The organism is Streptomyces sp. NPDC102274 (assembly GCF_044766385.1).
GTDB lineage: Bacteria > Actinomycetota > Actinomycetes > Streptomycetales > Streptomycetaceae > Streptomyces.
Genome location: NZ_JBIWLW010000010.1, coordinates 54,545 through 112,215, shown reverse-complemented (window position 1 = coordinate 112,215; position 57,671 = coordinate 54,545). Strand labels below are relative to the sequence as shown.

At 70.4% G+C, this 57,671-nt stretch carries 44 protein-coding genes (2 of these 44 running past the window's edge); 25 read left to right on the top strand and 19 right to left on the bottom strand.

Features of this window, described 5'->3' with window-relative positions:
- The 15 genes from ACIRQP_RS16450 to ACIRQP_RS16380 form a co-directional block, all read left to right on the top strand.
- Positions 1-941, top strand: the 3' portion of a protein-coding gene (locus ACIRQP_RS16450) for an ATP-binding protein (RefSeq protein ID WP_403889721.1). 1,030 nt of this gene lie to the left of the window's left edge; only the last 941 of its 1,971 coding nucleotides appear in the window; the start codon falls outside the window, past its left edge; the stop codon is at positions 939-941.
- Positions 932-1,222: a hypothetical protein gene (locus tag ACIRQP_RS16445; RefSeq protein WP_403889718.1), complete on the top strand. Its 291-nt coding sequence runs from the start codon at positions 932-934 to the stop codon at positions 1,220-1,222. The genes ACIRQP_RS16450 and ACIRQP_RS16445 overlap by 10 nt, the downstream gene beginning before the upstream one ends.
- A complete protein-coding gene (locus ACIRQP_RS16440) occupies positions 1,219-7,788 on the top strand; it encodes a DUF4157 domain-containing protein (protein WP_403889716.1) in 6,570 nt (2,189 codons plus the stop codon). Before ACIRQP_RS16445 ends, ACIRQP_RS16440 begins: the two co-directional genes overlap by 4 nt.
- Before the next feature lie 40 nt (positions 7,789-7,828).
- Positions 7,829-8,341: a hypothetical protein gene (locus tag ACIRQP_RS16435; RefSeq protein WP_403889713.1), complete on the top strand. Its 513-nt coding sequence runs from the start codon at positions 7,829-7,831 to the stop codon at positions 8,339-8,341.
- 6 nt (positions 8,342-8,347) lie between these two features.
- Positions 8,348-9,052: a hypothetical protein gene (locus tag ACIRQP_RS16430; protein ID WP_403889710.1), complete on the top strand. Its 705-nt coding sequence runs from the start codon at positions 8,348-8,350 to the stop codon at positions 9,050-9,052.
- A gap of 9 nt (positions 9,053-9,061) precedes the next feature.
- Entirely contained in the window at positions 9,062-9,421 is a 360-nt protein-coding gene (locus ACIRQP_RS16425) for a hypothetical protein (protein ID WP_403889707.1), read from the top strand.
- Positions 9,414-10,553 carry a hypothetical protein gene (locus ACIRQP_RS16420; RefSeq protein WP_403889704.1) on the top strand — a complete coding sequence of 380 codons (1,140 nt, stop codon included), beginning with the start codon at positions 9,414-9,416 and terminating at the stop codon, positions 10,551-10,553. The genes ACIRQP_RS16425 and ACIRQP_RS16420 overlap by 8 nt, the downstream gene beginning before the upstream one ends.
- A 115-nt stretch (positions 10,554-10,668) precedes the next feature.
- On the top strand, positions 10,669-11,208 hold the full coding sequence (locus tag ACIRQP_RS16415) for a phage baseplate assembly protein V (protein WP_403889701.1): 540 nt from the start codon (positions 10,669-10,671) through the stop codon (positions 11,206-11,208).
- A gap of 39 nt (positions 11,209-11,247) precedes the next feature.
- A complete protein-coding gene (locus ACIRQP_RS16410) occupies positions 11,248-11,586 on the top strand; it encodes a hypothetical protein (RefSeq protein ID WP_403889698.1) in 339 nt (112 codons plus the stop codon).
- On the top strand, positions 11,583-11,966 hold the full coding sequence (locus tag ACIRQP_RS16405) for a GPW/gp25 family protein (RefSeq protein WP_403889695.1): 384 nt from the start codon (positions 11,583-11,585) through the stop codon (positions 11,964-11,966). Before ACIRQP_RS16410 ends, ACIRQP_RS16405 begins: the two co-directional genes overlap by 4 nt.
- Positions 11,963-15,148: a putative baseplate assembly protein gene (locus ACIRQP_RS16400; protein WP_403889692.1), complete on the top strand. Its 3,186-nt coding sequence runs from the start codon at positions 11,963-11,965 to the stop codon at positions 15,146-15,148. Before ACIRQP_RS16405 ends, ACIRQP_RS16400 begins: the two co-directional genes overlap by 4 nt.
- Positions 15,145-18,963: a putative baseplate assembly protein gene (locus ACIRQP_RS16395; protein WP_403889689.1), complete on the top strand. Its 3,819-nt coding sequence runs from the start codon at positions 15,145-15,147 to the stop codon at positions 18,961-18,963. Before ACIRQP_RS16400 ends, ACIRQP_RS16395 begins: the two co-directional genes overlap by 4 nt.
- Entirely contained in the window at positions 18,960-21,134 is a 2,175-nt protein-coding gene (locus tag ACIRQP_RS16390; protein ID WP_403889686.1) for a hypothetical protein, read from the top strand. The genes ACIRQP_RS16395 and ACIRQP_RS16390 overlap by 4 nt, the downstream gene beginning before the upstream one ends.
- Before the next feature lie 94 nt (positions 21,135-21,228).
- Complete coding sequence (locus tag ACIRQP_RS16385; protein ID WP_403889683.1) at positions 21,229-22,824, top strand: DUF6519 domain-containing protein; 1,596 nt, start codon at positions 21,229-21,231, stop codon at positions 22,822-22,824.
- A gap of 44 nt (positions 22,825-22,868) precedes the next feature.
- Positions 22,869-23,750, top strand: coding sequence for a peptidoglycan-binding protein (locus tag ACIRQP_RS16380; protein WP_403889680.1), 882 nt, complete (start codon positions 22,869-22,871; stop codon positions 23,748-23,750).
- A gap of 187 nt (positions 23,751-23,937) precedes the next feature.
- Here the strand turns inward: ACIRQP_RS16380 and ACIRQP_RS16375 are convergent, their stop codons facing one another.
- From ACIRQP_RS16375 to ACIRQP_RS16320, 12 genes are all read right to left on the bottom strand, one after another.
- Positions 23,938-24,081, bottom strand: coding sequence for a hypothetical protein (locus tag ACIRQP_RS16375; RefSeq protein WP_403889678.1), 144 nt, complete (start codon positions 24,079-24,081; stop codon positions 23,938-23,940).
- Entirely contained in the window at positions 24,068-24,913 is an 846-nt protein-coding gene (locus tag ACIRQP_RS16370; protein ID WP_403889676.1) for a GNAT family N-acetyltransferase, read from the bottom strand. The genes ACIRQP_RS16375 and ACIRQP_RS16370 overlap by 14 nt, the downstream gene beginning before the upstream one ends.
- A 140-nt stretch (positions 24,914-25,053) precedes the next feature.
- A complete protein-coding gene (locus tag ACIRQP_RS16365; protein WP_403889673.1) occupies positions 25,054-25,890 on the bottom strand; it encodes a phosphate ABC transporter ATP-binding protein in 837 nt (278 codons plus the stop codon).
- A 31-nt stretch (positions 25,891-25,921) separates the two neighbouring features.
- A complete protein-coding gene (locus ACIRQP_RS16360; RefSeq protein WP_403889671.1) occupies positions 25,922-26,890 on the bottom strand; it encodes a sortase in 969 nt (322 codons plus the stop codon).
- 196 nt (positions 26,891-27,086) lie between these two features.
- Positions 27,087-28,532, bottom strand: a complete 1,446-nt coding sequence (locus ACIRQP_RS16355) for an Ig-like domain-containing protein (protein ID WP_403889668.1) — start codon at positions 28,530-28,532, stop codon at positions 27,087-27,089.
- A gap of 182 nt (positions 28,533-28,714) precedes the next feature.
- Positions 28,715-29,716, bottom strand: a complete 1,002-nt coding sequence (locus ACIRQP_RS16350; RefSeq protein ID WP_403889665.1) for a PstS family phosphate ABC transporter substrate-binding protein — start codon at positions 29,714-29,716, stop codon at positions 28,715-28,717.
- 263 nt (positions 29,717-29,979) lie between these two features.
- A complete protein-coding gene (locus tag ACIRQP_RS16345; RefSeq protein WP_403889662.1) occupies positions 29,980-32,514 on the bottom strand; it encodes a hypothetical protein in 2,535 nt (844 codons plus the stop codon).
- Positions 32,511-34,241: a phosphate ABC transporter substrate-binding protein PstS gene (locus ACIRQP_RS16340; protein WP_403889660.1), complete on the bottom strand. Its 1,731-nt coding sequence runs from the start codon at positions 34,239-34,241 to the stop codon at positions 32,511-32,513. The genes ACIRQP_RS16345 and ACIRQP_RS16340 overlap by 4 nt, the downstream gene beginning before the upstream one ends.
- Complete coding sequence (gene pstA, locus ACIRQP_RS16335; protein WP_403889657.1) at positions 34,238-35,548, bottom strand: phosphate ABC transporter permease PstA; 1,311 nt, start codon at positions 35,546-35,548, stop codon at positions 34,238-34,240. The genes ACIRQP_RS16340 and pstA overlap by 4 nt, the downstream gene beginning before the upstream one ends.
- Positions 35,549-35,575: 27 nt before the next feature.
- Positions 35,576-36,628, bottom strand: a complete 1,053-nt coding sequence (gene pstC, locus ACIRQP_RS16330; RefSeq protein ID WP_403889654.1) for a phosphate ABC transporter permease subunit PstC — start codon at positions 36,626-36,628, stop codon at positions 35,576-35,578.
- 171 nt (positions 36,629-36,799) lie between these two features.
- The gene (locus ACIRQP_RS16325) at positions 36,800-37,192 is read right to left on the bottom strand and encodes a hypothetical protein (RefSeq protein ID WP_403889651.1); all 393 of its coding nucleotides are present in this window, start codon (positions 37,190-37,192) and stop codon (positions 36,800-36,802) included.
- A 312-nt stretch (positions 37,193-37,504) separates the two neighbouring features.
- Positions 37,505-38,713 (bottom strand): S8 family peptidase, encoded by a 1,209-nt coding sequence (locus ACIRQP_RS16320; RefSeq protein WP_403889649.1) that lies wholly within the window; start codon positions 38,711-38,713, stop codon positions 37,505-37,507.
- Between the two features lie 392 nt (positions 38,714-39,105).
- Between ACIRQP_RS16320 and ACIRQP_RS16315 the strand changes: the two genes are divergently transcribed.
- Positions 39,106-40,461, top strand: a complete 1,356-nt coding sequence (locus ACIRQP_RS16315; protein WP_403889646.1) for a M14 family metallopeptidase — start codon at positions 39,106-39,108, stop codon at positions 40,459-40,461.
- A gap of 137 nt (positions 40,462-40,598) precedes the next feature.
- Here the strand turns inward: ACIRQP_RS16315 and ACIRQP_RS16310 are convergent, their stop codons facing one another.
- Positions 40,599-41,495 carry a polysaccharide deacetylase family protein gene (locus ACIRQP_RS16310; protein WP_403889643.1) on the bottom strand — a complete coding sequence of 299 codons (897 nt, stop codon included), beginning with the start codon at positions 41,493-41,495 and terminating at the stop codon, positions 40,599-40,601.
- 193 nt (positions 41,496-41,688) lie between these two features.
- Here ACIRQP_RS16310 and ACIRQP_RS16305 point away from each other — a divergent pair, with 193 nt between their 5' ends.
- Positions 41,689-42,300 carry a hypothetical protein gene (locus ACIRQP_RS16305; protein ID WP_403889640.1) on the top strand — a complete coding sequence of 204 codons (612 nt, stop codon included), beginning with the start codon at positions 41,689-41,691 and terminating at the stop codon, positions 42,298-42,300.
- A gap of 86 nt (positions 42,301-42,386) precedes the next feature.
- On the opposite strand, the gene ACIRQP_RS16300 is transcribed toward ACIRQP_RS16305, so the two are convergent.
- Positions 42,387-44,426: an ATP-binding protein gene (locus tag ACIRQP_RS16300; RefSeq protein ID WP_403890032.1), complete on the bottom strand. Its 2,040-nt coding sequence runs from the start codon at positions 44,424-44,426 to the stop codon at positions 42,387-42,389.
- 632 nt (positions 44,427-45,058) lie between these two features.
- Here ACIRQP_RS16300 and ACIRQP_RS16295 point away from each other — a divergent pair.
- Entirely contained in the window at positions 45,059-46,033 is a 975-nt protein-coding gene (locus ACIRQP_RS16295; RefSeq protein ID WP_403889637.1) for a hypothetical protein, read from the top strand.
- Positions 46,034-46,088: 55 nt separating this feature from the next.
- On the opposite strand, the gene ACIRQP_RS16290 is transcribed toward ACIRQP_RS16295, so the two are convergent.
- Entirely contained in the window at positions 46,089-47,564 is a 1,476-nt protein-coding gene (locus ACIRQP_RS16290; RefSeq protein ID WP_403889634.1) for a short-chain fatty acid transporter, read from the bottom strand.
- Between the two features lie 215 nt (positions 47,565-47,779).
- Here ACIRQP_RS16290 and ACIRQP_RS16285 point away from each other — a divergent pair, with 215 nt between their 5' ends.
- From ACIRQP_RS16285 to ACIRQP_RS16275, 3 genes are all read left to right on the top strand, one after another.
- Positions 47,780-47,986 carry a hypothetical protein gene (locus ACIRQP_RS16285; RefSeq protein ID WP_403889631.1) on the top strand — a complete coding sequence of 69 codons (207 nt, stop codon included), beginning with the start codon at positions 47,780-47,782 and terminating at the stop codon, positions 47,984-47,986.
- A gap of 153 nt (positions 47,987-48,139) precedes the next feature.
- Positions 48,140-48,571: an Rrf2 family transcriptional regulator gene (locus tag ACIRQP_RS16280; protein WP_403889628.1), complete on the top strand. Its 432-nt coding sequence runs from the start codon at positions 48,140-48,142 to the stop codon at positions 48,569-48,571.
- Between the two features lie 97 nt (positions 48,572-48,668).
- Positions 48,669-49,421: an SDR family NAD(P)-dependent oxidoreductase gene (locus tag ACIRQP_RS16275; RefSeq protein WP_403889625.1), complete on the top strand. Its 753-nt coding sequence runs from the start codon at positions 48,669-48,671 to the stop codon at positions 49,419-49,421.
- Positions 49,422-49,475: 54 nt separating this feature from the next.
- Here the strand turns inward: ACIRQP_RS16275 and ACIRQP_RS16270 are convergent, their stop codons facing one another.
- Both ACIRQP_RS16270 and ACIRQP_RS16265 read right to left on the bottom strand, forming a co-directional pair.
- Positions 49,476-50,369 carry an SDR family NAD(P)-dependent oxidoreductase gene (locus tag ACIRQP_RS16270; RefSeq protein ID WP_403889623.1) on the bottom strand — a complete coding sequence of 298 codons (894 nt, stop codon included), beginning with the start codon at positions 50,367-50,369 and terminating at the stop codon, positions 49,476-49,478.
- 110 nt (positions 50,370-50,479) lie between these two features.
- Positions 50,480-51,226: an SDR family oxidoreductase gene (locus ACIRQP_RS16265; protein ID WP_403889620.1), complete on the bottom strand. Its 747-nt coding sequence runs from the start codon at positions 51,224-51,226 to the stop codon at positions 50,480-50,482.
- 412 nt (positions 51,227-51,638) lie between these two features.
- Here ACIRQP_RS16265 and ACIRQP_RS16260 point away from each other — a divergent pair, with 412 nt between their 5' ends.
- Positions 51,639-52,166: a DUF4142 domain-containing protein gene (locus tag ACIRQP_RS16260; RefSeq protein ID WP_403889617.1), complete on the top strand. Its 528-nt coding sequence runs from the start codon at positions 51,639-51,641 to the stop codon at positions 52,164-52,166.
- Between the two features lie 248 nt (positions 52,167-52,414).
- Here the strand turns inward: ACIRQP_RS16260 and ACIRQP_RS16255 are convergent, their stop codons facing one another.
- Positions 52,415-52,582 carry a hypothetical protein gene (locus ACIRQP_RS16255; protein WP_403889614.1) on the bottom strand — a complete coding sequence of 56 codons (168 nt, stop codon included), beginning with the start codon at positions 52,580-52,582 and terminating at the stop codon, positions 52,415-52,417.
- A 136-nt stretch (positions 52,583-52,718) separates the two neighbouring features.
- On the opposite strand from ACIRQP_RS16255, the gene ACIRQP_RS16250 reads away from it, so the two are divergent.
- Positions 52,719-53,744 carry an LLM class flavin-dependent oxidoreductase gene (locus tag ACIRQP_RS16250; protein ID WP_403889611.1) on the top strand — a complete coding sequence of 342 codons (1,026 nt, stop codon included), beginning with the start codon at positions 52,719-52,721 and terminating at the stop codon, positions 53,742-53,744.
- Positions 53,745-53,962: 218 nt separating this feature from the next.
- Here the strand turns inward: ACIRQP_RS16250 and ACIRQP_RS16245 are convergent, their stop codons facing one another.
- The gene (locus ACIRQP_RS16245) at positions 53,963-54,694 is read right to left on the bottom strand and encodes a 2OG-Fe(II) oxygenase (protein WP_403889608.1); all 732 of its coding nucleotides are present in this window, start codon (positions 54,692-54,694) and stop codon (positions 53,963-53,965) included.
- 304 nt (positions 54,695-54,998) lie between these two features.
- Between ACIRQP_RS16245 and ACIRQP_RS16240 the strand changes: the two genes are divergently transcribed.
- Both ACIRQP_RS16240 and ACIRQP_RS16235 read left to right on the top strand, forming a co-directional pair.
- On the top strand, positions 54,999-56,051 hold the full coding sequence (locus tag ACIRQP_RS16240; RefSeq protein ID WP_403889605.1) for an endonuclease/exonuclease/phosphatase family protein: 1,053 nt from the start codon (positions 54,999-55,001) through the stop codon (positions 56,049-56,051).
- A 103-nt stretch (positions 56,052-56,154) separates the two neighbouring features.
- Positions 56,155-57,671, top strand: partial view of a serine/threonine protein kinase gene (locus ACIRQP_RS16235; RefSeq protein ID WP_403889602.1) — the 5' portion only. The gene runs 256 nt beyond the window's last position; 1,517 of the gene's 1,773 nt are visible here — the first part of the coding sequence; its start codon is at positions 56,155-56,157; its stop codon lies beyond the right edge, outside the window.

Genomic DNA, 57,671 nt, shown 5'->3' with positions numbered 1-57,671 from the left:
AGCAGTTCTCGCTGCCGCCCCATCTGATCCGGTCCGCGGGCGCCGCCGTCGTACGGGAGTTGTCGGGTGAGGACGAGCCGGACGCGGCCGGACTCGCCTGGCGCGCCGGGCTCACCGAGGCCCGGATGGGGATGGACGAGCTGGGCCGGCGGATCGAACCGGTGGCGGGCTGGGGTGATCTGGTGCTGGCGGAGCGGCAGTTGAGGATCCTGCGCGAGATCGTCGCGCACGTACGGCAGCGGGCCACCGTCTACCAGGAGTGGGGCTTCGAGGCGACGCTGCGCCGCGGTCTGGGTGTCACCGCGCTCTTCGCGGGCGGCTCCGGTACCGGGAAGACGCTGGCGGCCGAGGTGATGGCGCGGGAACTGGGCCTGGATCTGTTCATCATCGATCTGTCGCAGGTGGTCAGCAAGTACATCGGTGAGACCGAGAAGAATCTGCGCAGGGTGTTCGACGCGGCCGAACGCGGCGGCGCGCTGCTGCTGTTCGACGAGGCGGACGCGCTCTTCGGCAAGCGCAGTGAGGTGAAGGACAGTCATGACCGTTACGCCAACCTGGAGGTCAGCTATCTGCTGATGCGGATGGAGGCGTACCGGGGGCTGGCGATCCTCACCACCAACATGAAGCAGGCCCTGGACACGGCGTTCATGCGCCGGATCCGCTTCGTCGTCGACTTCCCCTTCCCGGGCGAGGCCGAGCGCGCGGAGATCTGGCGGCGGGTGCTGCCCGCGCGGGCGCCGGTGAAGGGAATCGACCCGGCGCAACTGGCCCGGCTGACCGTGGCGGGTGGCTCCATCCGCAATATCGCGCTGTCGGGTGCCTTCCTCGCCGCGGAGGAGGGCGACCGGCTCCAGATGCGCCACATGCTGGAGGCGGCGCGCACCGAATACCTCAAGCTGGACCGCTCCTTGACCCCCTCGGAGGTGCACGGATGGGTCTGAACGAGACACCACGCATGTCCGAGGTACGGGTGGACATAGGCGAGTTGGTACTGGACGGTTTCGACCGCGTTGACCCCGACCGGGTCTCGGCCGCTTTCCAGACGGAGTTGGCCCGGCTCGTACGGGACCGGGGCGTGCCCCTGGCCACGGACGGCGGCCGGGCCCTGGACGCCCTCTCCGGCCTGCCGCCCCTGCCCGCGACCACCTCACCACGGCGCCTGGGCGAGGCGCTGGCGCGCGCGGTGCACGCGGGACTTTCGGGGCGGGGTGAGTCGCGATGAGTACCACGCACTCCGGAGCGCAGCACAACGAATCGACGAACGACAAGCGGCGCAAGCGCAAGGCTCGGGCCACGTCCCGTGCCCCGGAACCGAAGAACATCGTCAGCGGCGCGGGCCAGCCGCTGGATCTGAGCGTACGGCGCGAGCTGGAGGAACAGCTCGGCCACGACTTCAGCCGCGTACGCCTCCACACCGACCGCGACGCGGGCGGGCTCACGGAACTGCTGGGCGCGGACGCGGTCGCCGTCGGCCAGGACATCTTCTTCCGCGAGGGCGCCTACAGTCCGGGCACGGTCGACGGACAGCGCCTGCTCGCCCACGAGTTGCTGCACACGGTCCAGAACCCGGAGGGCCTGGGCGCGCTGCGCGCGGGCCGTGACCTGGGCGCGGTGAGCCTGCCGCAGCAGGCGATGGAGCGGGAGGCGGAGTCGGCGGCGCAGGACCTCGTACGGGACGGAGAACCCGCGACGGAGGTACGACGGGACGAGTCCACACCGGGCTGGCTGCGTTACGCGACGGTCGACGCGGATCTGCGGCGCCAGGAGCAGCTCGACCCGGCGACGCTGGTGGACCGGCTGACGAACAGTCTGCTGCGCTCGCTGCGCGGTGACCCGGAGGACCGCTCCAAGCGCGTACGTACGCAACTGACCCGGTTCAGCCCGGAGTTGCAGGATGCCGTGCTGGACCGGCTGGAGCTGCGACTGCTCTCCTCGGAGCGTGACCGGCTGATCGATCTGGTCGAGGAGACCGAGGACAGCGGCTCGCTCGAACTGGACGCCCTGAGTGCCCCCGCGGCCGTACCGGACGCCGTCGAGCTGCTGGAACGGGAACCCGAACGCTCGCGCGAGGCCGAGCGTCGGCCGAGCCCGGAGCAGGAGGAGACAACCGACCCGGGACAACAGGAGGAGCAGCGACCAGCTCCGAACGGCGGCAGCCATACGGCCGGGCCCCGGGCACAGCAGCCGACCGGAACGTCCGGCCAGACCGCACAGGGGACGCAGGCGTCGGGACAGGACGGTGGCCAGGGCAGGGCCAACGGCGACAAGACCAGCGGGGGCAAGGCCGACACGGAGAAGGCCGCTCGGTCCTCGGGGTCTCCGCAGCAAGGCCGGAACGACTCGGGCGAGGGTGCGGGTGACCCTGGGGTCAGCGGTTCGCCCACGGCGAGCGAGGAGGAGTCCGCGGCCAAGAACCGGCCCGGTGCCGTGGAGCCCTTGATCGCAGGGGAGCAGCTGCGCGAGGCGGACAAGCGTCGCAAGGATGATCAGGATTCGGCGGGTGTGGAGCCCGGCGCTCTGCTGAAGACCGCGGACCTGGGCAGCCGCAGCACGCTCGAAGGGATCCGGCCGCAGGACGGCGAGCTGGAGGACGACCCGCCGGGCCCGGAGTCCGGTACGGACAGCGAGCCGGAACAGCTCGATCCGGAAGAGGCGTTCGACGAGGACAGTGCGTGGAACACCGAGCTCAAACCCGAGGACTTCCTCCCTGAGTCCGACCTCGACGTGTCCGGTGTACCGACCGCGGACAAAATCACCCCGGACCTGGGCACCAGCCCTTCGATGCCGAGCTTTCCCGAGCCTCCCGGGACCAAGGCCGAAGAGGTACAGGCGCAACGGGACGAGGAGGACGCGGCAGAGTCCGACTCGGGGGACGACGAGCTCTCGGAGCCGATGGGCGCCGACGGTGACGCGCTTGATTCCCCAGCAGCCCTCGCCGAGGCGGAGGGCCAGCGACTCAACGCCCTCCAGGTCGAGAAGCCGGTCGAACAGGAGGTGGGCCCGCCGCCCTCGTCCGACGGTTCGGCCGGTGACAGTACCGGGCTTTCCGAGCCGATGCCCGAGGTCAGGGACCGAGAATCCACGGCACCGGAAACAGAGCGATCCGAACCGGACCAGAAACCGGAAGCCCAGGAATCCGGCGCTGCGGAACAGAACCAGGGCCAGCCGTCGGAGAAAAGCGGCGCGCAGGCGTCGGCGGACGGGACTGCGGAGTCCGGTACGGCCTCCCGTACGACTTCCGGCTCACCCGCCACGTCCTCTCCTGACGCGGCCACGTCCGGGACAGGCCGGGCGTCGTCCAGTGGTACGGCTGTCACGTCCCCGGCGCCGACGGCGGACGCGGACACGTCCGGGGGGTCCGGCCAGAGCGGTGACGCCCGCTCGGGCGAGCAGGCCTCCGGGACAGGCACCTCGGCCGAGGCCTCCCCGGCCCGGGACAGCCATGTCTCGGGCGCGGGGGGCGCGGCCGAGACCACTGGAGGCGGTGCGCCGGAGCCCGGGACGGAGACGCGGCAGTCGGAGGCGCCCACTTCCGCTCCGGCCCCCGAACCCGCTGCCGTTCCCACATCGGAGCCGACTCAAGCGGCCGCACCACCACTTTCGCGATCGTCGGACTCCGCGCCTTCACGGACCGTCAAGGGCGGTGGTGGCACGCGCAGCGCCTCGGGCGGTGGCGGAGGCGGCGGGGGCTCACGCGCTGCCGCACCGGCCAAGGCCAGACGCGAGCCGGCCGCGCCGAACCTGTCGCAGGTGTCACCGGAGGCTGGACTCAGCACCGCGGCGAGCCTCAAGCCGCACCGCGCCCTTGAGGCGCTGGGTGGTGTGAACGGCGCGGTCGACCGGACCGTTGGTGAGGAGCATCAGGCGCTGCAGGCCGCACCGCCGACGACGGAACGGCCGTCAGGTGCCCCACAGACGTTGAGTGGCGCGCCGAAGGCCTCCGCCCCGGGCGAGTACTCCACTGATCCGGCAGCCCAGGTCGACGCCCCCGAGCAGGAGGAGGCGACGGTCGAGGGTGACCAGGCCCCGGAGGGCGAGATCCCGGGGATGGAGATCGAGGAGCCCAGCAAGATCGAGCTGGGCCTGGCGGCCGGGGGGCAGGCTGTCGCCGGGATCGTGAACGGAGTCAGCAACCTCGTCGGTGGCGGCGACATCATCGACACCGACGCCCTCGTGGGCTGGATCCTCGACCTGCCGACCGAGGACGAGATGCTCGCTCAGGCATCGGTGGGCATGGCCCCCGGCGTCGGGCTCGAAGGTGAGACCGGCGGCCGCGTCGACGCGCAGGGCGGTGAACTCGACGCCAAGGGGCAGGAACTCCACTCGTCCGGGCAGGACGACGCCGGCCGGCCTCTGGGCGAGGACCAGATCTATCCCGACGTACCGCAGGAGACGCTGACCGCTCAGGTGCCGGGCGGCCAGGGGCAGAGCGGCGGTGCGGGCCAGGCCGGCGGCGCGCCGATCGGAGGGCAGATCCCGCCGGAGGCGGTCTCGGAGGTCGCGGAACACGAACGCGGCCCGCAACTCCAGAGCGCGTTCAGCGACGGCCAGAAGACGATGTCCGACAAGCGGCAGGCCAAGGACGACGACTTCAGGAAGTCTCAGGACCGGCACAGGCGGGACGTCCGGAGCGAGATCGAGACCAATACGAGGACCCAGGCCACGGAGCGCGAGCGGACCAGGACCGAGGTCGAAGAGTCCCGGGCGCGGTGGAGGGCGGAGCAGGACGAGGAACTCGACTCCCTCGGGACGAAGAAGAGCGACAAGGTCGAGAGGATCCGCCAGGACGTCAAGGACAAGGAGGAGCAGACCGACGAAGACGTCGAGAACCGCCGCACGACGGACGAGGAGGAGATCGGCAAAAAGAAGACCACCGCAGAAGAGGACGCCAAGAGCGAACGCGACACCGCGAAGAACGACTCCGGTAACTGGATCTCCCAGGCGTTCGACTACATCCGCGACAAGCTCAATGCGCTCAAGGACGCCATCATCAGCGTCTTCCAGGCGGCCCGTGAGGCGATCACCAGCCTGATCACGGACTTCAAGGGCACGGTCCTCGGCTGGATCGAAGCGGCCCGTGAGGCGATCGTCGACTTGTTCGAGGAGTTCACCGAGGCCCTGATCCAGCTGGGCAAGGACCTGCTCGACGGGCTCCTTGAGATCGCCAACGAGATACGCGATCTCATCATCCGGATCCGCGACGCGGCGATCGAGCTGGTCAACCAGATCGCCGACGAGCTTCGGCAACTGGTCAACGACCTCCTCGACCAGCTCGGTGAGATGCTCAGCGGCCTCCTCGACGCGCTGCGTGAAGGTCTCCGCATGGCGCTCGATGCCGTCATGAGCGGGCTCAAGGCCATCATGGACTTCGCGCTGGGCCTGCTCAACGCCCTGGGCGAATGGGCGATGATCGCCGCCGACATCATCACCGACCCGGGCGGCTGGCTCAGCGGCGCCGCGGCCTCGGCTGAGGACGGTGCCAGGAACTACCTCTTCCAGGAAATCATCTCGGCCGTCAAGAACTGGTTCAACGAGAAGATCCAAGAGGTACTCGGCCTCCCCAAGGAGATCTTCGACGCCCTGCTCAACGGTGGTGTGAGCAAAGAACAGATGGCCGAGGAAGCCTGGGAGGAGGCCAAACCCCAACTGCCGTTCATCATTGGTGAGATCGTCATCACCAAGATCATCGCGAAGCTCATCCCCGGCGCGGGCTGGGTGCTGGCGATCATCGACGCCCTGAAGGCCGCGTGGGGTGCGCTGAGCGAAATCCTGCAGGCTTTCGGCGCGTTCATGGACTACCTGAAGGCGGTGAAGGGCGGCAACGCCGGCCTGTTGTTCGCCAAGGCCGTGGCCTCGGGCGTGGTGGCGCTGCTGGAACTGGCCTACCAGGCGCTGCTCAGCGGGGTCGCCAGGTATGTGAAGAAGGTCGGCGACCGCCTGAAGGGAGTGGCGGAGGGCTTCAAACGAGACCCCGCCAAACCGAACACCCCGAACGCTTCAGACGGGCCCCCGGCCACGCCCCGCCCCCAGGACCCCACGCGCCCGAACAACCCGAACAGGCCGCAGGCGACGGAACAGCCGAGGCCGAACGACCAGCGGCGCAGGAACCAGGAGACGCGGGAAGCCCAGCAACAAGCGCGGCGCACCACCGACGAAATGAGGCGACCGCCCCGCCCCGGTCAGCGCCCCCGCCCCTCCCGAGGCGCCACCCCCCGCCCCACGACCCGCCGCCCCCAAAGCTCCCCCTCCACGCGCCCGCGATCGGACCGTCCGAACAACCGCGCGAGCGATCGCGACCGCCAGAACGAACGCGACCGCCGCGACCAGGACACCCCCCAGGACCGCACCCGCCCACGACGCGAACCGAACAACACCAGGCCAACGCGGCGCCGCCGCCCCACGTCTCCGGCGGCCAGGGCCATGAACCGCGCCAGGCAGACGGTGAGGGCAGCCCTCAACCGCAGCCGCAGGGCCAAGCAGTCCCTGGGCCGCAGGGACACCGACAACAGGCGCCGCCGCGACCTCGACAACAACGCCCGCCGCATGCGCGACGCGTACCGGCGTCGGCGGGATCTGCTGCGGGATCAGCAGAAGCGGCGCGAGGAGCAGAAGCGGCGGCAGCGGGACCAGACGCGGAACAAGGAGAACACACCGCAGGCCAAGGACGCGCGGCTGGCAAGGATTCTGGCTCGGATCCGGCCCAGGACAGCCCAGCTCCTTCACCGCGGCGTGAAGCGGACGCCCTTCTCAGCGGCCCTGCTCGCCATGAGGGCGTGGTACCGGCTCTCCAGCCTCCTGGTGGAAGGCACGTCCCGCTTCCGCGTCATCGCGAGGCTGAACCCCGAGGGCCTGGCGGGTGACGGCATAGCCGAGACCCTGGAAGCGATCCTCGGCCCCGAACTGACCAAAAGGATAAAGGAGGCACTCGAAACAGAATGGGGCGACCTCCGCAGCGGAGACACGAGGACGGAGTTCGCCAAGAAGATCGAGGAGAACCGCGAAGTCCTGGAAAAGGCCGTGGGCGGCGGCTACATGCTGTTCGACCGCCAGGATTCCAGGGACGACTTCGCCGAAAGACTTCGGTCATTCATTGAATTCCCGCGAGGCGTCCCGGGAGTGACTCAAGAACTGCGGGGCGGCGAGCAGGACAATCCGGAGGCCATAACCTACCGGAACCCTGCACGGGGACGGGAGAATATGCAGGAGCCGACCGATGAGATTCTGGCGGTGGCGGCACGGCGACGTAAACGGGGCGAACCCAGACCGCAGATCGGGGACGAGAAGAAGACACTCCAGAGCAGGATCAAATCGAATCGCAAAATCCAGAAGCGGAACGACAAGCGCGAGCAGGAAGGTGACCCGTACAGGGAACAAGTACCACCCTGGAGCGAGTGGCTTCCTCGCCACATCAGAAATGCCGGGAACGACCCCAAGGGAACCGCTTTCGAGGTGGCATTCGCCGATACCAACGGCCTCAGGCCCGAGGATGGCTGGCGCTTCGGTGACGGCGCGCACCAGATGGCATCCCTCCGGAAGATGAAGAAGGAGGAAGGTGTGAACCGGAAGCCCGACGTCGTCAATTTCGAGAAGCGAGTCATGTATGAGATGAAGTACGGCGACTCGCCCCTCTCGCAGCTGGAGCGGGACAGAGAACTCGTGCAACGCGGGTGGCACATCGTCTACGTGTTCAGCAAGGAGCGCCCCGCCTCGGACATCGCGAAGATAAGGAAAGCCGGCATCAGAGTTGTTATCGTGTGGCACGCCGAGGCGACCGAAGAGATACCATAACCTCGCCATCGCTTCATCGATATTCGGAAGGTAGCACGGCGTGACCGAAAGAGATTCCACAGAGGATTACATGGCCGACGACCGAGAAAGGATGTCGGCGTACGCGATCCGCTTCCTCGGCTCCTGGCTGACCGAGATGGACGGGACGCTGGCCAGATGGCGCGAGAGTTATCTGCCGCGTGATTTCCCGTTCGATTTTTCGCTGGACTCCCTGGACGCCCTGGAACCGCTGCTGCTCGCGCGCTACCCGGATCGCGCATCCGTCACCTCCGACGAGACCGCAGAATTCACCGAGGGTGCGGTCCGGTACATCGGCGAGACCTGGCGTCGCCACGTCCCCAGCCGCTGGGTTTATCACGACAGCGGCGCCGCGGATACAAACATCTTCAATCGAGTCCCGCTCATCGCCTCGAATGTGCCGGACGAGCATGAGGAAGCCATTGTTCCGCTGCACACCCTCGTCGCCTTCGCCGTCGAACGCGAGCCCGAGATCCTTCGCGAGATGCTTTCCGTACTCATCGATTCCATCGAGGAAGCCGAGGAAGGCGAGTAGCAAACAATGACCCGTTACGCGGACATACCCAAGCCCATCCGCTCCGGGATCGTCATCGTCGATCCTGAGCGCGGCACGCCTCAGCGCATCATCGTGTTGCAGTTCAATCCCGATACCCTCGAACGCTCCGTCGCGCCCCAGGCCGCCGGCGGGAGTGGTGACTCCGGCGGCGGGGGGAGTGGAACCGGGGATCGGAACGAGGCCCTGCGGTTGAAGGGGCCCGCGCAGGAGACATGGAAGTTCACCGCCGAGATCGACGCGACCGATCAGTTCGAGGTCGCCGCGCCCGACGGGATTCATCCGCAGCTCGCCGTGCTGGAGATGCTCGTGCAGCCCACCACCGCGCAGCTGCGGGCCGCGTCGCAGTTGGCCAAGAACGGGACCATCGAGATCAGTCCCATCGAGATGCCGCTCACCCTCTTCACCTGGGGCAGCAAGCGCGTCATGCCCGTGCGGCTCACCGAGCTGTCGATCAATGAGTCGGCGTTCGACGTCAATCTCAACCCGATACGGGCCAGCCTCAGCATCGGGCTGAAGGTGCTGACCGTCAGTGATCTGCCCGCCGGGCATCGCGGGGCCGAGCTGTATCTCGCGCATCTCGCGCAGAAGGAGCGGCTCGCCGCGGCCGCCGTCGGCGGGCAGCTCGGGGGGCTCGGGCTCAGCGGCGGCCTCGGCGGCGGCGTCGGTGTCGGATTCGGGACAGGGAGGTAGTCCGCAGTGATGGAGCCGTACGAGAGTCCGCTCGACGCGATCCCGGGATCGCATCCGTACCCCCGCGACAGCCGGTACCACGACGCAGGGATCGGGGTGCATGTCCAGCCCGACGGGACCGAAGTGCGTTACACCAAGCGGCGGTTGCTGCCGCCACTGCCGAGCGAAGAGGGCGCGACCGCGCCGCATGCCGTCAGTGGTGGCGAGCGGCCCGACCACCTCGGGCAGCGCTACTTCGGAGATCCCGGACAGTGGTGGCAGATCGCGGACGCCAATCCCGTTCTCGACCCACGTGAACTGACCTCCGAACCAGGGCGGGTGATCGGGATTCCGCTGCCCGGTGGAGCCGTGGGGACCGGCCATGGCTGACGAGCCGATCGGGACCGGGCCCGTACATTTCACGCTGCGCATGGGCCCGCAGCTCACCCGCCCCGTGCCCCAAGCGGTGGCCGAGGCTCTGCTGTCCGCGCAGATCACCAGTACCGCGGGCGAACGCAGTGGCTTTCAGATGGCGTTCGACCTGACCAAGAAGGGCGCCATCATCGATCGGCTCCTTCCTGAGGGATTCTTCGATCCCCGCACGCGCGTCATCGTCTCGACGACCATCAAAGGCACCCCGACCGTCCTCCTCGACGGGCTGATCGTCCGTCAGGAAGTCGGGTCGAGCAATCAGCCGGGGCAGAGCACGCTCACCGTCACCGGCGAGGACCTGACCATACTCATGGACCTGGAGGAGCGGACCGACCGCTTTCCCAACCTCTCCCCCGGCCAACGCGTCAGCCGTATTCTCGCCAAGTACGTGGACTACGGCATCCGGCCCGAGGTCGTACCCGAGCAGATCGCCCAGCCGCCCCGCGAGCAGTTGCGCGTCGACTACCAGACCGCCACGGATCTCGGCTACATCAACGAGCTGGCCCGCGCCAATGGCTACACCTTCTACCTCGAACCGGGACCCACCCCCGGCTATTCCCTCGCCTACTGGGGTCCGCAGCGCCGGCTGGGGCAACGTCAGCACGCGCTCAACGTCAACATGGACGTCAACTCCACCGTCGACCAGCTCACCTTCGCGTACGACGGAGCCGCACGCGAGGAGCCGCAGGCGCGCTGGCAGAATCCGCTGTCCCGCGAGTCGACGCTGCTCCCGCAGCCCGACATCAGCCCGCTCAGGCCCCCGCTGGGCGGCCGTGCGAGCCCCGCGCTCAAGCGGAAGCGGCTGTCGGGCACCGCGAAGAAGGGGTTCGAGCAGGCGCAGGCGGAAGCCCTCGCCCGCGCCGCGACCTCCGCCGACGCGATCTCCGGTTCGGGGCAGCTCGATGTCAACCGCCACGGCTACGTACTGCGTCCGCGCGAACTCGTCGGGGTACGGGGCGCCGGCAGGACATACGACGGCGACTACTACGTCACCTCGGTCACCCACAACCTCACGCCCGGCTCGTACCAGCAGAACTTCACGCTCTCTCGTGAGGGACTCATCGCGCGCAGCGGCACCGTCCGTCCTTGAAGCCACCCAAGCCCACCAAGCCCCCCGAAGCTCCCTGAAATCCCCTGAATCCCCTCAAGTCCCTGAAGCCCTGAAGCCCTGAAGTCCGAAGCCAGACACCGCAGGAGCAGCCCGCATGGCGCCAGCATCGAACAACCGCTTCCTCGGCAAGTTCCGGGGCCGGGTGGCGGACAACAACGATCCGCTGCGGATCGGCCGGATCACCGCGTACGTCCCCGACGTGCTCGGTGACGAGGCGTCGACCTGGGCGATGCCCTGCTTCCCGTTCACGGGCGAGCAGGCCGGCCAGTACGTGATCCCGTCCGAGGGGGCGGGCGTCTGGGTCGAGTTCGAGCAGGGCGACCCGAGCTTCCCGATCTGGACCGGCTGCTGGTTCGGCGACCGGAGCGAACTGCCGGCGGACGCGCTGGCGGGCGCGGAGCGGGACGCGCGGCCCGTCGTCATCGAGACCCAGGGCCACCACAAGATCGTGCTCTCCGACGACCCCGAGAACGGGATTCTCCTCCAGGCTCCGGGGACCGACGGGAACGGCCCCTTCATCCGGATCAACAGGGACGGGGTCCACATCGACAACGGGCAGGGGGCATCGGTCCTTGTCTCCGGCGACCAGGTCGACATCAACCGGGGCCGGCTGACCGTGCCCAAGAAGCGTTAGCGCCCAAGAAACGTCAGCGAAGAGACGGGGAGAGAAGTCTTGTCCGGGAAAGTCATCCACGCGGGCACCCTGATCGGCTGCCCCCACGGCGGCCGGGCCGACGCCGCGCCCGCTCCGTCGAGGGGTGTGCGGCTCGACGGTCTCGCCGCCGCGACCGGCGCGCTCGTCCACACCGTCACCGGTTGTCGCCACACCGTCGACAACATCCCCGTGCCGTGCACGAGCGTCCGCTGGACGCCGGCGGCCGGCGGTGTGCTGATCGACGGCTCGCCGGTGCTGCTGGAGAGCACGGCGGCCCTCTGCTACACGGCGGGCCTCGTGCCGCAGGGGCCGCCGGTCATCACGACGGCGTCACATCAGGGGGTGGCCTGCGGATGAGGACGAGGCCGGTACGCACAGACATCGCCTTCCCCTTCCGTACCGACCGGCGGGGGCGCACCGCGCACGCGGACCATGACGACCATGTGCGGGATCTGATCGAGCAGTTGCTCTTCACCAGCCCCGGTGAGCGCGTGATGCGCCCCGACTTCGGCTGCGGTCTGCTCGATCTGGTCTTCACACCCAACAGCCCGGAACTGGCCTCCGCGCTGGAGCTGTCGGTACAGGCGTCGCTCCAGCGCTGGCTGGGCGAACTGATCGAGGTGGAGGCGCTGGACGTGGTGAGCGAGGAGAACGTGGTGCGGGTATATCTGCGCTACGTGGTGCGCTCCACCGCGAGTCGGCGCGACGAGGTGTTCGAGGGGAGCGGCGCGGTATGAGCGAGCCGAGTGATCAGTTGGTCTGCCGTACGGACGGCAGGCGTACGAAGGTACGGGCCGCGCGGCTCGGTGGTGTGGACGCGGTCGAGGTCGGTGACGACGGGCTGACCCTGACCGTCACCTTCCTGGGCAAGGCGCCCCACGGGCTCTGCCCGGAGAACATCCGGATCGACGGCGGCCGGCGCGTCAGTGGTATCGAGGCCGTCGAGGTGTCGGTCGAGCGTGAGGAGGACCCGGAGCTGGACGACCGGCTGTTCGTCACGCTCGACCGCACCGGCGACACCTCCCGCTACCGGCTCTCGGTCGTCGCGACGGATCCGTACGGCCGGCCGGGCACCGAGCCGTTCCACGGGTTCGACCAGCGCTACTTCTGGGCCGACTTCGACTTCCGGGCGGACTGCCCCACCCCCTTCGACTGCGAGAAGGACGAGCGGGCCGACGGCCCGCCCCCGCACACATCCGCCCCCGTCATCGATTACACCGCGCGCGACTACGACACGATCCGCCGGCTGATCCTGGACCGGCTGGCGCTGACCACCCCGGGCTGGGTCGAGCGCAATGCCGCCGACCTCGGGACGACGCTGGTCGAACTCATCGCCCACACCGCCGATCTGATCAGCTATCAGCAGGACGCTGTCGCGACCGAGGCGTATCTCGACACGGCACGGCGCAGGGTGTCCGTACGCCGCCATGTGCGGCTCATCGACTATCCGATGCACGACGGGGTCAACGCCCGCGCGTTCGTCACGGTCGAGACCGTGCGCCGGCTGACGCTGCCGCCCGGTATGTTCCGCTTCGCCGCCGTCGATGTTCGTACACTGGCGCCGCGCGACCGGCCCGAGATCGGTACGGTCGTCAACGACCGGGATCTGGCCGTGCTGGACGAACGCGGTTCGGTGGAGGTCTTCGAACCGGTTGTCGCCGAGGAGCCGTTGGTCCTGTCCCCCGAGCACAACACCATCCGCTTCTGGACCTGGGGCGACGAGGTGTGCGCGCTGCCCCGGGGAGCCACCGCCGCCACGCTCCGGGACGCGTGGGCGGACGAGGAGTGTGCGGCCCGGACGCTGGAGCTGTCGCCGGGCGATCTGCTGCTGATCGAGGAGGTACGGGGGTCGCGGTCCGGTACGCCCGGCGACGCAGATCCGGCGCACCGGCAGGCCGTACGCCTCACCTCCGTCACCCCGGGCGTGGACCGGCTCTCGGACCAGCCCGTCCTGGAGGTCACCTGGGCGCGGGAGGACGCGCTCGCCTTCCCCGTCTGTCTGTCCACGCGCGGCGGCTCCGGCTGCGAGCGGGTCGAGGATGTGAGCGTGGCGCGCGGGAATGTCGTGCTCGTCGACCACGGCCGGTCGCTGACCTTCCACGGCGGCACGGCCCGGACGGTCACCGTCCCGCCGGCGCCTGCCGTCCTCGGCTCCTGTGAGCCGTCGGGCTTCGGCTGCTGGGACGGGGACGCGGGAAACGCGACGGGCGCGCTCATCAACGCCCGTATCGATCAGACGCGGTGCGGCCGGCCACTGACGGCCGATCAGATCCGGGAGCTGTTCACCGTCGTCGGTGAGGACGCGACGGAACGGGCCGGGCTCACGCTGGAGCTGGCGGGGCGGCGGCGGGAGAAGGTCGTCCCCGGCACCGCCTACGCCCAGGCGGAGGCGCTGGCGACCCTGCTGGCGCAGGTCACCTATCCCGGCGTCCGGCCGCGCTTCCGGCCGGTGCTCGACCGCTCCCCCGTCGTCCAGTCCGTACCGTTCCCCGAGCCCCGCCGGGTCTCGGCCGGGCAGGCCACCCGGCTGGCGGCCATCGGGGGCCGGGTGCGGGAGCGGCTGGTGGAGCTGTGGCGCAGCGCCCGCGACCACGACGGGCTGACGGATCATGAGATCACCGAGCTGACCGTGCTGTTCGGACTGCGGGTCCTGGAACGTCTTGAACTGCGGCGCCATCCGGTGCGCGCGCTGCGTGAGTTGCTGCACCGCGGCGAGCGGCTGCTCGCCACGAAGCTGCGCCGGCTTGAGGTGCTGAGCGCGCGGGCACGGGCGGGTGCGGTGCTCGACGCCTCCATCGCCTGGGAGATCGCGCACAGTTGGGGTCCGGCGTACGCGGTCGGGCTGCATCCCGGTGAGGCGGTGCTGCGCGGGCCCGCCGCGGCGCTCGTACAGGATCCGCGGGCCGCGCTGCCCGCGGTGAGTGTCACGGACGGCGACACGTCCTGGGCGCCCCGGCGGGATCTGCTCTCCAGCGGCCCGCGCGACCGGCACTTCGTCGGCGAGCTCGAGGACGACGGACGGATCGCCCTGCGTTTCGGCGACGGGCGGCACGGCGCGCGTCCGCGACCGGGTGCCCGGCTGGAGCTGCACTGCCGGCTCGGTGGAGGCACGGCGGGCAATGTCGGCGCGGAGGCCATCAACCATCTGGTGCTGTGTCGTGATCCCGGGGCGTCCGACGCCGGGGAGCCGATGCCGGTGGCGGGGGTACGCAATCCACTGCCGGCCGTCGGTGGCATGGAGCCCGAACCCGTCGAACAAGTACGCCAGTTGGCCCCGCTCGACCTCAAGCGCTCGCGGCTGCGCGCCGTCACCGCCGAGGACTACGCGGCGCTGGCCGCCGGGCTCCCGGGGGTGCAGCGCGCGGCGGCGGAGATCCGCTGGACGGGCAGTGTCCAGGAGGCGCATGTCGCCGTCGACGCGCTGGGGAACGGCGATCCCGCCCCCGAGCTGCTCGACTCGGTGTCGTACGCCCTGGAGAGCTACCGCCGGATCGGCCACGACCTGGTCGTCGGTCCCGCCAGGAACGTACCGCTGGACATCGCTCTCACGGTGTGTGCCGCGCCCGGCCGCCAGCACGGGCAGATCCTGGCCGAGCTGTACCGGCTGCTGGGGAGCGGGCGGCTGTCGGACGGCCGGCTCGGGTTCTTCCATCCCGACGCGCTGACCTTCGGCGAACCGGTGCGGCTCAGCCGTCTGGTGGCCGCGGCGGCGGCCGTACAGGGCGTGGAGAGCGTACGAGTGACCCGGCTGATCCGGCTCTTCGACGAGGCTCCCGCCGGCCATACCGACGCGGACGACACCGCACTGGAGGAAGGCGTGCTGCGGCTCGGCCCGCTGGAGATCGCGCGTTGCGACAACGACCCGGACCGGCCCGAGAACGGCCGGCTGTCCATTGAACTGGCCGGAGGCGCACGATGAGCGACAACCGCACCCGCGGCTGCGGCTGCGGCGGGCACGACGAGCGCCACGCCCCCCGGCCGCTGTACAACCCGCCGGGCCGGACGGCCCTCGACTACCGGGTCGGTGAGTACGGCTCGTTCCTCGCGGCGATGCTCGACCGGCTCGCCTCTCCCGCCTACCCCGCGCTGCGCGGACTGACTGTCCGTACCCCGGACGACCCGGCGATCGGGCTGCTCGACTCCTGGGCGGTCGTCGGCGACCTGCTCACGTTCCACTCGGAGCGGATCGCCGAGGAGGGGTATCTCCGTACGGCCCGTGAGTACCGTTCGCTGGCCCTGCTGGGGAGGCTGGTCGGGCACCGGCCACGGCCCGGTATCGCCTCCGACACCCATCTCGCGTACACCCTGGACCGCGATCCGCGCGCCGAGGACCTGCCGGTGCTGATCCCGCGCGGCGCGCGCAGCAACAGTGTGCCCGCCTCGGCCGACGAGGAGTCGCGGACCTTCGAGACCGGTGAGGACCTGACGGCCCGCTGGGCCTGGAACGAGCTGGCGGTACGCCGGCGCCGGCCCGCCCTGCTCACCCCGGACGATCTGCGCGAGCGCTCCGAGATCCAGGTCTCCGGGACGGCCGCCTCGTTCCAGACCGGGGACAGGCTGCTGTTCGTCTTCGGCGCGGACGGGGAATCGGCCGGGGAGCGGCGGCTGTTGCCGGTCGCGCGGGTCAGGATCGACCGGGACGACGAGGTGACGGCGATCGGTCTGCCGCAGTCCGCGCCGCCGTCGCTCGCCGAGCTGGTGGCGGAGCTGCGCGAGTGGATCACCGAGGACGGGCGGGAGGCCGAGGAGGGCGACCCCACCCCCGACAACCCCAACCCGCGCCCCGTCAGCCTGATCATCGACGATTTCGACGGTCAGGTACTGGCGCCGCTGCGCGCCGATCTGGACGGCATCACGTCCCCGGCGGCGTTCGCCCGGCGGCTCGCGGATCCGCATGAGCGGCTCGCCGAGGCGCAGGCCGTGGCGGCTCCGTACGAGGAGGTCGTGGCCTGGTTCGAGCGGCTGGAGGCCGTGGTCGGCGAACTGATGGAGCGGGCCGCCGAGTTGGAGCCCTCGCAGCCCGTGCCGCCCGCCCCCGCGAACGCCGCCGTGGACGCCTCGGAGAACGTCCCCGGGAACGCCCCCGCGAACGCCGGGGCGGCGGACTCCCCGGCCATGCGGGCGCTCGGCGCCGTACTGCCCGCCCTGCGCACCCGGGTCGTCAAACCCCCGTCGGGGGCCCGCGCGCTTCCGCACGATCCGGCGCGCCTCTTCGCGCCGGGCTCCGACCTCGGCGCGCGGCTGCTGTCGGCGCTCGATCCACGGATCGCGGACGGGATGTACACGGCGTGGCGCAACGCCGCCCCGGCCGTGCCCGCGCTGCTGCGCGAGCTTCAGGCGATGCGGGTGACCGCGGCGCCGTTCGGGGCGACGGCACCGCTCAAACCCGTCCAGGACGAGCGGGGGCGGGTCGTCCGGCAGACCGACTGGCCGCTGGGCGGCTCGTCCCTCACCACCATGCGGATCGTGTACGACACCGCGGGCCGGGTGCCGGTACGAGCCGAGTTCCAGCACACGGAGACCGGCTCGTCCGTACAACGGTCGGAGAATCTGCCCGCCGAGATCACCTTCGATCTGGCGCCGGGCCGGGTCTCGCTGGTGACCCGTACCGCCCAGGACCGCGATCTGAGCTGGCTCTCCCGGCGCCCGGCCGACTCCCAGGAGCCCGGCGTGACCGCCCAGTTGCTGCCCGGTCTCCCCGAGCGGACGCTCTTCGTCTCCCGGCCCGGCGAGGACGGCCGGGTCCATGTCGCCGTGCACAACGGCGAGGCCCTGGAGTGGTGGCTCGCTCCCGGCGAGCACAAGCAGGTCACTCACGGAGGGCTTGAGCTGACCGTGCGGTACACCGTCGGCGGCGAGCCGGCGAATGTCGAGATCGGTCTCGCGACCGTCCCCGAGCAGGCCAACCGCCATACGCTGCCGCTCGATTCCGTGCAGGACGGCATCACGGTCGGCAGCTGGGTCGTGGTCGAGCGCCCCCGCAAGGGCGCCGAGGGGCCCGACGGAATCCCGGGCGACAGGAAGCTCGCGTCCGTCACCACCCGGGTGACCGCCATGCGTACCGCCGCGTACACCAACTACGGCATCACCGGCCGGGGCACCGAACTGACGCTCGCCGATCCCTGGCTGGACGAGCACGACGTCCTGCTCTCCACGATCCGTGACACCACCGTGCACGCGGGCGGTGAGGCGCTGCGGCTCGCCGACGAGCCGCTGGGCGAGGACGTCCACGGCAATGAACTCGAACTCGCCGAGCTGTACGACGGGTTGCGGCCGGGACGGCATCTGATCGTGTCGGGCGAGCGCACCGACATCCCGCACACGGCCGGGGTGCGGGGCACCGAACTGGCGGTGATCGCGGCGGTGGACCAGGCGCTGGACCCCCGTCTGCCCGGTGATCATGTCCATACGACGCTCACGCTCACCACGGACCTGGCCTACCGCTACCGCCGTGACACGGTGCGCGTCCAGGGCAATGTGGTGCCCGCCTCGCACGGCGAGAGCCGCGACGAGCCGATCGGCAGCGGCGACGCCGACCGGATCAACCAGACGTTCACCCTCTGGCAGTCCCCGCTGACCTGGCTGCCGGCCGACAATCCACTGGGCGCCACGCCCACCCTGGAGGTATGGGTCGACGGTCTGCTCTGGCACGCGGTGGACAGCCTGGCCGGACGTGGTCCGCGCGAACGGGTGTACGTCACCGGCACGGCCGCGGACGGGCGGACGACGGTGACCTTCGGCGACGGGGTGTTCGGCGCCCGGCTGCCCTCCGGGCACGAGAACGTCCGGGCCCGGTACCGCTTCGGCACCGGCAGCGCCGCCAACGTCCCCGCGAACCGGATCACCCAGGCCGTCACCCGGCCGCTGGGCGTCACGGCCGTCACCAATCCGCAGCCCGCCACGGGCGGCGCGGACGCCGACGGTCCCGGTCTGACCCGGCGCACGATCCCGCTCGCGGTCTCCGCCCTGGACCGGCTCGTGTCCATCAGGGACTACGAGGACTTCGCCCGCTCCCGGGCGGGCATCGGCCGGGCCGTGGCCCGCGAGATCTTCGACGGGCGGCGGCGGGTGCTGCATACGACGGTCGCCGGGGTCGATGACATCGCGATCGCCGAGGACTCCGAGGTGCTGCGCGCCCTGCGTTCCTCGCTCGCCCGGTACGGCGACTCGCGGCTGCCCGTGCGGGTGGACGTACGCGAGTTGGTGCTGCTGCTGCTCGCGGCGCGGGTGAAGGTGGCCCGTGATCATACCTGGAGTGTGGTCGAACCCCGGCTGCGCCAGGCGTTGCTGCGTGAATTCGGCAGCGGCCGGAGGGAGTTGGGCGAGCCCGCCCGGCTCTCGGACGTGCTGGCGACGGCCCACCGGGTGCCGGGTGTGGACTATGCGGATGTCGATGTGTTCACCGGGGTGCCGGCGTCCGTCACCCCGGAGGAGCTGATCGCGCTCGCGGGAGAGCTGGACCGGCCGCGCCCGGCGGTCCCGGCGCGGCTCGCCACGTACGACGAGGACGTGCACGTGGTCACCGAGCAGGACGGCGAGACGCTCACCCGGATCGCCGGCCGGTACGGCATCCCGCTGGCCGAACTGCTGCGGCTGAACCCGGACATCACCGATACCCGGCGGCTCGCGAAAGGCCGGGCGGTGTGTGTCTTCCGGGGCATCAGGCCGGCCCAGCTCGCCCTGTTGTCACCGCATGTCGCGGACACGCTGATTCTGACGGAGGTCACCGCATGAGCAGGGAACCGGACGGGCTCGCGGAGCTGCTCCCGCAGTGGCACCGGCTGCGCGACGCCGAGGGCGGGGAGCCGCTGCGCGCGCTGCTCGCGGTGATCGCCGAGCAGGTCGACCGGGTCCGCGACGGGGTCGAACAGAGCTATGAGGACTGGTTCGTGGAGACCGCGGCGCCCTGGGTGCTGCCGTATCTCGGCGATCTGGTCGGCTACACCCCGCTGCCCGGCTATGAACGGGTGCTCGCGAAGGGCCTGGAGAGCGGCGGGAGCGCCGAGGAGGCGCGCGACCGGCTCGCCGAGGCCCTGGCGCCGCGCCGCGATGTCGCCGCGACCGTCGCCAACCGGCGACGCAAGGGCACCCTGGCGCTGCTGGAGGAGCTGGCCGAGGACGTGGCGGGGTGGCCCGCACGGGCGGTGGAGTTCTCCCGGGGCCTCGCGCACCAGCAGCCGGTCAAGCTGTACGGATCGGGGACGGCGGCCGTGAACGCGCGCCGGCTGGAGCGCGGCCGGCTCGTGGACGTACGGGAGGGCGCGGCGCTGGATCTCGCGGGCGGGCCGTTCGGCGCGGTCGCGCGGTCGGTGGACGTACGGCGGGCCGGTTCCGCGCGTACGCGGGGCGGCCACTCCCCGGCGGGGGTGGGCCTGTTCGTGTGGCGGCTGAAGCCGTACCACCTGACCAAGGCGCCCGCGTACTGCGTCGACCGGGCCCGTAACCTCTACACGTTCTCGATCCTGGGCAATGACACCCCGCTGGTGACCAGGCCGGTGCCGGAGCCGTCGGCCACGCATGTCGCGACCGTCGACAACGTCCCCGCCTACATCCGCCGCAGGCAGCTCGCCGACCGGCTCGCGGACTACTACGGTCCCGGCAGGAGCTTCACGGTCTGGCGCGACGGCCAGGTCGAGCCGGTGGCGCCGGCGGATCTCGTGGTGGCGGATCTGACGGACTGGCGCTACCGGCCCAAGCGCGGGCAGGTCGCCGTCGATCCCGAGCTGGGCCGGATCGCCTTCGGCTCGCGCTCCGCGCCGCGCCAGGGCGTCTGGGTCACGTACCACTACGCGTTCCCGGACGACACGGGCGGCGGTGAGTACCCGCGCGACCGGGAGACGCCGGTGTCCGCGGCGGTCTACCGGGTCGGCCCCGGCCAGCCGTACCAGCGGATCATGGACGCGTACGGGCAGTGGCGCTCGGACCGGCGGGCCGGGCACTGCGGGCCCGACGGGCTGATCGAGATCACACACAGCGGCGCCTATCAGGAGCAGCTGGACTTCGATCTGGACCCCGGCGACCGGCTGGAGGTGCGGGCGGCCGAGGGCACCCGGCCGGTGATCCGGCTGCTCGACTGGTACAGCAACCGGCCCGACGCGCTCAATATCCGGGCACGGGACGAAGACGGGCAGGCGGGCGCGTGCGAGGCTCCCCGGATCGTGCTGGACGGTTTGCTGATCACCGGTCGCGGGCTCCATGTCTCCGGTCCCATGGGCGCGGTCGTGCTGCGGCACTGCACGCTCGTACCCGGCTGGTCGCTGGAGCCCCACTGCGCGCCGCACTCCCCGGAGGAACCGAGTCTGGTGCTGGACAGGACCACCGCGTGCGTGGAGATCGAGCGGTGCGTCCTCGGCACCATCGAGGTGATCGGTGACGAGGTGGGGCACGACCCGCTGCCCCTCCATGTCCGCGACAGTGTCCTGGACGCCACCGGCCACGACCGGGCGGCCCTGTCCGCGCCGGACTGCCGTCATGCCCATGCCGTGCTGCACGCGCACCGCACCACCGTCATCGGGGAGGTCCACACCCACGCGGTGGAGATCGCCGAGAACTCCGTCTTCACCGGGGCGCTGCGGGTGGCCAGACGGGGCGTCGGGTGCGTGCGGTTCTCGTACGTACCGCCCGGCTCGCGCACCCCGCGCCGCCATCGCTGCCAGCCGGACTTGGTGGGCGGCGAGGAAGCGGCGCGAGTACGGCCGTTGTTCACCAGTGAGCGGTACGGCACGCCCGCGTACGCGCAGTTGGCGGCCGGGTGCGCCGAGGAGATCAAGCGGGGCGCCGAGGACGGTTCCGAGATGGGCGCCTTCCACGATCTGTACGAGCCGCAGCGCCTGGACAGTCTGCGGGCACGGCTCGCGGAGTACACCCCGGCCGGTACCGACGCCGGGATCGTCACCGTGACCTGATCCCTCCTTCTCCGTGTGCCCCGCCTCATGCCCGATGCCGTAACTCCGTATCCCGCGCGACCGAATGCCGAACTTCCGAGGGGGACCCCTTCCCATGCACGCAGATATCTCCCGCATCACCTTCCGGCCCGACCGGCACTACTCGGCGGTGATCGCCCAGCAGGGCCGCGTCCAGCTCGACGCGGACGCCAATGAACAGGCCGCGATCCAGCTGCACCAGGCCCGTACCCTCGCCGCCGATCTGATCGGGCGGCACGGCGGTCCGCGCGGTGCCACCGGATTCGCGCTGGATTTCGTGGGCGGCGGCCGGGAGCTGGACGATCTGTCCATCGCGGGCGGCCGTTACTACGTGGACGGCATCCTGGTGGACGCGACTCGTCCGGCGCCCGGAGTGCCGGTCGAGGATGACGCGGCCCCGGCCGAGGACGGTGACAAGGACGCTCCGGCGACGCCGGAACCGCCGGCCACCTGGACGTACTGGGACCAGCCCGATGCCTACCGCGACCCGGAGCGGCCCGGCGACCGGCTGCCCACCCAATTCCCCTATCTGGCCTATCTGAAGGTTTGGGAGCGTTCGGTCACGGCAGCCGAGGACCCGCTGCTGCGGGAGGTCGCGCTGGGCTCGGCGATGCCCGACACGGCGGCCAGGCTCAAGGTCGTCTGGCAGGTGCTGCCGCTTCCGGGCGAGCGGCTGGAGCTGGATCCGGCGGACGGAACGCCGCAGGAGCAGGCACGCGCGGCGTTCACCACATGGGTGGCGGCGCAGGCGCCGACGGCGCGGATGGCCGCGCGCAGCCGGCGGCCCGAGCACGCGGACGAGGACCCGTGCCTGGTGAAGCCGGACGCGCGGTACCGGGGCCCGGAGAACCAGATGTACCGCGTGGAGATCCATCAGGGCGGCGCGGCGAAGGACGCGACGTTCAAGTGGTCCAGGGAGAACGGTTCGGTGACCTTCCCGGTCGACGGACTCGACGGTACGTGGGTGGAGCTGGCCTCGCTCGGCGCTGACGACAAGCTCGATCTGAACGTCGGCGACCAGGTCGAGTTCACCGACAGCGCGTATCTGAGCAGGGGCGAGCCGCTGCCGCTGCTCAGGGTGGAGGAGGTCGACCTGCCGGGACGGCGCGTACGGCTCTCCGCCGAGCCGGACCCGTCGGTGGGACGCCGGCCCGAGCTGCACCCGTTCCTGCGCCGCTGGGACCACCGGCCCGGATCGGGGCGCAGCGGTGGCGCGGGGCAGTCGGGCCGTACGAAGCGGGGCGCCGCGCAGCCGCGCGACGGCGCGCTGCGGATCGAGGAGGGCGGCTGGCTGCCGCTGGAGGACGGCGTTCTCGTCTACTTCGAGCCGGGGAGGACGTATCGCTCCGGTGACTTCTGGACCGTTCCCGCGCGTACCGCCACCGGTGATGTGGAATGGCCCGAGGACGCGGCCCGCAGGCCGCTGCTCCGCACCCCCAGCGGGGTCCAGTACCACTACGCGCCGCTCGCCTGGGTGTTGGGCGAAGGGTCCGCCGCCGATCTGCGGCTGGCGTTCGCCCCGCTGGCCACCCCGATCCCCGCGGCGAACGAAGCTGAACTCGCGGCGGAGACGGCGGCCGAGGAGGAGGCCGTCGCCGCCGAACTGGCCGCGTCGGACGGCACCGCCGGACCCACGCCCGAGCAGAACAGCGAGGCACAGACCGAGAACTGACCCGGAGAACTGACTCGACGTCAGACAAGCGAAGGAGCACCACGATGGCAACACCTCTGTCCGCCACCAAACTGCTGCAAGTACTCCGTAACGAAGGTCTGCGCGTCGTCGAGCACCGGAGCTGGCGCACGCACAACCGCAACCACAAGGGTCCGTGGGGGCCGCTGCACGGGGTGATGATCCATCACACCGTGACGTCGGGCACGGAGAGTTCGGTGGAGCTCTGCTACAACGGCCATTCGAGCCTGCCGGGCCCGCTGTGTCACGGTGTGATCGCCAAGGACGGCACGGTCTATCTGGTCGGCAACGGCCGGGCCAACCACGCCGGCTCCGGCGACGACGACGTCCTGCGCGCGGTGATCAACGAGTCGGCGCTGCCCGCCGACAACGAGGCCAACACCGACGGCAACCGCCACTTCTACGGCTTCGAGTGCGTCAACCTGGGCAATGGCACGGACCCGTGGCCGGCCGCCCAGCTGGAGGCGATAGAGAAAGCCGCGGCCGCGATCTGCCGGGCGCACGGCTGGACGCAGCGTTCGGTGATCGGTCACAAGGAGTGGCAGCCGGGCAAGATCGATCCGCGCGGCTTCACGATGGAATCGATGCGCCAGCGGATCGGGGACCGGCTCGGCGGCAAGCCGGACGGCCCCTCGACTCCGCCGCCGAAGCCTCCGGCGACATTCGAACCGTTCCCCGGAGCCGCCTTCTTCGCGGTCGGCCGGCGCAGCGCCGTGATCACGGCGATGGGCAAGCGGCTGGTGGCGGAGGGATGCGGACGGTACGAGGTGGGCCCCGGGCCGGAATGGACCGAGGCCGACCGCAAGTCCTACTCCGCCTGGCAGCGCAAGCTCGGCTACTCGGGCAGCGACGCCGACGGCATCCCCGGCAAGACGAGCTGGGACAAGCTCAAGGTGCCCAACGTCTGATCGGGTGATGTGATCCACCGCGCGCCATCCACACGCCGACGCACACCACCGCGCACCGGCCGGACGCCCCTGTGACATCGGGGCCCGGGTCCGAGGGGATCCGGTCCGAGGGGATCCGGCCTGTGTGCGGTGACATCTCCCCGGCGGACCGGGCTGAGCAAGCGGCCGCCCGGGGCTCGGCGGTGACTCAGATGCCGCGGGGCAGTTCGCCGGGGTACGTCGCGGCACGCTCGGACAGGGCCTCCAGCGCGGGGAGCGCGGCGTACAGGGCACGCCGTTCCCCGTCCGTCAGCGGCGACGAGGCCGGCGCCCGGGAATTACCCGAGCTCAAGGCTGGTGACGGCGTACAGACCCGGTAGATCCATTTCGGGGACCGGACCGGTATACATGCGCGCGGCCTCGAAGGAGGGCGTCAGCCCGAGCTCTTCCGCGAGCCGTACGGACGGCCCGTTGATTTCCGGGATGTCGATCGCCACGGGTGCCCCGGGGACGGTGGCGGCCAGTCCGCTCAGCAGCGCGGCGGCGATCTCCGGGGACGCGGCGTAGAGCGGCCCGATGCGCGAGGCCCCGCTACAGGGGCGGATGGCCGCGAAGCCGCCCAGTTCGCCGTCGTGGACGGCGGCGAGGCTCGTACGGTCGGGCAGCCCGATCCACGAGGCGAGGAAGGCGTCGCGCTCCGCCGGGAAGAACCGCCGGTCATAGGCGGCGAGTTGGTCGAAGGAGATCCGGCGGGCGTCGGTCAGCGTGATGTCGTCCCGAATGCCGGTGGCCGCCGGCACGCCTTCGTAACGGACATTGTTCCAGGCTTTGCGGAAGCCGGACTTACGGTAGTTCTCCTGCTGGTCGATCACCCCGTCGAGCCCTACGTTCCGGCCGGCCAGCCGCGCCATGGCCGCCCGCCAGACCTGGATTCCGTATCCCTGTCCGCGCACGGCGGGCCGGGCGATATAGAAACCGATGAATCCGAAATCGGCGCCGTAGCGCACGGCGGAAACAGACACGACGGCCTCACCATTCAGGCACCCGAAAATAAAGCCGCCCGGATCGGTCGGGAAGAAGGAATGTCTGTCGGTCCTGCCTGGATTCCACCCCTCCTCGTCCGCCCATGTACCGAGCTGTTCGATGTAGTCGGCGTTCGCGGTCACAATCTCAAACGTCACCATCGGCCTCCAGTGCGGTGGGCTCACACCTTGCCACAGCCCGCTCCGGAGAAAACCGGAAGTGGATCAGCTCTCGGCCGGGCCGGCCGGCGACCGGTACGCCGGTCGCCCCCACCGGTGCCGGTGCCGGTCCCGGTGCCCGCTCAGCCGAACCGGCCGTTGACATAGTCGGCGGTCCTGGTGTCCCGGGGCGCGTTGAACATCGCGTCCGTGTCGCCGTGTTCGATGATCACCCCGGGCGTCCCCTGCTCCGCGAGGAAGAAGGCACAGGAATCGGAGACGCGTGCGGCCTGTTGCATATTGTGCGTGACGATGACGATCGTCACCTCCGTCCTCAGTTCGGCGATCGTCTCCTCGATGCGCCGGGTCGACGTCGGGTCGAGCGCCGAGCACGGCTCGTCCATCAGCAGCACCCGTGGCCGCACCGCCAACGACCGTGCGATGCACAGCCGCTGCTGCTGGCCGCCGGAGAGCGCGCCCCCCGGCTGGCGCAGCCTGTCCTTGACCTCGCGCCAGAGCCCGGCCTTGCTGAGGCACTCCTCGACGAGATCGTCCTTGCTGTCCCGTCCCGCCTTGATGCCATTGAGCTTCAGCCCGGCCAGGACGTTGTCGTACAGCGACATGGCGGGAAACGGATTGGGCTTCTGGAAGACCATGCCGATCTGCCGGCGGGCATGGGTGATGCGCCGTCCGCGGTCGTAGATGTCTCCCCCGTCGAGCAGCACGCGTCCGGCGAGAGCGGCGCTCGGGATCAGTTCGTGCATCCGGTTGAGGATGCGCAGGAAGGTCGACTTGCCGCAGCCCGAGGGGCCGATCAGCGCGGTGACCTCGTGCGCGGGCATGGTCAGCGAGACCTGGTCGAGCACCTTGTGGTCGCCGAACCACGCGGAGACGGCATCGGCCCGCAGTGTGGCGGCGGTGTCGCCGCCCACCGCGGGCTGGACCAGGGTGTCGGCGAGTTGGGGCGGCGTCACCGTCATGGTGGGGCAACTCCCTTTCTTTGAGATTCTTTCAGAGCAGGTTCGGCAGGAGGCGGGTGGCGGCGCCGGAGACGGCGAGGCCGAGTACGGCCAGGACGGGCACGGCACAGATCCAGGCCTGCCAGCGGCCCCACACTCGGTGTGCCCAGGCGGCGAGGAGCGCCGCGACGAAGAGCGCCTGGGTCCACAGGAAGACGGCGAGCCAGGCGCCGTTGTCGCCCTTGAGCGCCTCTTCCGCGGAACCGATCCATCCGGCACGGCGCTCGCGCGGGGGGCTGGGCTGTACGGGCGTGGTCAGTTCGGCGTCCACCCGCAGCACTCCGGAGGGGGTGTACGGGGCGCCGGTGGCGGTGATGAGGGTGAGCCGGCCCTGGTTCTGACCGCCGCTGGGCGTGGGCAGTTCATCACCGGCGCGCCGGATGCCGGTGACCCGGTACTCCGCCTTGCCCTGGCCTGTCATCACAGTGATCGTGGCGTTGTCGGGGAGCCGGTCGAGGTGGGAGAACGGGCTTCCGTACCCCCACTGCCTGCCCATGATCACGGAGGTGCCCGACTGGCCGGGCAGCGCGGTGTCACGGCGGTGCCCGGGGCCGGACATCAGTACACCGGACGTGGTGCCCTCGCCGACGACCTCGTGGACACCGAGGGCGGGGATGTCGAGCAGCGCGACGGGGGCGCCCAGGGGGAGTTCCTTGCCGTCGTTGCCGAGCGTGCCCACGGGGGCGGTGCCCTCGGCGAGTTGCTTGCGCAGCTCGTCGTAGGCGACCTGCTGGTCACGGGCGTGCTGGAGATGTCCGACGACGGTGAGGTTCGCGGCGAAGCCGAGCAGTACGGCGGCGAGGACGCACAGCGCGGCCCCGGCCAGCGCCAGACCCGGGCGGGCGGGGGCCCGCTGGGTTCCCTGGCCGCCCGCGGGCTCCTGGCGCTCCTCGGATCCGACGGGCGGTGAGGGGGGGCCCGGCGGGGCGGGGGCGGACGTCGACGGTGTCAGAACGGCCACGGTGGCTGCGCTCCTCGCTGGCTGGATCGGTGGTGAGGGTGGAAGTGGCGGTGGGGACGGGCCGGAGACCGGCTCGGATGCGGGTCGCGTACGGGTACGGGCGCGGGGCCCGGAGGCAGACACACGGCCTGCCTCCGGAAACCGGCACGCCCGGGACAGTCCGGGACAGTCACGGACCGTCCCGGGCTCTCCGGCGTCAGTCGCCCGCCGTGCCCGGAGGCGTGGCGAAGGTCATCAGGCCCCTGCGGCGCACGCCGATCACGAACGCGGCGCCCACGAAGCACAGCGCCAGGGAGGCCAGGGCGATCGAGGCGACGCCCGTGCCCGTCGAGGCGAGGGAGCCGCCCCCGCCGCCGCCCGCGCTGCCACCGGTCGCCGCGCCGGAGTCACCGCCCGTGTCACCGCCGGTGTCACCACCGGAGGTGCCCGCCGCCGCGCCGCCGTCCTCGCCCGTGGAGTCGCTGGGCTCGGGGGTGGGCTCCGTCACCACGCCCGTGGTGAACGTGAAGTCGAGGCTGTGGCCACCCTCCTTGTCCTCGGCGAGCGTCAGCACATGATCGCCGTCCGCGATTTCCGCCGGGACGGTGAACGGGTAGTCCGCGACGATGCCGTCCGCGCCCGCCTTGGCGTCCTCGAAGGTCGCGTCGCCCTCGGCGAGGGCGACCTTCACGGTCGCGTCCTTGGTATAGCCGCGGGCGGTGATCGTCACCTGCTGGCCGGCTTCCAGGTTCGAGTTCGGTTCGAGCAGATTGCCGTCCGCGTCCAACGCGTCGAGGTCGGCGGGCACGCTGGGTCCGTCGGTCGGCGACTCGGAGTCGGTGGGCTCGCCGCTCGGAGTGCCTGCCTCGTCGACCGTGTAGCCGGTGATCAGATTGCTCGAACCGGCATACGCGTCAGAATCCGTGGGAGTGAACTGGGCGCGGATGTTCTGCACGCCCTTGGGCAGATCCTTCGTCGTGAACACGGCGGTGCCGTTCTCGACCGCCTTCGCGCCCAGTGCGACGGGATCCGTACCGGCGATCTCCGACGTCAGTGCCACCTCGCCGGCCGCCGCCTCGGGGGTCACCTTCACCGTGACCGTCACCTCGCTGCCCACCTCGGGGTGGTTGTCCGGAACGGCCGTCAGCTCCAGGCTGGTCGTCTCGGCCTCGGCCAGCGCCCATGTGTCGCCCGTGACCTCGATGTTCGCGGTGAAGAAAGCCGCGGGCAGGTTCGGGTCGAGGAAGTTGACACAGTCGAGCCGCACCTCGTACGTGCCGTCATGGGACTCGCTGCCGTACCACCCGGCGAGGATGTCGGAGAAGGGGAAGAATTCCTGCGGCATCTCGGTGTCGATGGGCCCGGCGTCGTACGGTCCCGTCGTCGCCTGGCCCAGGCGGGCGGTCGTGCCGTCCGTCGGGTGGAGCACGGTGAGCCGCAGCGCGTCGCCCTGCCCCTCCGGGCAGGCCGTGTCCGTGGTGACCTGTGGGACGAGCGGATCGTCCGTGATGCTGCCGGTAGTACGGACGAGGGTCAGATCGCCGAGACGCTCCGCCGCGTTCGCGGTGGCCGCGGCGCCGAGCACGGCGGCGGCCGCGCCCATGAGCAGAGCGCAGCACAGCAGCAGCGCCGGGAGTGATCTCGCTCTCGCGAGGCGTGTCATGGTCGGGTCCCCCACAGGGTGTTGGTGTCGCGGTCGGTGCCGCGGTTGATGTCGGTGTCGGTGCTGATGTCGGTGGTGATGTCGGTATCGATGTCAGTCGGAAAGGGAACGTGCACGGGACACGCCGCGGGGCCGGGCACCTGGAGGGTGCCCGGCCTTGGCGTGGTGGGAAGGGACGGTGATCAGCGCTCGCCCTTCAGGGCGGGGTCGCCGCAGGCGGTGCCGAGCGAGCCGAAGCCGAACGCCGTGATGTGCGACGTCTGGGCACAGACCTTGGAGGTGGTGCCGACGAACGCGCCGACGATGTTGGCGTCGGCGGTGGAACCGGTGATCTTGGCGGTCGGGACGACGTTGTAGACGTCACGGTTGTAGGGGAAGTTCACGTTCAGCGAGCCGTTCGTGTTGCGCGGCGCCACGGTCTCCACCTTGCCGAGCACGGTAACGCCATGACGGTCCGTCACTACACCGTTGGTCTGGGCGATGTACTGCGCCACGGAGTACGGGGCGATGTCGCCCTCGCTGTCCAGCGCGTTGCCGTTGTGCTCCTGGACGGTGCCGTCGACGCAGGTGCCGACCTGAGCCTCGGTGATGCCGATCTTCTCCAGGAAGAAGGTCCGCGTACCCGAGCCCGACTGCGGCAGCAGCGGGGTCAGGGCGACGTCGTTGTGCGTCGTCTTGTCGCAGGTGTAGATGTCACGCAGCTCGTCGGTGCTCAGGTCCAGGTCGCTGTTGAGGCCACTGTCCGAGCGGACCGCGACGGTCACCGCGTCCTTGGCGAACGGAATCCAGCTCAGCTTGGTGGTCGTTCTGTCGGCCGGGCCCCGGGAGGAACGGGCGAAGTCGATGCAGCCGGTGTTGTTGAGGATCGCGTTGCGCAGGGCGTCGATGCCGGCCGACGAACCGTTGGGCCGGTTGATGGAGCAGCCGCTGGCGCGGGTCTGGATGGTGGGGGTACCCGTCGCGTTGTAGGACGCGATGAGCTGACCGTCCGGCTGGCCATCGGTGTCCGTGATGACAGCGCCGAGGCGGTTGAGAACATCCTGCGTGGTGTCGGAGCCTACGCCGGTGAGCTGACGGTACTCACCGACCGCCGGGTCGGCGGAGGCTGCGGGGGCCAGCAGGCCCACACCGAGCGCGGCAGCACCGACGACGGCGCCCAGGCGAACACGGGACTTGACGTTCACTTCTGTTCTCCTCCGTGAATACGGATTTCGAGGAATGGACTGTCAAGAAGAATCCGGATTTCGTTCCGTCGGCCCGTCGGCCGACGCCGTGAACATTTCCGCATATGCACAGTCCGAGACCACCAACTCCGCCGGATGAAAAGGTTACGGGGGCATTTCCTAGGGGACACCTGGAGAACTCACCCATGGTTATGGAGAATTCCCGGAGGGCGGTGAGCAGCTCCGGGTCATCTCCTGGGCCGGACGGTTCTTTCTTTCTTATGTCACCCGGGACCGCCCGCCGCCGTCGCTGCCCTGCGCGCGGAGAGCCGCAGCAGTACGGGACCGGCCAGCGCGGCCACACCGCCGACGATCAGGACGCCGAGCAGCACCCAGCGGACAATGCCCAGCACCTCGCCGGGGGTAAGCCCGCCGGAGGCGAGTTCACTCTTCGCCGCCGGGCCGGAAGTGCCCGCCCCCGCGCCCGGCGAGGCGGATGTCCCGGGGGTTCCGGCCCCCTCGCCACCCGTGGCTCCGCCGGCCCCGGCGGCTCCTGCGGCCCCGGCCCCGGCCCCGGCTGCGTCACCACCACCGCCGCCGTCACCAACGCCGTCGGACCCGCCGCCCGACACACCGCCGGCCGACCCGCCACCGGCCGATGAGGTCGCGGGGGGTTCGGCGACCTTGCCGCGTACCAACTGGTCCGCGGCGGAGAGCGCCTGGGCGCGCAGGGCCTTGGGCAAGGGCGCGTATCCGGGCGGCAGCTCACCGGGCGCCAGGCCCTGGGTCTGTCCGTCGCCCGCCGCGTACCGGATGAGCCGCGCGTAGTCCTGACGCGCGGCCGCGGGCTGGTCGACCGGGGCCATGGCGTAGGCGACCGCCGTCAGCGGATACGCGCCGCTCTTCGCGGTGGCGGGGCTCGGCGCCTTCACTCCCTTGACGGCCGAGTCGGGCATACGGGCGACGGCCTTCAGCATCGAATCAACGGTCGGCTGTACATAGACACCGTCGGCGTTCGGGAGCGAGGCGATGTCGAGTTCGTAGCGGGAGGCGGACGCCGCGTCGACGACGCTGTACGCCTGACGGCTCCCGGGGTTGCTGTCCGAGGTCACCAGCTTGATGCCCTGCGGGAGGTTCTGGTCGAGCGTGGCGATGAACGTGGCTCCGGTGGCACCTCGCCGGACGCGCAGCGCGCCGTCGTGCATGTCGTTGGAGTACGGGGACTTCTCCAGCTGGCCGTACGTGATGGAGCGGTCGATGCCGGCGGCGTCGCGCATTGTCATGACCGTCTCGGTCGTGTCGGCCTTCGGGAAGTCGAGTGGTGCGTCCTTGTCCAGGCCCAGCGCCTGGTAGAAGGGGTTCACCTTCATCCCCCACGGATCCGGCTTGCCCCGCAGGAAGTCCCGCGCCTCCGCGTTCGACTGGAGATAGCGCCAGAGCAGGCTGTTGACATCCGAATTACCGGCCTGGAGGAGTATTCCGCCCGGACCGAGCTGGGGCGATGTCGGACGGTCGAAGTAGGGATTCAGTTTCATGAATTCCGGGTCGACGACAATGGATTGCGCGTTTCCCTTCAGATGATCCGGGACCGGAGTGTGAAAGCCGATCTGCCGGACGTCATAGGGGTAGGAGCCGGTCACCAGTTTGGCGAGCAGCCGGGCGCTGAGTTTCAGGTCGCGCACCTGGCCCGCCCTCGGGTCCTCCCAGAAGAAGCCGACCGTGAGCGCGCTGACCGCGACCGGCGCGTACACCACGTCCGTCGCTTCCTCGATGGGGGCCACGGTGATGCCCATCCCGGGCGAGGTCGCCGTGGGGTTCCCGATGAGGCGACGCGCGTAGTCCTCGGCGGCCTGGCTGTAGGTGAACCGCGCGTCGGCGCCCGCGCACAGCGTGGCCTGCCAGGAGGTGATGGCGTCGGTCAGCAGCTCGGAACCGATGACGCGTCGCTCGGCCTTGTCCGCCGGGCAGGTGTTGCCGACCGCCCCGAACTCCATGGGGAAGACGAGTCGTTGGTCCCAGTTGGACTGGCTGAGCGGGGAGGTGCGCACACCGTCGCCGGCGTTGACGGTGCCGTCCGGGTCATGCTCGCCACGGGGGACGACGACCAGCCAGCATTTCCGGGGCTTCCCCGCTCCGGCCGTGCTGCCGACGTCGCCGCAGCCCAAATAGGGGGCCTCGATCGCCGACTTCACCTCGAAGACGGCCTCGCCGGTGCCGTCGGTCCGTGTCCTCAGCCACGGCTGGGCGTTGGTGTCGTTGTTGCTGAAGTAGGTGGCGTCGGCGGGCGAGTCCGTCGGATCGCCCTGCAGCGGCTGGAACGGAACGAACGGGTTGTCGTCGCCGCCGTCCGCGTACTCCTTCTCCAGCGGGTCCAGACCCTTCGGCAGGGTGCGCTGGCTCATCCAGTGGGTGCCACCGTTGTTTCCCCCGAACTCGCACTGCTCCCGGTCCGGGCCCGCCGTGTCATCTCCCCAGCACTGCATGATCTGGAGGAAGTTCCGGTAACCGCTCGCTGCCGGTACTTCGGGACCCTCCCAGGTCACATTGACCCCCTGGGCCCGCAGGTTCTTCGTCTGGTGGACGGTCACCTTGAGGCCGGAGAAGTCGTCGTGCGGTCCCTTCTTGCCGGTCAGCGTCATCGCGGAGTCCTCCGCCGCCGCCGTACCGCTCCCCTGCTCCGCGGCCTGTGCCCGGTCCGTGCCCGGGGGCAGCGGTACGAGCGCGACGACCAGGGCGGCGAAGAGCGCCCCGACGCCGACCCTCACACGCCGGGAGATCCGGGATCCGCCGAAGCGCGCGCCGAACTGACGGGTGCTCATATCGATCCCTCCCTGCGGCGGGCCCGTGCGGCGAGCGCGCGTGCGGTGAGCGGCGGGCCGACGACGACACCGACGAGAAGCAGGGCGGAGAGCGCCATCAGCGCGCCGCGCAGGCCCGTCGCCTCGTTGGAGGCGAGGGTGACCGGATTGCCGACCACCGAGGAGTCACCGCCGCCGGCTCCGTCCCCGCTGATCAGCTCGCCCGTATCGGGGTCGAGGACACCGCCGGACGCGCCGGACGCGGCTGCCGACTCCGCGGAGCCGGGGGCGCCTCCGGTGGAGCCGCCCGTACCGCCGGTGGCCGCGGATCCGCCGGTACCCGCGGAGGCGCCGCCCGTACCGCCGGATCCGCCCGTACTTCCCGAACCGCTGCTGCCCGAACCGCCGTTGGAGCCCTGGGCCGACGGCTTCACCGGGGTCGTCTGGTCCTTGGCACCCGCCGTGCCGGTGGCGCACTGGGTCGGGCCCTTCTTGTCGCAGTCCTTCGGCCGCGGCGCGTTCTTGGCGAGGGTGTTGGTCCCGTCCGAGGAGAAGGTGGGGTTACGGCAGGAGTTGATGTTGATCTTGTCCGTGGGCGCGCCCGGGATACGCCGTACCTGTTCGAAGCCCGCCTGGACGAGGTTCTTCGGCAGCGGGGAGTACCCCAGTTCCTCGGCGATCTGCTGGCCGTCGCAGAGGAAGTAGTTGGCGAAGGTGCCCAGCGAGAGGCCCTTCTCCTTGGTCATCGGGTTCTGCTCGCCGGTCAGCGAGGTGGGAATGATCATGTAGCTGTAGCTGGAGAGCGGATAGGCCCTGGAGTCTTTCGAGCCGTAGACGCCGTCCAGGATCTGGGTGAGATAGTTCGTGGAGTTCTTGTCCGGGTTGATCTGCGCGCCGAGCAGCCCCACGGCGACGCTGGACGCGGTGGGTTCGACATAGAACTGGGAGTCGTTGAGCATCTTCGCCACCGGGAAACCGGTCGAGATGGCATACGAGTACTCGACGTAGGTGATGGCGCCCTCGGCCTGGCCCTGCTTCACATAGCCGGAGACACCGAGCGATCCGGACTTGGCGATCGTGGAGGTGCCGGGCACCACCGGGAAGTACGAGGTGAGACCGCACGGGGTGGAGCGTCCGGCGCGGGCGCAGTAGTCGTTCCACGCCGCGGGGTGCTCCTTGGCCAGCCAAGTGGTGAGCTGCGCCGTCGTACCGGAGCCGTCGGAGCGTACGACCGGCACGATCCGGCGGGCGGGGAGCGTGAGACCCGGATTGTCGGCCCTGATCTCGGCCGCGTTCCACATGGTGATCTTGGAGGTGAAGATCTTGGCGAGGACCTCACCGGAGAGGCGCAGGTTGGTGACCCGCTTGCCGCCGATCTTCAGGTTGTACATGAAGGCCGTGCCGCCGGCCACGATCGGCATATAGGCGTAGCCGCGCTTGGGCGGGGCATCGGTGACGCCGCCCTCCTTGAGACCGTAAGGGATCTCGGAGACACCGAAGTCGACGGAGCCGTTCCTGAACTGCTCACGGCCGTTGGACGAGCCGGTCGCCGCGAAGTTGACGGTCATACCGAAGTTGGAGGCGACATTGCGGCGCCACTGGTCCAGGGCGTTGGAACTCCAGGTGGAGCCCGCACCGTTGATCTTCGGATAGGTAACCGCCCAGGCGGGCGGCGGGCCGACGGCGAGCAGCGCGCAGAGCAGCGCGGCCAGCCCCATGGCCAGTCGGGAGACGGTCGCGGGTCTCACGGGGTACTCCTGTTGGGCTTGACGGCGGGTACGGTCGGTGCGGGCGAGGTGACGGCGGCCGCTCGGCCTTGCGCGTCGGTGTCCGTACCCGTGCGGGTACGGATGTGTGTACGGCTCGCGAAGCGCTCGGCGTCGCGGCGCGAGGCGAGCACGCGGCGGTGCGTCTGACGGCGCGTCAACTTGCCCGGTGCGCGCCCGCCGATGAGCCGGGCGGCGACGAACAGCAGCAGCACCAGCGCCATCAGGGTCGCCGCGGTGCCGAACCCGCGGGCGATCATGGAGGGTTCGGGCGACTTGACGAACTCGAAGGTGGCGAGCGGCAGCGAGACCTGAGGTCCGTTGAACGGATCGGCGTTCATCTCCGCGGTGAAGCCCGCGGTCAGCAGCACCGGGGAGGTCTCGCCCACCCCGCGCGCGGTGCCGAGGATCACCGAAGTGGTCAGCCCGGAGCGGGCGGTGGGCAGCACCACATGCCAGGCAGTGCGCCAGCGCGAGGTGCCCAGCGCGTACGACGCCTCGCGCAGCTGGCCGGGCACCAGCCGGATCACCACATCGGAGGCCCGGATGATGATCGGCAGCATCATCACAGCGAGCGCCAGGGACGCGGCGAGGCCCGACTTCCCGATACCCAGGGCGAGAATCGCGGTCGCGTAGATGAACAGGCCGGCCACGATGGACGGCACCGCCGTCATGGCCTCGACGATGGTACGGACGAACCGCGCGAACCGGCCGGGCACCTCATTGAGGAAGACCGCGCAGACCAGACCGGTGGGGACGCTGAGGACCAGCGCGATGAGGATCTGTTCCAGGGTGCCGACGATCGCGTGCAGGATGCCGCCGGCGCTCAGCGGGTCGAGAGGGCCCGCGAGGGTCATGTCCTCGGTGAAGAAGTTCAGATGGGGCAGCGCCTTGCGGCCCTCCCACAGTGTGTAGACAATCACGAACGCCAGGGCGACGACCATGACCAGACCCACCGTGCGTACGACGACCCCGGCGAGCCGGTCCCGGACGGTGGGCCCGTCCTCGTCGAAGGAGACCAGCAGCGCGTAGAGCGCGAGGAAGAGCGCGTATCCGACGACCAGGAAGCCGATGACCCCGTTGAACGGCAGCAGCCACAGGAAGAGCAGCGCCGTCAGACTGACGGCCGCGGCGCCGGAGCCGAGCAGCGCGTAGGTGTCCGTGGCGCGCCTCAGTGCCAGGGAGCGCCGCCGCTCCCCGGCCGGCTCCACGGGCCGCGGCCGGCTCGCGGGCAGGACGGTACGCCGTTCCTCCACGACGGACGGCGGCGACTCGGGTGCGAGGGTCATGACGGGCGGGTCCCCTTAGGACAGGGTCTAGGCATCGCTGGCCGCGCCGGAGCGGCTGCGCGCGACGATGGACGAGGCGACGAAGTTGACGATGAGGGTCATCACGAAGAGCGCGAGTCCGGCCGCCATGAGCGCGGACATCCCGAACGGGCTGGCCTCCCCGTACCGCAGCGCGATGAGTGAGGAGACGGAACTCGTGCCGCTCTGGAGGACATGCGGCTGGATCACAAAGACCGGCGAGATGATCAGGTAGACGGCGATGGTCTCGCCCAGGGCGCGGCCGAGTCCGAGCATGGTGCCGCCGATCATGCCGCCCTTGCCGAACGGCAGGACGACACTGCGGATCATCCCCCAGCGGGTGGCGCCGAGCGCGTAGGCCCCCTCACGCTCACCGGCCGGCGCCTGGGTGAAGACCTCGCGCATCACCGAGCAGATGATCGGCGCGACCATCAGCGCCACCACGATGCCCGCGATGAAGGTCGAGGAGGTGTAGACGGTCTCGGTGGCGAGCGGATCGCTCGGATCGGCTCCGACGACGCCCAGTGGCGGGAACCAGCCGAAGTAGGTGGCGATCCAGCGGGCGGTGGGAAGTACGGCGCCCTCGAAGAAGAAGAGCCCCCACAGTCCGTAGACGACACTCGGCACGGCCGCCATCAGGTCGACCACACTGATCAGCGTGGAGCGCATCCCGGGCGGCGCGTACTCGGAGATGTAGAGCGCCCCGCACACCGCCAGCGGCACCGCCACCACGATCGCCACCAGCGCGATCAGTACGGTGCCGACGATGACGGCGGCGATACCGAAGCGGCCCGCGTCCGGTTCCCAGGCCGCGGTGGTGAGGAACGACCACCCGGACCGTTCGAGCGCCTGCCACGCGCGGTACAGCAGAAAGCCGCCCACCAGCAGCATCACGGCGAGCACGAGCCCGCCGCCGCCGCGGGCCACGCCCCGGAAGATCCGGTCGGGCAGCCCGGGGTCGACGTAGAGCCCACGCGGCTCTTCGGCGGCGGCCGGTCCCTCGGTCGCGAGCCCAACGGATGGGTGGGAGGCGACGGTTCGCTCCCCTGTTCGTCTCAGCACACCCTTGACGCTCACGGGGCGCGGTTGACACGCAGGCACCTTCATATGAACGAGGCACCTCTTAGAGGCAACTTCCGGTGACGAACGTGTGCGGTTACCGTGCGGAGATCCCGAATGCCCGGACCTTCCGCAACCTCCCGCGCTTCCGCGTCCGCAGCCGCGTCCGGAGCGTCAACTCCCGCTCCACGGCACCTCGCCGCTCTCCCCCAGCTCCCGCAGCAGCTCACGGAAGCGGGTGTAAGCCACCCGGCAGGTCGAGTACCGCTCGTAGGAGCGGGCGGAGACGATGGTTTGGCGTCCGGTGGCGTCCCGGACGATCCACATCCAGCCGTTGGCCTCCACTGTGTGCTGGACCCCTCCGGTCAGGGCCGCGTGCCGCCGGCACACCTCCTCGAACGCGGCCCGGCACCGCTCGTACGAGGTGAAGGCGAGCGCCGAGACGGCGACCACCCGCCCGTTCTGTGCCACTACCCGCCATCGGTAGCGGCCGTCCGCGTCGATGTCGGTCTGACAGCGCAGCCCTGCGGCGCTCCGTAATCTTCCACTCTCATCGGCCGATCTCATGTCCCCACGCCCCCACCCCTGCCGCTCGTCCCTGTCGGACCGCACATACGGCCCGTGGAGCGGCAGGTGAAACCTATTGAGACGATCGTGACGGGCGGGATCCAAACGACTACCTGCCGAGAGGATTCGTCTGGAAGTTGCCCCTAGGCCACCGGCACGTGGCCGGGGGCGCGTGAGCCGACGGCGGACAGGCGCGACGCCCGGCGCCATGTGTCCGGCGCCGGGCGTCACGCTCTCAGATCGTCCGATGGGTCGTCCGGTGAGTCGTCCGGTGGGTCGTCCAGCCGGTCGTCCGGTGGGTCGTCCGGTGGGTTACGGGACTATCCGCAGGAGCTTGTTGGGCGAGCCGGTGCCGGGGTTGGCCACGACTCCGTTGGTGGCGCCGTTCACCAGGGCCGTGGAGACCTGGGCCGGAGTCGCGGTGGGGTGTCCCGCGAGGTAGATGGCGGCAGCGCCGGCGACATGCGGTGTGGCCATCGAGGTGCCGGAGATGCTGCTGGTGGCCGTGTCGGAGGTGTTCCAGGCGCTGGTGATGGCGCTGCCCGGAGCGAAGAGGTCCACGCGCGCGCCGTAGTTGGAGTAGCTGGCGCGGGCGTCGGTGCTGGTCGTCGCGCCGACGGTGATCGCGTCCGCGACACGGGCCGGCGAGTAGTTCTGGGCGTTCGCTCCGAAATTACCGGCGGCGATCGCGTAGGTCACACCGCTGTTGATGGAGTTCTGCACAGCGGTGTCGATCGCGGCGTTGGCGCCGCCGCCGAGCGACATGTTCGCCACCGACGGGCCGCTGTGGTTGTTGGTGACCCAGTCGATGCCGGCCACGACCTGGGCCGTGGTGCCCGAGCCCGCGTTGTTGAGCACGCGCACGGCGACGACCTTGGCCTTCTTGGCCACGCCGTACACCGTGCCCGCGGCGTTGGCGGCCACGTGGGTGCCGTGGCCGTTGCCGTCCTGCGCCGTGTTGTCATTGTCGACGGCGTCGTAACCGTTCGAGGCCCGGCCGGCGAGGTCCTGGTGGGTGATGCGGACGCCGGTGTCGATGACATATACGGTCGTGCCCTCACCGGCGGTGTCCGGGTAGGTGTAGCTGTTGTTCAGCGGCAGCGCCGCCTGGTCGATCCGGTCCAGGCCCCAGGACGGCGGGTTGGTCTGGGTGGCGAACGTGTGCACCTCGCGGTCCTGGAAGACCTTGTCGACGGCCGGGTCGGCGGCGAGTCTGCGCGCCTGCGTGGGCGTGAGCTCGGCCGCGTAGCCGTTGAGGGCCGCCGTGTACGTCCGCTTCACGGTCCCGCCGTACTCGGACACCACGCTCCGGCCCGCGGCCGAGGCGGACTTGAGACCGGCGGTCTCCTTGAGCGTGACGATGTAGCTGCCTTGCACCGCGTCCTTGGCATCGGCGCCGACGACCGTACCCGCGGCGGGAGCCGCCTGGGCGGGAACGGCGAGGGCGGTCATGGCCGCAGCCGCCGCTGCCGCCGTGATCGCCGCGGCGATCCGTGTCTGGGTGGTACGCAACACTGCCATCGTGAGGGATCCTCCTCATCGGGTGCGCTGGGGTGCGTGCGCAATGTGGGGGCACATACGGGATGTATGCGTAGGGAGCGGACCGCGTGGTTCCTGGGGCCGCCCCCTAAAGACCTTCGCTGAGACGGCGTCAGTCGACAAGAGCCCTGACGGGATGTCATAGCCATGACACGGCCACGCAACAACCCCGTAGCGACCGCCCCGGGGCTCGACGCCACGTCGAGTTGACCATCGCGACCGCCGGAGTCCCGGCGCACGTTGCCGCCCAGGACGCGTGACACCCCCTTTGCCCGCCCTATGCGCACTCTTGACCCGATCATGCCAAAGCCTCACGATGACCCCAGGCACGTACCGCGCCCACACCCCCCACAACTCCCCATCCAGGAGACTTCATGCGGCTCCGAATACGCGGAAGCGGCGGCACCAGTCGCAGACGGACAGCCACCCTGGCCGTCGCACTGACCCTGACCCTCGGCGTCACGGCCACGGCCACGGCCACCAGCGCCGATTCCATCCCCTCAGCGGCCGCGGCCAGGGCCACGGCCACGGACGAGGACATCCAGCAGTACGAGATCGTCATGCACGCCACGTCCGCGACGCGCACCGCGCTCGCCAGGACCGGTGTGACGATCGACGCGTCCGACAGCGAGAGCGTGATCGTCTCCGCCGACCCCGCGCAGGTGAGGAAGCTCCGCTCGCTCGGCTACGCGCCGACGCCGCTGGGCGCCGCCCCGGACCGCACCCTGAACGGCGCCGTCACCCCGTTCGACTTCCCCTCGGCCGACTCGAATTACCACAACTACGCCGAGATGACGAGCGAGATCAACTCCGTCATCTCCGCGAACCCGGGCATCGCGAGCCAACGGGTCATCGGCACCACGTACCAGGGCCGGAACATCACGGCCATCAAGATCAGCGACAACGCCGGCACCGACGAGAACGAGCCCGAGGTCCTCTTCACCCACCATCAGCACGCGCGCGAGCATCTCACCGTCGAGATGGCGCTGTATCTGCTGAAGGAACTGACCGCCGGCTACGGCAGCGACTCACGCATCACCAACATCGTCGACAACCGTGAGATCTGGATCATCCCGGACCTCAACCCGGACGGCGGCGAGTACGACATCGCCACCGGCTCCTACCGCAGCTGGCGCAAGAACCGGCAGCCCAACTCGGGCTCCACCGCGGTCGGTACGGACCTCAACCGCAACTGGGCCTACCGCTGGGGCTGCTGCGGCGGCTCCTCCGGCAGCCCCTCGTCGGACACCTACCGTGGCAGTGCCGCCGAGTTCTCGCCCGAGGTGAAGGTCGTGGCGAACTTCGTACGCGGCCGGGTCGTCGGCGGTACGCAGCAGATCAAGGCCGCGATCGACTTCCACACCTACAGCGAGCTGGTGCTCTGGCCGTTCGGCTACACCACGGCCGACACCACCACCGGAATGACCGCGGACGACCGCAACGCCTTCGCCGCCATCGGTCAGAAGATGGCCGCCAGCAACGGCTACACGCCCGAGCAGTCCAGCGACCTCTACATCACGGACGGCTCGATCGACGACTGGCTGTGGGGCACGCACAAGATCTTCGGGTACACCTTCGAGATGTATCCGTCCTCGGGCGGCGGCGGCTTCTACCCGCCCGACGAGGTGATCAACCGCGAGACGAGCCGGAACCGCGACGCCGTGCTCCAACTGCTGGAGAACGCGGACTGCATGTACCGGTCCATCGGCAAGGAAGCCCAGTACTGCTGACCGGTCGTCCGCTGACCGGGCCGTGCCGACCGGGCCATGCCGACCTTTTCATGAGGGGCGTCTCCGTCTCCGACGGGGACGCCCCCGCAGCGCGACGGCCACCGGCCGAGCGGTGGGAGCGATGACAGCTCGTCGGGCTACCGGGGTCGGCCGATCCGGGACCAGGCCCGTTGGAGGGACCGGTAGTCGATCACGGCGATCCCCTCCTCTCGGAGGAGTTCACGGGCCTCCGGCGAGGTCAGGAACGCGTAGTCGGACCGCCGCACCCGCCAGCCGTCGGGCTCGATCGCCCGCGATTCGGCGGTGCCCAGGCCGGGATGCACGGCCCACTCGCTCAGTCCGGCCGGCAGCGCGCGCAGCAGTTCGGCGTACCGTCCCCGCTTTCCCTCGACGCCGAGGCTGAAGCTGTCCAGGAAGGGGTGGTCGGTGACGGGCAGGCCCCGCGGTCGTAGCTTCCGGCGCCCCGGTTCGAGCCAGACCCGTACGGCCAGACCGTACTCCCCGGCCAGCGCCACGGTCAGATCGAAGATGTCGTCACGTCCGCCGTCCGCCAGACAGTGCCAGTCGAGATGGGTCGGGCGCGGCCCGGCGCCGGTCGCCGCGTCGATCTGAGCGCGGAACTCGGTCTCGACCTCCTCGATCCGGGCTCGCGCGAGGAGTTCGGGGATCCGCGGCTGCGTGAACAGTTCCCCGCTCTCGTCGAGCAGGGAGGGCACACGCTCCCTCGCGCTCAGCGGCCCCCATCGGTAGTGGGCGGTGTCGCAGACCAGCGTGAGATGGATCCCGAACGGGATCTCGGGCCTCCGGCGCAGCAGCCCGATGGCCTCCGGCGCTCCGGGACACGGCACCATCAGGCTGCACGAAGCGGCGATGCCGTTCTCGATCGACGCGATGACGGCGGCGTTGATGGCGTGGCTCATCCCGAAGTCGTCGTTGTTCACGATGAGCACGCGGGCATCGGCGGGGAAGCCGAGCAGTTCACTGGAGAGACCCGGGGGCGCGACGGATCCGGACTCGGTGACGGCTTCATCCATGCCCTCAGTGTGAACACGCGACGCGGGATTGTCCGCTCATTTAATCCACCCCGTCGTTGCCGGCCGCGGCCTCGATCTTCCTGCGGCCGGGCCCCCGGCCGGGACGTGCCGTACATCCGGTGGGTCCGCACGTTCTCCGCCACGCACGGGCAAGTACCTGCGGGCGGAGGCCCGGTGCTGGAACGCTGGATGAATGAACGAGAGCGCGAGGACACTGGGGCCGGGCCGACGGTGGTGTGTGCTGCCCGACGACAAGGGCTGGCTGCGCGATCTGCGGACCGTCGGGGACCGGCTGCTCGATCATCTGGCGGCCGCCGCCGCCCTGGACGACGATCCGTGGGAACTCCCCGCGGCCCCCTACGCGGAGGCCTCGACCGCGTGCGACCGCGTCGTCTCCATGCTCCCGGCACGCGCGGGCGGCGGTCTCGATCCGCTGCTCTCCCCCACGGGAACGCCACAGCCGACCGTGCACGCCTTCGTGGTGGAGTGCGGTGACCTGGACGCGCTGTGGGAGGTGCTCACCCGACTGCACCGCGCCCTCGACGAGGAACCGGGCACCGAAGGGCTCCTGGACCTCGTCGGGCAGGCCGGTGCCGAGTGGGGCGACCCGCCGCGCTCACCGCGATGTCTGGTTTCACAGCTGGAACGCGTGCTGGCGGTACTGGAGTTGGACACCTTCGCGGTGCGTACACTGGCGGTCGTCATGACCGACGTGGAGGCGGGGACGGCGCGGACGCTGGACGAGACGGGACAGACCGCCTACGAGACCGTCACGGCCACCTGGTCCACCACGCTCCAGCCCTGAACGCATACTCCAGCTCTGCACGCGACGGTGGCGCGAAGGGGCCGTCATCACGTGGCCGGTCCCTCCGGACGGCCTCCGCCGGGTCTCTACGACGGCAGATGGCCCTGGAGCGCGCGCACGAGCCCGCTCCTGGCGTCGTCGGCCAGACCCCGGTCGTACGCCCTCTCGTAGGCGGGGTCGCCCGCCGCCTCGCGTGCCCGCCGTTCCCACTCCGCGCGGAGCGCGCCGAGTTCGGGGGTGCCGCGATGAGGATGGCCGATCATGCGCCAGTACGCGTGTCCCGTGCCGTACGTGCGCGCCGCCTCCACGCCGTCGCCCTGGACCGCGATCGCTCCGGCGAGCAGATCGAGACCGAGAGCGATCCCGAGGCTGTCGTGCAGCTCGTACTTGCCCGCGAGCATCGCGCGCGCGTGGCTCTCGGCATCGCGCGGACGGCCCTGCAGGAGGTGTATGAAGGCGAGTTGGTGATCGGCGTACGCGCGCGCCCAGCGCTCGCCGTACCGCAGACTGAGCCGTTGCAGCCCGGCGGCCTCTTCGCGCGCGTCGTCGAGGCGGCCGAGCGCGGTGAGCGCGAAAAGCCGTATCACCCGGCAGCGCAGCTGCGACGGGGCGTCGAGCGGGTCGCCCGGCAGACTGCGCAGCGCTTGGTCGCAGACGGTGTGCGCGGCCAGGGGACGGCCCATCATCAGGCAGTTGAAGCCGACGACATGGGCCGCGGAGAGCAGGGATTCCGGATCGTTGTCGTGCCAGGCGGAGACGCTGCACTCCTCACCGACCCGGCGGGCGGCTTCATGGTCGCCCTGAAGCGCGAGGGTGATGCCGAGGGCCCAGAGGGCGCGGGTACGGTGCCGTCCTCCGCCTGGGTGGAGGCGCAGGGCGCGTTCCAGACTGCTGCGCGCCTGGTGGAGATGGCCGCAGCAGCTCCAGAAGAGTCCGGTGCGGCCCGCCATCTCCACACCCTGTTCGGGGTCGTGTTCGAGGAGATGGTCGATGGCCACGCACAGATCGGCGTGGGTGTCGGCGATGCGCCGGTACCAGGCGACCTGCTCCGGGCCGAGCCAGCCGTCGTGGGCCCGGCGTGCGAGGTCGGCGAAGTGGGCGGCGTGCCGGCCGGCGAGGAGCTTCTCCTCGCCCAGTTCGCCCAGCCACATGGCACCGTATTCGCGGATCGTGTCCAGCATGCGGCAACGGCCGCCGTCGCCGCCCTCCTGGCGCAGGACGGATTTGGCGACGAGTCCGGCCAGGGCCGTGCTGACCGCGTCGGGAGTCAGAGGGCCGCCCGCACACACGGCCCGCGCGTCGGGCGCCGCGATGTCACCGCGGAAGACCGAGAGCCTGGCCCACAGCAGACGCTCCAGAGGCGCGCACAGCTCATGGCTCCACCCGATCGCCGTACGCAGCGCACGATGGCGGCGGGGCCAGACCGTGTCATCGGTCAGCACATCCAGCCGCGTGGTCAGCAGGTCCGCGACGTATTCGACGGAGTGATCCGCCAGCCGGGCGCAGGCCAGTTCGACGGCCAGGGGGATGCCTTCGAGGCGGTGACAGATCCGGACCGCGGCCGCCGCCGTACACGGGTCGTCCAGGGACACCTGGGGCGCGGTATGGGCCGCCCGGTCGCGGAAGAGCCGTAGCGCCTGGTCATCGCCCTCCAGGGGCAGCGGCCGTACATCGAGGCAGTGCTCACCCCTCGCCCCGAGCGGCTGCCGGCTCGTGGCGAGAACGGTCAGCCCCGGCGCGGCGGTCAGCAACTCCCCTACCAGATGGCCGACTTCGGTCACCGTCCGTTCGCAGCAGTCGAGCACCAGCAGCAACCGTCGTCCCGCCAGCCACTCGCACAACGCCTCCACCGGCGACCGCAGCGAATGATCCGACAGCCCGACGGCATCGCACACCGTCCCCAGCAACAGCTTCTCGTCGTACAACGGCGACAGATCCGCCCACCACACACCATCCGGGAACCGGCCGCCCGCCCTCTCGGCAGCACGCAGCGCCAGTCGGCTCTTGCCCACTCCACCACTGCCCGTGAGAGTGATCAACTGGTGCTCCGCGAGAGCCCGTTCGATCCAGCCCAGCTCGCTGTTTCGGCCAACGAAACTGGTCGTCACGACGGGAAGGTTGCCCACCACGGCTATATCCTGGACCTGTTGCGGTACCTGGCCTACACCCCTGGTCGGAAACGGCCAGAATCGGCCGGGACTGGGCCCAGAACATTCAGCCAACCACGCGTTCCGCCACGAGTGGGCAATTCAGGTGATCCAATGGGCACCGCGTCGGTGCCGGCAGCAGTGTGGTCGAGGTCAGCGGTACGGGTACGGGTACGGTCGGCGGCGTCGGCCGCGCAGCGCCCGATGCCGATCCGGAAGCGGTCGGCGGGCGTGGCGGTGAACTCGGAGCGGTAGATGCTCGCGGGCAACAGCGGGACACCGGCTTCCTCGACGAGCGTCGTGCGGAACTCCTCGACTCCGTCGGCACCCCACTACCAGAGGATAGGCCACGGAGCCGCCGTCCGGTGCCCGCCAGAAGAAAAGCTCCTCGAACTCGGCGAAGAAACTCTCGAAGACCGGAAGACCGGCGCGTGGTCCTCGGCCCCCGGCATGGCGTGCGTGACCGCTATGGGCCTGTCCTCGACCTCCTGTCGCGGGGTCCCGTGTCCGGCGGAGAAGGTGCCGCGTTCGCCCCGGCCCGCGTGCGAGGTGGCGCCCGCCCCCGCAGGCTGGGGGCAGACGGAGAGCCGGGGAGACGAACGAGGTGCCGCATGGGACAGCCACTCGGCCGGCGGGCGCTGCTGGTGGGAACGGGCGGACTGCTGTGGGGAGCGGCAGGGTGCTCGGGTCCCCCGTCCGCACCCGTATCCGCTTCCGGACCCGCTTCCGGGTCCGTCTCAGGGTCCCGTTCGCCCTCGCCGGCCTCCTCGTTGCCGGCGACCACACCGTGGCGGCCCGACCGGGACGATGTGGACCCCGCCGTGAAACTGCGTGCCGTACAGGTCGTGGAGGCGATCGGCGCCTGGGCCCCCGGCCAGGGCGGTGCGGCGGCGGCGAAGAAGCGGGTGGCCGCCCTCGGTGTGTCGCCGTCACTGGTGGACCAGGCGGGGGCACTGCTGCCCGGCGCGCCCGAGGCCGCCCTCCAGGTCATCGACGCACAGTACGGCGGGATCCTGGCGGACTCGGCCAGCGTGCTGGTGGTGTGCCGCCGGTGGACGCCGGGGCACGCGGGCGGCACGACCGTCGACGTACGGCTGAGCCGGGCGCGGCCACGCTGGGACGTGACCGCGCTCCACCCGGCGCGGCCGGGCGCCGCCGCCGCTTCGCTGCCGGACGCCGCGCGGCGGGTACTGGCCGAGTCGCGGATCCGGCTGCCTCCCGCCGCCGAGGCGGACATCCGCAGCGGGAAGGTGCGTCCGAGCGTGTTGCAGGCCCTGTTGAGGCTGGCCGGTACGTACCGGATGTACGTCAGCGTGGTGCGCTCCGGGCATCCGCTGGACGTGTTCGGCACCAGCCGGCCCAGTGACCATCCGCGCGGCCGGGCGTTCGACGTCTGGCAGATCGACGGACACAAGGTCGTCGATCCGGCCACCTCGCGCCGGCTGGTCGAGTCGTTCATGCGGGACGCGGCGGCGGCCGGCTCGTACAACGTCGGCGGACCGGTCCAGCTCTCCGGGGGCGGGCCCGGTCAGTTCTTCTCCGACAACACCCATCACGACCATGTGCACGCCGGGTTCAGGACCTGACGCCGTCGCACGCCCGCCGGTATCGCCGGGCGCCCGCGCTCATGGGCGCCGGCGCTCAGGGGAAGGGGAGCGTGCGGGCGAACAGGGTGACGACGATCAGCACGACCGGGAAGCACACCAGGAACATGGCGAAGGTGTAGCCCATGATGTCGCGTGCCTTGAGTCCGAGGATCGTCAGCGTGGGCAGCATCCAGAACGGCTGGAGCAGGTTGGCGCTCGCCTCGCCGAGGTCGTACACCACGACCACCCAGCCCTGGTTCACATGGAGTTGGTTGGCCGCGTCCAGGACGTAGGGCGCCTCGATGACCCACTTGCTGCCGCCGCTGGGGACGAAGACGCCGAGCACACAGCTGTAGATGGCGATGAAGGCCGGGTAGAAGATCTCGTTCGACACCGACACCAGCCAGCCGGCGATGGTCTTGCTCAGTCCGGTGAAGGCGATCATCCCGAAGATCCCGCCGTACAGCGGGAATTGGAGCAGTACGCCCGAAGCCGCCGGCGTCCCCTCCTTGACCGCCTGCGCGAGCCGCACCGGGCGCCAGTGCAGGATGAGCGCCAGCAGGATGAGGATGAGGTTGACGGTGTTCAGGTCCAGGGCGTTGAGCGCGCCGCCCTCCGCGCGGGCGAAGTGCCGTGCCAGGTACCACACTCCGAGCGCGAACAGCAGGATCGCGAAGACGGGGCTGTACTCGATCCACTCCCCCGGCCTGCCGCGGCGCAGCTCCGCACGCTCGTTCGCCACGCTGGGACCCAGCTCGACGCCCATCTGTCCGGCGGTCTTCGCGCGCTCCGGCGACGGCGACAGGAACCAGGCCGTACCGACGGCGACGACGAACACGATCGCCGTGGCCACCATGCCCTGCCAGAGGAAGATGGTGTCCGTGAGGGGGATGAGACCGCTGCCGCGCCCCTCCTCGATGACCTTCTGCACGGCGGGCGGGCTCGACACGTCGCTGGCCACCTGGAGCGCCGCGGACCCGGACAGGCCCTGGGCCCATACGGTGCCGAGACCGAGGAAGGCCATCGCGCCCAGCGCCCGGTAGTCGACGCCCGAGACCCTGCGGGCGATCTCCTGGGCGAGGATCGCCGTGAAGATCAGGCTGAAGGCCCAGTTCAGATAGGACGTCACCATCGCGACGGCCGCGGTGTACGCGATGGCTCCCCGGGGCGTACGGGGCACCCGCACGAGCCAGCCTATCAGCCGGCCGACCGGTGGTGAGACCGCGACCGCGTACCCGGCGATAATGATCATCGCCATCTGGAGCGTGAAGGTGATCAGGGACCAGAAGCCCTGGCCCCACGCGTCCACCAGTCCGTACCCGGTCGTCGCCGCGGGATCCGACGGGACGCCGAACAGGTCCTCGCCGGTCACGAGGCCGAGCGCGAAGACCGCGAACGTGCCCACCAGCACGAAGCCCAGCGCGTCGGGCAACCATCTCTCGGAGAACGCGGTGAAGCGCAGCGCCATGCGCGCCGGCCAGGGCTCCCTGCCGGTCTGTGGGGCCGGCTCCCGCGGGGGCGCTGTGGTCATCGTGTGTCCTCCTGTCGGGCGTCCTGTGGCTGCCGCGGTCCCGGGAAACCCAGGGCCATGGCGCCAGGGGTCCAGAGGTCCGCGCGTCCAGGTGTGCTGTGCCGAGGATCTTGGGCCGCTCCTGGCCGCAAGACAAGGGAGGCGATCCACATAGCGTGCGGCCACATCATGTGGCCGCACGACTTCCGAAGGTCCATGAAGGAACTGCCCCACTGATGAACACAGAACGAACGCACATCGAGGTGTGCGTTCGCACCATGGCGTGTGCGAAAGGGGGTATGGGTGTCGCCAACCGTCTTGACCTGACCCTGCGGTCGGTGCAGGGCTCCGACACGGGCGCCGAGGACGCGGGGACCCATCCGAACGGCCCGGGGACCCTCCGGGCCCTCCGGGAGGCCGGCGTCCGGACTCATCTGGCCTGACGCGATGTTTCCGCCGGGCGTCGCGGCGTGGGGTGAGGCGCCGCTCGGCCAGGTCCTGTCCGGATCGGCGATTGACGGCACCCGTCGTAACATTTACCGTTGCGACTGGAGGGGATGCGCACGGCATGGGAGGTGACGGGAGGTCACGAACGAGTGAGCGCGAACAGCAGGCTGACGATCGCGGCCCATGCGCTGACCTGGATAGAACTCCACCGGCGCCAAGGGCACGAGATCGCGACCTCGGAGCAGATCGCGGGAAGCGTGAACACCAACCCCGTGGTCATCCGGCGCCTGCTCGGAGAGCTGCGCGAGGCCGGGATCGTCGAATCGCGGCGCGGCGCGGGAGCGGGCTGGAATCTGACACGCGGACTCGAAGCCATCACCCTGCTGGACGTCTACGACGCCGTGGAGCCCAGCCCCCTGTTCGCCATGCACCGCGCCGAACCCAACCTGGACTGTCCGGTGGGCTTCGGGATCCGGCCGACGATGCAGAGCGTGTACGACGGAGTCGATGTCGTCCTGCGCGGCGAACTGGCCCGCACGACGCTGGCCGACGTCCTCCAGAACGTGCTGGCCGTCCGCTAGGACAGGCGCTTCCGGCGCGTCGCATCGCGGATGTACGCACACGTCGCTCTTCACCCTCTTTAATGCAACAAATCTCATTACCTCAGGGACGGATGTCATGGGACAGCTGGAGAACAAGGTGACCCTCGTGACCGGCGGCTCGACGGGCATCGGGTTCGCCATCGCACGCCGGTTCGCCGAGGAAGGCGCCACCGTCTATCTGACCGGACGGCGCAAGCCCGAACTGGACGCCGCGGTCGAAGCCATCGGGGAGCGGGCCGTCGGCTTGCGGAGCGATGTGTCGAACCTGCGGGATCTCGACACCCTCTTCGAGACGATCGAGACCCGCAGCGGACGGCTGGACGTCGTCGTCGCCAACGCGGGCGGCGGCGGATTCGCACGGCTCGGGAAGATCACCGAGGAGCACTACACCTCCACCTTCGACATCAACGTCAAGGGGCTGATCTTCACCGTGCAGAAGGCCCTGCCGCTGCTGCCCGACGGCGCGTCCGTGATCGTGCTCTCCTCCACCAACGCCTCGCTCGGTATCGAGGCGATGAGCGTCTACAGCGCCACCAAGGCCGCCATCCGCAACCTCGCCCGCTCCTGGGCCGCGGAGCTCGCCGGCCGCCGGATCCGGGTCAACGCCATCTCCCCGGGGCCGATCGAGACCCCCGGCATCGAGGGCCTGGCGGGCGACAACGCCCAGGCCCGGCAGAAGCTCAAGGACACTTTCACGGCCCAGATCCCGCTGGGCCGGATCGGCCGCCCGGACGAGGTCGCCGCCATGGCCCTCTTCCTCGCCTCGGACCAGAGCTCCTTCACCACCGGCGCGGAACTCTTCGTCGACGGCGGCCTCGCCCAGATCTGACCGTCCCGCCCCCGCTCGGACGGCGCGGGGAGAGGAGACATGGTGTGACAGCCCTTAGGGCGTGTGAGGGGCCAGAAGGTCGTCCAGACCTATGCGGGTGAGGAATTCGGCGCGGATCCGGTCGGCGACCTCGCTGACTTCTTCGGAACCGTCGTTCGCGGGGTCGACATGGACCCGGAAGGGACGGCTGCCGTGCGGCGCGTCGACCACCTCGACGATGGCGTCGGCCACCTGGGACACATCCGTGCCCGCCGGGGCGAGCGCGGCCAGGCGCTCGGAGACCTGGTCCATCAGGCCGGCGTAGCGGGCCTCGTAGGCGGGCACGACGGTCTGCTCGGAGGGATGGCCCCCGGTGGCGAAGTGGTTGGTGCCCGAGGTGAAGGAACCCGGCACGACGATGGAGGTCTCGATGTTGAAGCGGGCCAGTTCGGCGGCGTAGGAGACGGCGAGGGAGTCCATGGCCGCCTTCGCGGCGAAGTACGGCGCGAGATACGGCGGCGTGCCGCCGCGTGTGGACGTGGAGCCGATCCAGAGGACCAATCCGTGTCCCTGGGCGCGGAGATGGGGCAGCACCGCCCGGTTGACGCGCTGGGTTCCCAGCACATTCGTGTCGTAGACGGCCACCAGTTCCTCGGGGGTGAATGCCTCGGTGGGGCCGGTCACCATATGGCCGGCGTTGTGGATCACCACGTCGAGCGAACCGGCCTCCGCCAGAGTGGTGTTGACCGCGGCGTCGACGGACTCCTGGGAGAGCACGTCGAGTTCTACGGTGCGCAGGTCGACCCGTTGCTCGGCCGCGTATGCATGGGCGTCGGCGACCCGGCCCGCGTTGCGGCCGGTCGTGTCCCGCATCGCGGCATAAACGGTGTGGCCGGCCTGGGCAAGGGCGCGGGCGGCCAGCGCTCCGAAACCGGAACCGGCGCCCGTGATCACGATGGTCTTACCCATGACAGAACTCCTCAGCTGATGTGGTGCGGCCCGCGACTGATGTGCTGCGCAGAGGGGAGAGAAGAGAGGGGAAAGGGGAGAGGTAACGGGGCGGGACGGCGCGAGGCGCGTCAGACGATGCCGCCGTTGGCACGCAGCACCTGTCCGTTGACCCAGCGAGCGGGACCCGCGAGGAAGGCGACGACCTCGGCGATGTCCTCCGGGGTGCCCAGCCGTTCCAGCGGTGCCTGGCCGGCCATCTTCGCGATGGTCTGCTCGTCCTTGCCGTCCAGGAACAGGGCGGTGGCGGTCGGTCCGGGGGCCACGGCGTTGACGGTGATGTCCCGGCCGCGCAGCTCACGGGCGACGATCAGCGTGATGGCCTCGACCGCGCCCTTGGTGGCGGCGTAGCCACTGTAGCCGGGGAGTGCCAGCGCCAGGACGGAGCTGGAGAAGTTGATGATCGCCCCGCCGTCCCTGAGCCTGCGCGCGGCCTGCTGACCCACGACGAACGTCCCGCGGATGTTCGTGCGGTGCATACGGTCCAGGGCGTCCAGGTCGATCTCGGCCAGCGGCGCCAGCGTCATGACGCCCGCCGCGTGCACGACCACGTCGATCCCGCCGTACGCGTCCTCCGCCGCGTCGAAGAGCGCCGCTACGGCCGACTCGTCGGCCACGTCGGCGCGGAAGGCCATCGCCTGCCCACCGGCGGCGGTGATGGCTGCGACCGCCGCCTCGGCCTCGGTCTTGTTGCCCGCGTAGTTGAGGACGACGGCGATTCCGTCGGCGGCCAGCCGCTCGGCGCACTCGCGGCCGATGCCGCGGGACCCTCCCGTGATGATCGCTACTCGACGCGGTGAAGCGGTCTGCTCGGTCATGGCACTGCTCCTTGTCTCGACCTGGTAGCGCTGCTCGCAACCTGGCGAGAACAACGCTAACACAGTGGCGTTAGCGACTGCACCCCCCAACCCGTAGCGTCGCTACCTACACGTCGTCACGGACACCCCCTTTCGGGCTCCCAAGCCCCGAGGCGCCTACCACACCTCGCGGAGTGGTGCGTAAGTGTCGACCTATAGATATTGTCCGCCGTCGCATACAGGGCGCATCCCGCGCTCGCTCCGGGTACGGCCGTGAGTGGACGGCCATTCGCGTGACTGAGAAGTGATTGTGTGACCGGCCCGTTCAAACAGGGAATGCATGGGCTCCGGGCACCGACTGGGGTGCCCGTCCAGCGACCGGTCTGGCGCAGACCTGTGTGCATCCCAGACCGGGCGAAGGGAGCAACGAGAGATGATCGCTGTGCGACGCATAGCCGCTGCCACGATGCTGGCGGCGCTGGCCGGCATATCCGCGCCTTCCGCGTTCGCGGCGGCCGCGGCCACCGATGACGCGCCGTTCCTGAAGGCGATTCACCAGGGCAACCTGGCGGAGATCGCGGCCGGAGAGAGCGCACGCAAGGACGCCACGGCGGCTTGCGTGAAGACGGTCGGCGCCACACTGGTGCGCGACCATAGGAAGCTGGACGTGGGCGTCAAGGCGTTGGCGAGCAAACTGCACGTCAACCTGTCGACCGCGCCGTCCGCCGCGCAGGAGAAGTCGATGACGGCCTTGCAGTCCCAGGTGGGTACGAGCGCGTACAACACCACCTGGCTGACCACCGAGGCCAAGAGCCACGAGGAGACGCTGGCCCTGATCGACCGCGAAGTCACCACGGGAGGCAACGCCGAGGTCAGGGCGGCCGCACGGGCGGCGCGCCCCGTGGTGGCCAAGCACCTGGAACTGATCCGTGCCTGCGAGGCGCACATCACATCGTCTTGATCCCCGCGGAAACCGGCGGGGACAGACGGAGACCGGTGGCGGCCTCGGGGACTTGGCCGCCGGCCGCGACAGGCGGCAGGGGCCGCAGGGCAGTTGACAACTGCCCTGCGGCCCTTCCTCCGGTCGGTGACCGCTGTCGGATGCTGATCGGGCGGAGAAGCCTGGCCGACCGCCCCGCGGTCAGCCGCGTCGGTCACCCCGGCCGCGGCGGTCACCCCGGCCGGGCCGACGTCCCGCCGGCCGGTGCCTCATCGTCGGGCGGTCTTCCAGCTGGCCCAGGCCAGCGTGGCGAGCACCACGGCAAGGGAGATGTCGCCGAACCCGATCGACGTGCCGGTTTCCTCGTTCAGTGATCCGAGGGATCCGACGGTGAGGGCTGCGAAGAGGATGGCCAGGACGGTCCAGAACATTCTCATGACGGCCCCCAAGTGTGGAACATTGCTGCCAACATAGCGGTCGGGCCGCACCATGGGCGGAATTTCGTACGATCCCGGCAGTTGGGTGCACCGCGGCCTCGGGGAATCCTCATACGGCACGGTTGTTGCACCAGGTGTGAGTATCGCAGCGACTGTTCCCTTCTCCGTGCTGGACCGCTCCCGTATCCGTGAGGGGTCCGACGGTTCGCGGGCGCTGCGCGACAGCGTGGCGTTCGGCCGGCGGATCGAGGCCCTCGGCTATCACCGCTTCTGGGTCTCCGAGCACCACAGCGTGCCGGGCGTCGCCGGCTCGGCTCCGACCGTACTCGCGGCGGCCGTGGCCGCCGCCACGTCGACGATCCGCGTGGGGACCGGCGGTGTGATGCTGCCGAACCACCAACCGCTCGTCGTCGCCGAGCAGTTCGGGGTGCTGGAATCACTCTTCCCCGGCCGTGTCGACATGGGGCTCGGTCGGTCGGTGGGGTTCACCGACGGGATACGCAAGGCACTCGGCCGGGACAAACAGGACGCGGCCGACTTCCCGGGGCAGCTCGCCGAACTCCTCGGATACTTCACCGGCACCCAGACCGCGCATCCCCAGGTCCACGCCCACCCCGCCGAGGGGCTGCGGGTCCCCGTCTTCGTTCTGGCCACCGGGCAGGGCGCGCGGGTCGCGGCGCGGGCGGGGCTGCCGCTGGTCGTCGCCGCCGTGCGGGGTGAGGACGCGATGCTGCGGGCCATCGAGGGGTACCGCCAGGATTTCCGCCCCTCCGCCTGGGGCGAGCGGCCGTACGTCGTCCTGTCCGGCACCGTCGCGGTCGCGGAGACCACGCGGGAGGCTCGCGAGCTGCTGCTCCCGGAGGCCTGGTCGACGGCGTACTCCCGCACCCACGGGGAGTTCCCGCCACTGGTCCCGGTCGAGACGGTTCTCGCCACCGCCATGACGGAGCGCGAGCGCGTACTGTTCGAGGAGGCGTGGCGGGGGCAGCTGTACGGTACGGCGGACGAGGTGGCGGCCGGTCTCCAGAAGCTGCTGGCGCGCAGCGAGGCCGACGAATTCCTGGTGACGACCAGCACCTACGACCGTGAGGCACTGCTCGACTCGTACACCCGGCTGGCCCGGCTGCTGGGGCTGACCGGCGCGACGCGGTCTGCGCCCTGATCGCACCGTCCGGCATGGCGGCCGTCAGCCTGCGTGACGTGCCGCTCTTCCGACTCTCGCGGGGTGGCTTTTCACGCGCCCGTACAGCCTTCCGCGCCGGTGTCCGCCCGAGCGTGCCCGGGGTACTGCTCCGATACGGCTTGTTGTCCGGGCCGTGCAGTGTGTACGTACGCCGTGTACGCACGCCGTGTACGCACGCCGGTCAGCGGTCCGGGCCGTCATTTCGCGTCGTGGAAGACGAGGCCGAGGGTGTGCCGTCGGCCGGAGCGGACGGTGCTCACCCCGTGCCGCATGGGGCCGGTGGACCAGCCGCGCCTGGAGGCGACGGGCCGGTCGCGGGTGGTGAAGATCAGCCCGTGGCCCTGGGGCAGTGTTGTGGACGATCCGCGGGACTGGGCACGCGGGCGCTGCTCGGTCATGATGAACTCGCCGCCGCTGTAGTCGACTCCGGGCACGTCCAGGCCGATGACGACCTGGAGGGGGAAGACGGCCTCGCCGAACACATCGCGGTGCAGGGCGTTCCAGTCCCCGGCGCCGTACCTCAGCAGGATCTGCGCGGACTTGGTCTGGCCGGCTTCATGACAGAGCGCGAGCCACTCCTCCAGGGTGTCCGGCCACGGGGACGGCCTGCCGAGTTTGGCGGCCCAGTCGCGGGCGACGGGCAGCAGGCGCGGATAGAACGCCTCCCGCACCTCCCGTACGGGGTCCGGCAGTTCGTGGGTGAAGTAGCGGTACTGCCCGGAGCCGAAGCGGTGGCGGGCCATGTCGACGGTGGTACGGAACCGCTCGGCGTCGTCGTACCAGGCGACGATCGCGGCGCACTCGTCAGGTGTGAGCAGCCTGCCGGTCAGCGTGCTGCCGTACTCGTTGACCTCGTCGGCGAGCCTCTCCCAGTCCGCCGCGTCGACCCGCGTGGTGAGCGTGGGCTCGGGGTGGGTGGTGTCGATCATGGTGCCCTCCGGGCGATGGACGTCGAGGGGTCTTGCGCCGTCGTGCGCGAGGCCCCGCGGACCGATGGGGCCGCTCATGCGGCCGGGTGGACGTGTGCGGGGTCCAGCGGCTCCCGCTCGCGCTGTGGGCCGCCGGCGCAGCCGGTCAACGCACCGCTGCCGCCCCGCACGTACCCTCCATACTGCGTGCGGGCGGCAGTGCGTGCCGGCGGTATTCGGACGTCACACTGCGAGCTCGCGGAAGACAGAACTGATTCACCCGGTGACTCGTCCTGGGGGGGCAGGGGCAGCTGGATGGGAGGCCATGGTGGTGCGGGCACAGGCGGACAGAGGTGCGACGTCGACGGTGAGGGCGCCGCTCCGATGGGCGCGGCGGTGGGCTCCGGGTGCGGACGCGCGGGGGGACGCCGGGGGCCGGTCGGCCTGGACGCGGGGGCGGGTACTCGCCGCGCTCGCCGCGCTGACGGCCGGGCTGCTGGTGTTCCACCGGGCCGTGCCCAACTCCGTCGGCCGCCTGGGCAGTTTGCTGGAGACGTTCCTGCCATGGCTAGGCCTGGCGGGCGTGGTGCTGCTCGGCCTGGCGCTGCTGCGTCGTTCCGCCACCGCACTGGTGGCCCTGCTGCTGCCGGCGGCTGCCTGGACGTACCTCTTCGGCGGACTGCTCCTGCCCGGGGCCGACTCCGGGGCGACATCCGGCGCGCACGACCTGGTCGTGGTGCAGCACAACGTCAGCGACGAGAACACCGACCCGGCGGGCACCGCGCGCTCCCTGGCTGACGCCGGGCCCGATCTCATCGCGCTGGAGGAACTGCTGCCCCCCGCGCTGACGGTCTACGAGACGACCCTCGCCCCGGACTACCCGCACCACACGGTCCTGGGCACCGTCGGACTCTGGTCGAAGCATCCCCTGACCGGCACCCGGTTGTTGGACATCAAGCCGCAGGGGATCACGGAGACCTGGAGTCGCGGGCTGCGGACCGTGGTCCGCACGCCGCACGGCGAGATCGTCGCGTACGTCGCGCACCTGCCCTCGGTCCGCGTCGGGGCGGGCGGCCTCGCGTCCTCCTGGCGCGACGAGAGCGCCCGCCTGCTGGGCCAGGCTGTCGCCGCCGAGGAGCTGAAAGCGGTGATCCTGATGGGCGACCTCAACAGCACGGTCGACGACCGTGGGCTGGCCCCGCTGACCTCACGGATGAACGTGGCGGAACGGGGCTTCGCCTTCAGCTTCCCCGCCGCCTTCCCGCTGGCCAGGATCGACCAGGTCATGGCCCGCTCCGGAACGGTCGGCCATATCCACACCCTGCCCGCCACCGGCAGCGACCACCTGCCGATCGCCGCCCGGATCACACTGGACTGAAGGCGTGGTCTCAACGCGGCGTCGCCCGGCGGCTGCCGCTCCCGAGGCTCTGGGCACTTGTGCGTCCTTCGTGGTCCGCCGGATGCCGGCGTGTGGCAAAGTCATGCCGGTGGATGAGCTGCGACTTCAGGATCCCGAGCGAATAGGCGCGTGGCGGATTCTCGCCCGGCTCGGTGCGGGCGGCATGGGACAGGTGTACCTCGGCCGTTCGCCCGGCGGACGGCTGGTGGCCGTGAAGGTGATCCGCGACGAGATCAGCGATCACCCTGAGGCGCTGGCCCGGTTCCGGCGGGAAGCCGCGACCGTGGAAGCCGTACGCAGCGCCTACACCGCCCAGTTGATCGAGGCGTCGCTCGATACATCCCCGTACTGGCTGGCCACCGAGTACGTACCGGGACCCACGCTGCGCGACGCCGTGGGCGCGAGCGGCCCGTTCCCGCCCGAGAGTGCTCTGCGGCTGCTCGCCGCGCTCGCCGAGGGGCTGGCCGCGGTCCATGTCCACGGGGTCACACACCGGGACCTGAAACCGCAGAATGTCATCCTTGCGCCGCAAGGGCCGCAACTGATCGACTTCGGCATCGCCCGGGGACTTGAGCAGACGATTCTCACCCGGGACGGAATCGCCCCCGGGACACCCGGATACACCGCGCCCGAGGTCGTCATGCGTAACGAGGCCGGCCCGGCGGCGGACGTCTTCGCGCTGGGAGCGACGATCGCCTACACGGCGACCGGCCGGCCCCCGTACGGTGCCGGCGACGCCGCGGCGGTGAGCTACCGGGCCGTGCACGAGGACATCGACCTGACGGGCGTACGAGACGATCTGGCCGCGCTGATCCGGCAGTGTGTCGCCAAGGACCCGGCGGAGCGGCCCGGACTGGCCGCCGTGATCGCCGGATGCGCGGTGGACTCGGCGCTGGCCGCCGATGCCCATTACCGCTCGGTGGCCCGTGATACCGACCCCGTACCCCCGTCCGGGCACGTGCACAGCCCACCGTCCTCGTCCGGTGCGCACGTGGCGTCGGAGCGGGAACCGGGAACCGTCACGCCGGTCATGTCGGCACCGCCCGCACCGCCCGCGGATCGCGGCCCGGTGAATCGCGCTCCCGCGCGGACGGCGGGGACCGCGTTCTGGGCATACTCCGACACCACACCGTACGACGACCCGGATCACCGGCCGCCTCCCGCCCGGCCGAGACGTCGCGGGGCCTGGCTCGCCGTATGCGTGGTGGCGCTCCTCGTGCCGCTCGCGGTCCGGCTGTTCCCCAAGGAGGACGGCGAGGGCTCCGAAGCCGCGCCCACGACCGGATCCGCCGCGTCCCGGCCGGCCACCACGGGCCCGGCGGGACGCCCGCCGGACCACATCGTCAACGACCGTGTCTCGCAGGACCGCTGGACCCTGTCGGACGATCCGGCACAGGCCGCCCAGGGCATCGGCTCCTGCGACCTGGCGAGCCTCGCCGACTCCTTGCCACCGATGGACCTGCGGTCCTCCGTCTCGCACACCACCGGCTCGGACACCGCCTCCGTGGAGCTGCGCCCCAAGACCGCGGGGGAGGGAAAGCGACCCGCGCCGTACTACGTGTCCGTCGGGATACGGCCTCCGCACGAGACCGACCGCAC

What these genes read in the sequence shown, in the direction of transcription:
- ACIRQP_RS16285 (WP_403889631.1), top strand. Translation starts at nt 47,780, where the DNA reads ATGAACACAGAACGAACGCACATCGAGGTGTGCGTTCGCACCATGGCG.
- ACIRQP_RS16325 (WP_403889651.1), bottom strand. Translation starts at nt 37,192, where the DNA reads ATGAGATCGGCCGATGAGAGTGGAAGATTACGGAGCGCCGCAGGGCTG.
- ACIRQP_RS16380 (WP_403889680.1), top strand. Translation starts at nt 22,869, where the DNA reads ATGGCAACACCTCTGTCCGCCACCAAACTGCTGCAAGTACTCCGTAAC.
- ACIRQP_RS16275 (WP_403889625.1), top strand. Translation starts at nt 48,669, where the DNA reads ATGGGACAGCTGGAGAACAAGGTGACCCTCGTGACCGGCGGCTCGACG.
- ACIRQP_RS16270 (WP_403889623.1), bottom strand. Translation starts at nt 50,369, where the DNA reads ATGGGTAAGACCATCGTGATCACGGGCGCCGGTTCCGGTTTCGGAGCG.
- ACIRQP_RS16290 (WP_403889634.1), bottom strand. Translation starts at nt 47,564, where the DNA reads ATGACCACAGCGCCCCCGCGGGAGCCGGCCCCACAGACCGGCAGGGAG.
- ACIRQP_RS16415 (WP_403889701.1), top strand. Translation starts at nt 10,669, where the DNA reads ATGGCGCCAGCATCGAACAACCGCTTCCTCGGCAAGTTCCGGGGCCGG.
- ACIRQP_RS16420 (WP_403889704.1), top strand. Translation starts at nt 9,414, where the DNA reads ATGGCTGACGAGCCGATCGGGACCGGGCCCGTACATTTCACGCTGCGC.
- ACIRQP_RS16390 (WP_403889686.1), top strand. Translation starts at nt 18,960, where the DNA reads ATGAGCAGGGAACCGGACGGGCTCGCGGAGCTGCTCCCGCAGTGGCAC.
- ACIRQP_RS16355 (WP_403889668.1), bottom strand. Translation starts at nt 28,532, where the DNA reads ATGACACGCCTCGCGAGAGCGAGATCACTCCCGGCGCTGCTGCTGTGC.
- ACIRQP_RS16405 (WP_403889695.1), top strand. Translation starts at nt 11,583, where the DNA reads ATGAGGACGAGGCCGGTACGCACAGACATCGCCTTCCCCTTCCGTACC.
- ACIRQP_RS16310 (WP_403889643.1), bottom strand. Translation starts at nt 41,495, where the DNA reads ATGGATGAAGCCGTCACCGAGTCCGGATCCGTCGCGCCCCCGGGTCTC.
- ACIRQP_RS16245 (WP_403889608.1), bottom strand. Translation starts at nt 54,694, where the DNA reads ATGATCGACACCACCCACCCCGAGCCCACGCTCACCACGCGGGTCGAC.
- ACIRQP_RS16305 (WP_403889640.1), top strand. Translation starts at nt 41,689, where the DNA reads ATGAACGAGAGCGCGAGGACACTGGGGCCGGGCCGACGGTGGTGTGTG.
- ACIRQP_RS16295 (WP_403889637.1), top strand. Translation starts at nt 45,059, where the DNA reads ATGGGACAGCCACTCGGCCGGCGGGCGCTGCTGGTGGGAACGGGCGGA.
- ACIRQP_RS16385 (WP_403889683.1), top strand. Translation starts at nt 21,229, where the DNA reads ATGCACGCAGATATCTCCCGCATCACCTTCCGGCCCGACCGGCACTAC.
- ACIRQP_RS16445 (WP_403889718.1), top strand. Translation starts at nt 932, where the DNA reads ATGGGTCTGAACGAGACACCACGCATGTCCGAGGTACGGGTGGACATA.
- ACIRQP_RS16365 (WP_403889673.1), bottom strand. Translation starts at nt 25,890, where the DNA reads ATGACGGTGACGCCGCCCCAACTCGCCGACACCCTGGTCCAGCCCGCG.
- ACIRQP_RS16370 (WP_403889676.1), bottom strand. Translation starts at nt 24,913, where the DNA reads ATGGTGACGTTTGAGATTGTGACCGCGAACGCCGACTACATCGAACAG.
- ACIRQP_RS16395 (WP_403889689.1), top strand. Translation starts at nt 15,145, where the DNA reads ATGAGCGACAACCGCACCCGCGGCTGCGGCTGCGGCGGGCACGACGAG.
- ACIRQP_RS16260 (WP_403889617.1), top strand. Translation starts at nt 51,639, where the DNA reads ATGATCGCTGTGCGACGCATAGCCGCTGCCACGATGCTGGCGGCGCTG.
- ACIRQP_RS16440 (WP_403889716.1), top strand. Translation starts at nt 1,219, where the DNA reads ATGAGTACCACGCACTCCGGAGCGCAGCACAACGAATCGACGAACGAC.
- ACIRQP_RS16320 (WP_403889649.1), bottom strand. Translation starts at nt 38,713, where the DNA reads ATGGCAGTGTTGCGTACCACCCAGACACGGATCGCCGCGGCGATCACG.
- ACIRQP_RS16430 (WP_403889710.1), top strand. Translation starts at nt 8,348, where the DNA reads ATGACCCGTTACGCGGACATACCCAAGCCCATCCGCTCCGGGATCGTC.
- ACIRQP_RS16240 (WP_403889605.1), top strand. Translation starts at nt 54,999, where the DNA reads ATGGTGGTGCGGGCACAGGCGGACAGAGGTGCGACGTCGACGGTGAGG.
- pstA (WP_403889657.1), bottom strand. Translation starts at nt 35,548, where the DNA reads ATGACCCTCGCACCCGAGTCGCCGCCGTCCGTCGTGGAGGAACGGCGT.
- ACIRQP_RS16265 (WP_403889620.1), bottom strand. Translation starts at nt 51,226, where the DNA reads ATGACCGAGCAGACCGCTTCACCGCGTCGAGTAGCGATCATCACGGGA.
- ACIRQP_RS16400 (WP_403889692.1), top strand. Translation starts at nt 11,963, where the DNA reads ATGAGCGAGCCGAGTGATCAGTTGGTCTGCCGTACGGACGGCAGGCGT.
- ACIRQP_RS16345 (WP_403889662.1), bottom strand. Translation starts at nt 32,514, where the DNA reads ATGAGCACCCGTCAGTTCGGCGCGCGCTTCGGCGGATCCCGGATCTCC.
- ACIRQP_RS16255 (WP_403889614.1), bottom strand. Translation starts at nt 52,582, where the DNA reads ATGAGAATGTTCTGGACCGTCCTGGCCATCCTCTTCGCAGCCCTCACC.
- ACIRQP_RS16425 (WP_403889707.1), top strand. Translation starts at nt 9,062, where the DNA reads ATGGAGCCGTACGAGAGTCCGCTCGACGCGATCCCGGGATCGCATCCG.
- ACIRQP_RS16315 (WP_403889646.1), top strand. Translation starts at nt 39,106, where the DNA reads ATGCGGCTCCGAATACGCGGAAGCGGCGGCACCAGTCGCAGACGGACA.